This is a genomic window from Solimicrobium silvestre, from assembly GCF_002976435.1.
In the GTDB taxonomy this organism is placed as follows: domain Bacteria; phylum Pseudomonadota; class Gammaproteobacteria; order Burkholderiales; family Burkholderiaceae_D; genus Solimicrobium; species Solimicrobium silvestre.
In genome coordinates, this window is the sequence record NZ_PUGF01000022.1 from 1 (window position 1) to 57,671 (window position 57,671).

At 46.3% G+C, this 57,671-nt stretch carries 51 protein-coding genes and 1 riboswitch (1 of these 52 running past the window's edge); of the genes, 25 read left to right on the plus strand and 26 right to left on the minus strand.

Annotated features, from left to right (window positions below; translation table 11 throughout):
- Positions 1 to 384: 384 nt before the first annotated feature.
- A complete protein-coding gene (gene hslO / locus S2091_RS18765) occupies positions 385 to 1,332 on the minus strand; it encodes an Hsp33 family molecular chaperone HslO (RefSeq protein ID WP_105533500.1) in 948 nt (315 codons plus the stop codon).
- A 48-nt stretch (positions 1,333 to 1,380) separates the two neighbouring features.
- Positions 1,381 to 1,905 carry a gamma carbonic anhydrase family protein gene (locus S2091_RS18770; RefSeq protein WP_105533501.1) on the minus strand — a complete coding sequence of 175 codons (525 nt, stop codon included), beginning with the start codon at positions 1,903 to 1,905 and terminating at the stop codon, positions 1,381 to 1,383.
- 119 nt (positions 1,906 to 2,024) lie between these two features.
- Here S2091_RS18770 and S2091_RS18775 point away from each other — a divergent pair, with 119 nt between their 5' ends.
- Together S2091_RS18775 and thrC are read left to right on the plus strand one after the other, a co-directional pair.
- Complete coding sequence (locus tag S2091_RS18775) at positions 2,025 to 2,873, plus strand: ferritin-like domain-containing protein (protein ID WP_243405486.1); 849 nt, start codon at positions 2,025 to 2,027, stop codon at positions 2,871 to 2,873.
- A gap of 89 nt (positions 2,874 to 2,962) precedes the next feature.
- Positions 2,963 to 4,405 carry a threonine synthase gene (gene thrC / locus S2091_RS18780; RefSeq protein WP_105533502.1) on the plus strand — a complete coding sequence of 481 codons (1,443 nt, stop codon included), beginning with the start codon at positions 2,963 to 2,965 and terminating at the stop codon, positions 4,403 to 4,405.
- 29 nt (positions 4,406 to 4,434) lie between these two features.
- Here the strand turns inward: thrC and S2091_RS18785 are convergent, their stop codons facing one another.
- The 10 genes from S2091_RS18785 to S2091_RS18830 are packed head-to-tail and all read right to left on the minus strand — an operon-like array spanning position 4,435 to position 13,196.
- Positions 4,435 to 5,475, minus strand: a complete 1,041-nt coding sequence (locus S2091_RS18785; protein WP_105533503.1) for a nucleotidyltransferase family protein — start codon at positions 5,473 to 5,475, stop codon at positions 4,435 to 4,437.
- Between the two features lie 30 nt (positions 5,476 to 5,505).
- On the minus strand, positions 5,506 to 6,177 hold the full coding sequence (locus tag S2091_RS18790) for a PIG-L deacetylase family protein (RefSeq protein ID WP_105533504.1): 672 nt from the start codon (positions 6,175 to 6,177) through the stop codon (positions 5,506 to 5,508).
- Positions 6,177 to 7,361 (minus strand): UDP-N-acetylglucosamine 2-epimerase, encoded by a 1,185-nt coding sequence (gene neuC, locus S2091_RS18795; RefSeq protein WP_105533505.1) that lies wholly within the window; start codon positions 7,359 to 7,361, stop codon positions 6,177 to 6,179. Before neuC ends, S2091_RS18790 begins: the two co-directional genes overlap by 1 nt.
- Entirely contained in the window at positions 7,358 to 8,062 is a 705-nt protein-coding gene (locus S2091_RS18800) for a WbqC family protein (protein ID WP_165795030.1), read from the minus strand. Before S2091_RS18800 ends, neuC begins: the two co-directional genes overlap by 4 nt.
- Positions 8,059 to 8,748, minus strand: a complete 690-nt coding sequence (locus S2091_RS18805) for a class I SAM-dependent methyltransferase (RefSeq protein ID WP_105533507.1) — start codon at positions 8,746 to 8,748, stop codon at positions 8,059 to 8,061. The genes S2091_RS18800 and S2091_RS18805 overlap by 4 nt, the downstream gene beginning before the upstream one ends.
- Positions 8,745 to 9,755, minus strand: a complete 1,011-nt coding sequence (gene neuB / locus S2091_RS18810; RefSeq protein ID WP_279338224.1) for an N-acetylneuraminate synthase — start codon at positions 9,753 to 9,755, stop codon at positions 8,745 to 8,747. The genes S2091_RS18805 and neuB overlap by 4 nt, the downstream gene beginning before the upstream one ends.
- Complete coding sequence (locus S2091_RS18815) at positions 9,748 to 10,353, minus strand: PglD-related sugar-binding protein (RefSeq protein WP_105533508.1); 606 nt, start codon at positions 10,351 to 10,353, stop codon at positions 9,748 to 9,750. The genes neuB and S2091_RS18815 overlap by 8 nt, the downstream gene beginning before the upstream one ends.
- Positions 10,350 to 11,501, minus strand: a complete 1,152-nt coding sequence (locus tag S2091_RS18820) for a LegC family aminotransferase (RefSeq protein WP_207769751.1) — start codon at positions 11,499 to 11,501, stop codon at positions 10,350 to 10,352. Before S2091_RS18820 ends, S2091_RS18815 begins: the two co-directional genes overlap by 4 nt.
- Before the next feature lie 25 nt (positions 11,502 to 11,526).
- The gene (locus tag S2091_RS18825; protein ID WP_105533510.1) at positions 11,527 to 12,525 is read right to left on the minus strand and encodes an NAD-dependent 4,6-dehydratase LegB; all 999 of its coding nucleotides are present in this window, start codon (positions 12,523 to 12,525) and stop codon (positions 11,527 to 11,529) included.
- Complete coding sequence (locus tag S2091_RS18830) at positions 12,522 to 13,196, minus strand: acylneuraminate cytidylyltransferase family protein (protein WP_207769752.1); 675 nt, start codon at positions 13,194 to 13,196, stop codon at positions 12,522 to 12,524. Before S2091_RS18830 ends, S2091_RS18825 begins: the two co-directional genes overlap by 4 nt.
- A gap of 208 nt (positions 13,197 to 13,404) precedes the next feature.
- Here S2091_RS18830 and S2091_RS18835 point away from each other — a divergent pair, with 208 nt between their 5' ends.
- From S2091_RS18835 to S2091_RS18865, 7 genes are all read left to right on the plus strand, one after another.
- A complete protein-coding gene (locus S2091_RS18835; RefSeq protein WP_105533512.1) occupies positions 13,405 to 15,234 on the plus strand; it encodes a tetratricopeptide repeat protein in 1,830 nt (609 codons plus the stop codon).
- The gene (locus tag S2091_RS18840) at positions 15,227 to 17,065 is read left to right on the plus strand and encodes a tetratricopeptide repeat protein (protein ID WP_105533513.1); all 1,839 of its coding nucleotides are present in this window, start codon (positions 15,227 to 15,229) and stop codon (positions 17,063 to 17,065) included. Before S2091_RS18835 ends, S2091_RS18840 begins: the two co-directional genes overlap by 8 nt.
- A gap of 284 nt (positions 17,066 to 17,349) precedes the next feature.
- Entirely contained in the window at positions 17,350 to 18,879 is a 1,530-nt protein-coding gene (locus S2091_RS18845) for a flagellin N-terminal helical domain-containing protein (protein WP_105533514.1), read from the plus strand.
- Positions 18,880 to 18,960: 81 nt separating this feature from the next.
- Entirely contained in the window at positions 18,961 to 19,374 is a 414-nt protein-coding gene (locus S2091_RS18850) for a flagellar protein FlaG (RefSeq protein ID WP_105533515.1), read from the plus strand.
- A gap of 342 nt (positions 19,375 to 19,716) precedes the next feature.
- Positions 19,717 to 21,768 carry a flagellar filament capping protein FliD gene (gene fliD, locus S2091_RS18855; RefSeq protein WP_105533516.1) on the plus strand — a complete coding sequence of 684 codons (2,052 nt, stop codon included), beginning with the start codon at positions 19,717 to 19,719 and terminating at the stop codon, positions 21,766 to 21,768.
- Between the two features lie 100 nt (positions 21,769 to 21,868).
- Positions 21,869 to 22,339: a flagellar export chaperone FliS gene (gene fliS, locus S2091_RS18860; protein ID WP_105533517.1), complete on the plus strand. Its 471-nt coding sequence runs from the start codon at positions 21,869 to 21,871 to the stop codon at positions 22,337 to 22,339.
- 46 nt (positions 22,340 to 22,385) lie between these two features.
- Entirely contained in the window at positions 22,386 to 22,724 is a 339-nt protein-coding gene (locus S2091_RS18865) for a flagellar protein FliT (protein ID WP_105533518.1), read from the plus strand.
- Positions 22,725 to 22,764: 40 nt separating this feature from the next.
- Here the strand turns inward: S2091_RS18865 and S2091_RS18870 are convergent, their stop codons facing one another.
- Positions 22,765 to 23,697, minus strand: a complete 933-nt coding sequence (locus S2091_RS18870) for a DMT family transporter (protein ID WP_105533519.1) — start codon at positions 23,695 to 23,697, stop codon at positions 22,765 to 22,767.
- Between the two features lie 64 nt (positions 23,698 to 23,761).
- Here S2091_RS18870 and S2091_RS18875 point away from each other — a divergent pair, with 64 nt between their 5' ends.
- A complete protein-coding gene (locus S2091_RS18875; protein WP_165795031.1) occupies positions 23,762 to 24,655 on the plus strand; it encodes a LysR family transcriptional regulator in 894 nt (297 codons plus the stop codon).
- 197 nt (positions 24,656 to 24,852) lie between these two features.
- Here S2091_RS18875 and S2091_RS18880 read toward each other — a convergent pair whose 3' ends face one another.
- The 8 genes from S2091_RS18880 to S2091_RS18915 form a co-directional block, all read right to left on the minus strand.
- Entirely contained in the window at positions 24,853 to 25,431 is a 579-nt protein-coding gene (locus S2091_RS18880; RefSeq protein ID WP_105533521.1) for an ATP-dependent Clp protease proteolytic subunit, read from the minus strand.
- A 732-nt stretch (positions 25,432 to 26,163) separates the two neighbouring features.
- Entirely contained in the window at positions 26,164 to 26,667 is a 504-nt protein-coding gene (locus tag S2091_RS18885) for a DinB family protein (RefSeq protein WP_105533522.1), read from the minus strand.
- Positions 26,668 to 26,953: 286 nt separating this feature from the next.
- A complete protein-coding gene (locus tag S2091_RS18890) occupies positions 26,954 to 27,928 on the minus strand; it encodes an MBL fold metallo-hydrolase (RefSeq protein ID WP_423828251.1) in 975 nt (324 codons plus the stop codon).
- 209 nt (positions 27,929 to 28,137) lie between these two features.
- Entirely contained in the window at positions 28,138 to 29,688 is a 1,551-nt protein-coding gene (locus tag S2091_RS18895; protein ID WP_105533524.1) for a hypothetical protein, read from the minus strand.
- On the minus strand, positions 29,685 to 30,929 hold the full coding sequence (locus S2091_RS18900; RefSeq protein WP_105533525.1) for an ATP-grasp domain-containing protein: 1,245 nt from the start codon (positions 30,927 to 30,929) through the stop codon (positions 29,685 to 29,687). The genes S2091_RS18895 and S2091_RS18900 overlap by 4 nt, the downstream gene beginning before the upstream one ends.
- Before the next feature lie 15 nt (positions 30,930 to 30,944).
- Positions 30,945 to 32,411, minus strand: a complete 1,467-nt coding sequence (locus tag S2091_RS18905) for a pyridoxal phosphate-dependent decarboxylase family protein (protein ID WP_243405488.1) — start codon at positions 32,409 to 32,411, stop codon at positions 30,945 to 30,947.
- 153 nt (positions 32,412 to 32,564) lie between these two features.
- Positions 32,565 to 34,226 carry a methyl-accepting chemotaxis protein gene (locus tag S2091_RS24675; protein WP_105533527.1) on the minus strand — a complete coding sequence of 554 codons (1,662 nt, stop codon included), beginning with the start codon at positions 34,224 to 34,226 and terminating at the stop codon, positions 32,565 to 32,567.
- Positions 34,227 to 34,588: 362 nt separating this feature from the next.
- Positions 34,589 to 35,188: a MarC family protein gene (locus tag S2091_RS18915; protein ID WP_105533568.1), complete on the minus strand. Its 600-nt coding sequence runs from the start codon at positions 35,186 to 35,188 to the stop codon at positions 34,589 to 34,591.
- 183 nt (positions 35,189 to 35,371) lie between these two features.
- Between S2091_RS18915 and S2091_RS18920 the strand changes: the two genes are divergently transcribed.
- Together S2091_RS18920 and S2091_RS18925 are read left to right on the plus strand one after the other, a co-directional pair.
- Positions 35,372 to 35,599, plus strand: coding sequence for a DUF1289 domain-containing protein (locus tag S2091_RS18920; RefSeq protein ID WP_165795032.1), 228 nt, complete (start codon positions 35,372 to 35,374; stop codon positions 35,597 to 35,599).
- Between the two features lie 18 nt (positions 35,600 to 35,617).
- Positions 35,618 to 37,897, plus strand: a complete 2,280-nt coding sequence (locus S2091_RS18925; protein ID WP_105533528.1) for a xanthine dehydrogenase family protein molybdopterin-binding subunit — start codon at positions 35,618 to 35,620, stop codon at positions 37,895 to 37,897.
- 16 nt (positions 37,898 to 37,913) lie between these two features.
- Here the strand turns inward: S2091_RS18925 and S2091_RS18930 are convergent, their stop codons facing one another.
- Together S2091_RS18930 and S2091_RS18935 are read right to left on the minus strand one after the other, a co-directional pair.
- On the minus strand, positions 37,914 to 38,816 hold the full coding sequence (locus S2091_RS18930; RefSeq protein ID WP_105533529.1) for a flagellar brake protein: 903 nt from the start codon (positions 38,814 to 38,816) through the stop codon (positions 37,914 to 37,916).
- A gap of 285 nt (positions 38,817 to 39,101) precedes the next feature.
- Positions 39,102 to 39,527, minus strand: coding sequence for a thioredoxin family protein (locus S2091_RS18935; RefSeq protein ID WP_105533530.1), 426 nt, complete (start codon positions 39,525 to 39,527; stop codon positions 39,102 to 39,104).
- Between the two features lie 43 nt (positions 39,528 to 39,570).
- Between S2091_RS18935 and tsaB the strand changes: the two genes are divergently transcribed.
- The 4 genes from tsaB to S2091_RS18955 are packed head-to-tail and all read left to right on the plus strand — an operon-like array spanning position 39,571 to position 42,331.
- A complete protein-coding gene (gene tsaB, locus S2091_RS18940) occupies positions 39,571 to 40,296 on the plus strand; it encodes a tRNA (adenosine(37)-N6)-threonylcarbamoyltransferase complex dimerization subunit type 1 TsaB (protein WP_105533531.1) in 726 nt (241 codons plus the stop codon).
- Entirely contained in the window at positions 40,293 to 40,763 is a 471-nt protein-coding gene (rimI, locus tag S2091_RS18945; protein ID WP_105533532.1) for a ribosomal protein S18-alanine N-acetyltransferase, read from the plus strand. The genes tsaB and rimI overlap by 4 nt, the downstream gene beginning before the upstream one ends.
- A 53-nt stretch (positions 40,764 to 40,816) precedes the next feature.
- Positions 40,817 to 41,380 (plus strand): uracil-DNA glycosylase family protein, encoded by a 564-nt coding sequence (locus S2091_RS18950; RefSeq protein ID WP_105533533.1) that lies wholly within the window; start codon positions 40,817 to 40,819, stop codon positions 41,378 to 41,380.
- On the plus strand, positions 41,381 to 42,331 hold the full coding sequence (locus S2091_RS18955) for a DUF1853 family protein (protein WP_105533534.1): 951 nt from the start codon (positions 41,381 to 41,383) through the stop codon (positions 42,329 to 42,331).
- Positions 42,332 to 42,355: 24 nt separating this feature from the next.
- Here S2091_RS18955 and S2091_RS18960 read toward each other — a convergent pair whose 3' ends face one another.
- Both S2091_RS18960 and lplT read right to left on the minus strand, forming a co-directional pair.
- Positions 42,356 to 43,066, minus strand: coding sequence for a hypothetical protein (locus S2091_RS18960; RefSeq protein ID WP_105533535.1), 711 nt, complete (start codon positions 43,064 to 43,066; stop codon positions 42,356 to 42,358).
- 11 nt (positions 43,067 to 43,077) lie between these two features.
- Positions 43,078 to 44,340: a lysophospholipid transporter LplT gene (gene lplT, locus S2091_RS18965; protein ID WP_105533536.1), complete on the minus strand. Its 1,263-nt coding sequence runs from the start codon at positions 44,338 to 44,340 to the stop codon at positions 43,078 to 43,080.
- A gap of 283 nt (positions 44,341 to 44,623) precedes the next feature.
- Here lplT and alr point away from each other — a divergent pair, with 283 nt between their 5' ends.
- From alr to S2091_RS18990, 4 genes are all read left to right on the plus strand, one after another.
- Positions 44,624 to 45,715 carry an alanine racemase gene (alr, locus tag S2091_RS18970; protein WP_105533537.1) on the plus strand — a complete coding sequence of 364 codons (1,092 nt, stop codon included), beginning with the start codon at positions 44,624 to 44,626 and terminating at the stop codon, positions 45,713 to 45,715.
- Positions 45,716 to 46,054: 339 nt separating this feature from the next.
- Positions 46,055 to 47,428: a DNA repair protein RadA gene (gene radA / locus S2091_RS18980; RefSeq protein WP_105533539.1), complete on the plus strand. Its 1,374-nt coding sequence runs from the start codon at positions 46,055 to 46,057 to the stop codon at positions 47,426 to 47,428.
- A 51-nt stretch (positions 47,429 to 47,479) separates the two neighbouring features.
- Positions 47,480 to 48,241 carry a hypothetical protein gene (locus S2091_RS18985; protein ID WP_105533540.1) on the plus strand — a complete coding sequence of 254 codons (762 nt, stop codon included), beginning with the start codon at positions 47,480 to 47,482 and terminating at the stop codon, positions 48,239 to 48,241.
- A gap of 507 nt (positions 48,242 to 48,748) precedes the next feature.
- Positions 48,749 to 49,795, plus strand: coding sequence for a fimbrial protein (locus S2091_RS18990; protein ID WP_105533541.1), 1,047 nt, complete (start codon positions 48,749 to 48,751; stop codon positions 49,793 to 49,795).
- Between the two features lie 338 nt (positions 49,796 to 50,133).
- Here the strand turns inward: S2091_RS18990 and S2091_RS19000 are convergent, their stop codons facing one another.
- Positions 50,134 to 51,357 carry an MFS transporter gene (locus tag S2091_RS19000; protein ID WP_105533570.1) on the minus strand — a complete coding sequence of 408 codons (1,224 nt, stop codon included), beginning with the start codon at positions 51,355 to 51,357 and terminating at the stop codon, positions 50,134 to 50,136.
- Between the two features lie 142 nt (positions 51,358 to 51,499).
- Here S2091_RS19000 and S2091_RS19005 point away from each other — a divergent pair, with 142 nt between their 5' ends.
- The 5 genes from S2091_RS19005 to S2091_RS19025 all read left to right on the plus strand — a co-directional run.
- Positions 51,500 to 52,324, plus strand: a complete 825-nt coding sequence (locus S2091_RS19005) for an AraC family transcriptional regulator (protein WP_105533543.1) — start codon at positions 51,500 to 51,502, stop codon at positions 52,322 to 52,324.
- Position 52,325: 1 nt separating this feature from the next.
- Positions 52,326 to 52,898 (plus strand): isochorismatase family protein, encoded by a 573-nt coding sequence (locus tag S2091_RS19010; RefSeq protein ID WP_105533544.1) that lies wholly within the window; start codon positions 52,326 to 52,328, stop codon positions 52,896 to 52,898.
- 218 nt (positions 52,899 to 53,116) lie between these two features.
- Positions 53,117 to 53,401: riboswitch (cobalamin riboswitch) on the plus strand.
- A 145-nt stretch (positions 53,402 to 53,546) separates the two neighbouring features.
- A complete protein-coding gene (locus S2091_RS19015) occupies positions 53,547 to 55,511 on the plus strand; it encodes a TonB-dependent receptor (protein WP_105533571.1) in 1,965 nt (654 codons plus the stop codon).
- Between the two features lie 409 nt (positions 55,512 to 55,920).
- Positions 55,921 to 56,955 (plus strand): FecCD family ABC transporter permease, encoded by a 1,035-nt coding sequence (locus S2091_RS19020; protein ID WP_243405489.1) that lies wholly within the window; start codon positions 55,921 to 55,923, stop codon positions 56,953 to 56,955.
- A gap of 15 nt (positions 56,956 to 56,970) precedes the next feature.
- Positions 56,971 to 57,671, plus strand: partial view of an ABC transporter ATP-binding protein gene (locus S2091_RS19025; protein ID WP_105533545.1) — the 5' portion only. The gene runs 100 nt beyond the window's last position; only the first 701 of its 801 coding nucleotides appear in the window; its start codon is at positions 56,971 to 56,973; its stop codon lies beyond the right edge, outside the window.

Here is a 57,671-nt window from a genome sequence, read left to right on the forward strand (position 1 = left end):
GGTGTATTTAATGTATTTTACTGTCGCCAGAAGATTCTTAAAATCGACTTGCGCGCTGCAACTAATTCGGCTTAAATGTGTTACCCATGTCTGGATACACCCGTTACCTATGTCCCACGTCTAAACACGTCGCCAAAAAAGGTAGGCCAAAAAAGGCGACCACGCTGTTTCGGAAACCCCGATTATTTTACGAATAAATGGGAAAAGTTCGAAACTCGCTGCGCTCAAACAGCGAACCTTTCTGATCCATTTATCCGTAAAATAACCGGCCGAACCAGAAGTGGAGGTAGGTCAAAATCAACGGCAACTGCAACGTCAACTTCAACTTCAACGTCAAAATCAACTGCAACTGCAACGTCAAAATCAACCGCAACTTCGTGGAAATTAATGGGTGCGATCAACCTCTGGGTTTATTTTTATTTCAGGCGATAAAAATAATTGAGTGCAATCAACCGCGTCAAAACTATATGGCTTGCCGCAAAAATCACAGTTTATGTCTAACTTACCTAAGCTGTTTACCGCTTCCGTGACTTCTTCTTTTCCAAGCATCACCAGCATATTGCCGACTTTTTCACGGCTGCATGAGCAGGAGAACGTGATGTCTTGCGGTTCAAAAATCCGTAATGTTTCTTCCCAAAATAGGCGATGCAGCAAGGTTGCTGTACTGGCGCTTAATAATTCATCGCGCTTTAAGGTGTTCCCCAGCAGGCAGGCGCGGGTCCATGCTTGTTCGGCTGATTCCGCCTGGCTCAGTTCCTCGTCATGCGTTGCATGTGTAGCAGAGCCACCGTGGCAGGGTAAGCGTTGCAGTAACATGCCACGGCTAACTTCGCTGTCGGAGGCTAACCATAATTTGGTATCGAGCTGCTCGGATTGCTTCATGTAGTTTTCAATGACAGCCGCAATTGAATCGCCTTCTAACGGTACGATGCCTTGGTACGCTTGCTGCCCTGGAACTTTGTTGTTGGGGTCTAAGGTAATGACAAAGCGACCGTGACCGTTGGCATTGACTAATTCGGACAAGCTGGCGTTGTCAGCGATATGGGCGTTCTCTGCCAATTTTGCCATGGCACGGACTTGTAACTGGTTATCGCATTCCACCACTAGCAACTTGATAGCGCCTTCACCGTGTATTTGCATGATCATGCTGCCATCAAATTTAAGATTGGCGCACAGTAAAGCCGCAGCACAGGTTAATTCGCCTAACAGATTTTGCACCGGAAGCGGGTAGTTGTGATGCGTTAATACTTGTTTCCAGGTGGCGTTGAGTTCAACCAATTCACCGCGCACGGTTGCATCGTCAAACATAAATTTTTGTAAGGTATCGGTCATTTTCTTGGATTTTTTGCTGAAGTTATTTGGTTTGTTGATTTGCGTCGTTTATTTCAGGCGTATCAGTTTAGTTTTGAAGAGCTGGGCGCGAGTTACGTAATTATCCGTGTTTTTGTGGAAATTATTAATCTCTTCTTCGGTGAGCGTGCGTGCCACTTTGGCCGGTGAGCCGATGATTAATGAATTATCCGGAAAATGTTTTCCTTCGGTAACTAACGCGCCAGCACCAACTAAACAGTTTTTGCCGATGACCGCACCGTTCAAGATCACCGCTTGTATGCCGATTAATGCGCCATCCTGAATCGTGCAGCCATGCAACATGGCTTGGTGGCCGACGGTGACGTTGCGCCCTATAGTCAGTGGGTAGCCAATATCAGTGTGCAACACGACGTTTTCTTGCACGTTGCTATTCTCACCGACAGAAATCAGTTCGTTATCGCCACGTATCGTTACTTCAAACCAGACGCTGGCATGCGCAGCAATGTGGACTTTTCCGATGACATTGGCAGAGTCCGCGACGAAGGCACTGTCATCAATTTGAGGGATGGAGTCGCTTAATTGGTAGATAGTCATGTGAGTTTGGATGGTTGGAGTGTTATTGAGTAAAATGCAGCGTATTGAAGACTTGCGCAAAAAAAGTCATTTTACTCTCCATCACTTCGAATAACCAAGATCGCCTTAAGATGTTGCAAATGCCAACCGAAATACCTCAAGAATTTACCCACGAATTACGCCACTTGGCATTGAACGCACTGGAACTGACCGATCCTACCCAAAAAGTGGCGCAAACTCAGGTTTTGTATGAAAAACAGCAAGCAGGGCACATCGCATTGGATATTCATCACCAATTCGCTGCACACGCCGGCGCGCAGATTCCCGGCCGTCCCGAAAAGCCAGAGCTAGTTCCTCCTTTGCAGGTAAAGCGCCGTACCATGCGTACCCCTGAAGGGCGGGCGATTTTATTGCACGCGCTGTGCCATATTGAATTTAATGCCATTAATTTGGCCTTGGATGCCATTTGGCGTTTTCCTGGCATGCCAGCCGACTATTACGTCGATTGGCTCAAGGTTGCAGCAGAAGAAGCGCTACACTTTTCCTTGTTGGCTGAACATTTAACGACTTTGGGTTACGCATATGGTGATTTCCCCGGACACGACACGCTGTGGGAAATGGTTGCCAAGACTCAGGAAGACGTTTTGGCTCGTATGGCTTTAGTGCCACGCACGATGGAAGCGCGTGGCTTGGATGCTGCGCCCAGCACCCGCAACAAGCTGGCGCAAGTCGGTGACGATGCAGGCGCCGCTATTATTGACATCATTTTGCGCGATGAAATTGGTCATGTGGCGATAGGTAATCGCTGGTTTGCTTATTTATGTCTACAACGCGATCTGGAGCCGATTGCTTGCTACGCCAGTTTGGCTGAGCGTTATGCAGCACCAAAACTACGTGCCCCGTTTAATCTGGACGCGCGTCGTGCTGCAGGGTTTACCGAAGCGGAATTACAGGCTTTGCAAGATAGCACCGAGCGAACTCAGCCGTAATTTGCCAGTAACGCTATAATCTTCCGTTGTTTGTCTCTTTTGCTCACTTTTATTAATCGTTTCATTTAAAGTTCATCAAAAACATCGCTATGCATTACGTATCCACTCGCGGCATCGCTGCACAAGACACTTTTTCCACTATTTTGTTAGGCGGCTTGGCGGAAGATGGCGGTTTGTATTTGCCTGAACATTACCCGCAAATTAGCGATGCTGAGTTGAACCAGTGGCGCACTTTTTCTTATGCGGAATTAGCTTGTGCTGTGCTGGCGAAGTTTGCGCCGGATATTCCTCTAGCTGATCTACGCGCACTCACTCAAAAAACCTATACCGCCGCCACGTATTGCAATACCAGTGGCGATGCAAGCAAAATTACCCCGTTGCAAGAACTCGAGCCGGGCTTGTATTTACAAGCACTGTCGAATGGCCCAACACTGGCTTTTAAAGACATGGCGATGCAGTTGTTGGGTAATTTGTTTGAATACACGCTGGATAAGCAGCATGCCGAACTCAATATTTTTGGCGCAACTTCGGGCGACACGGGCAGCGCAGCGGAATACGCGATGCGCGGCAAGCGTGGGATACGTGTGTTTATGTTGTCGCCGCACAAAAAAATGAGCGCCTTCCAAACTGCACAAATGTTTAGCTTAACCGATGAAAATATTTTCAATATCGCCGTTGAAGGTGTGTTTGATGATTGCCAGGATTTAGTTAAAGCCGTTTCCAACGATTTAGCGTTTAAAAACCGCCAGAAAATCGGTACAGTGAATTCGATTAACTGGGCGAGGGTGGTTGCGCAGGTGGTGTATTACTTCCGTGGTTATTTAAGTGCAACTACTAACAATAGCCAGCAAGTCTCGTTTACCGTGCCATCCGGTAATTTTGGTAATGTCTGCGCTGGACATATCGCGCGCATGATGGGCTTGCCTATCGCCAAATTGGTGGTTGCGACCAATGAGAATGATGTGTTGGATGAATTCTTTAAAACCGGTAAATACCAGGTACGTAAATCGGAGCAGACTTACCACACCAGTAGTCCGTCGATGGATATTTCCAAAGCATCTAATTTCGAGCGTTTTGTGTTTGATTTAATCGGACGTGACAGCGCACGCTTGCTGGCCTTATTTAGCAAAGTAGAAAAAACTGGTGGCTTTGATTTATCCGGCGCGCCGGGTAGTGATGGCGATGAATTTAAACGGATTGCTGAGTTTGGCTTTTCCTCTGGTAAATCAGTACATACCGACCGTTTGGCAACTATTCGTAGCGTGCGTGAAAAATACGGCATTACCGTGGATACCCATACCGCCGACGGCATTAAAGTCGCGCTAGAACAGCGTGACAACAATGTCGCGATGATCGTGCTGGAAACCGCTTTGCCAGCCAAATTTAATGAAACGATACGGGAAGCGTTGGGTGTTGATGCACCGCGCCCAGCTGGGTTCGAGAACATTGAATCATTACCGCAGCATTTTGTGGTGATGGTGGCAGATGCGGCGCAAATGAAGGCGTATATTGCTGGGAAAACCGGTTTGTAAAAGCCGGATTATTTGAATAATTCACTTATTTACTCCAAACCATTAGCACGTTTTAAATCATCAGGGCGACCAACATCAATCCAGTCCTCCTCTGAGAAATACGTTGCGATGGTTTTATTTTTCAGCAGCAATTGTGCATACAAGTCGGTAATCAAGAAGAATTGATTCTTCGGAACGAGTTGTAAAACCGATGGGTTCAGCACATAAATGCCGAGATTAATTAAGATATCCAGCGCGGGTTTTTCTTCCAGTCGTACCAAGTGCCCGTCTAACTGATGCACGACTCCGTAAGGAACTTCATGCTGGTAATGCCCGACTGAAATGGTCGCATCCGCGCCCGATTCTGTGTGGCATGCCAACAAAGCTTGCACATTTATTCGGGTAACCTGATCGCCATTTAACACAATAATCGGGTCTTGCAAGGTGTCCGGCAGCAGGCTTAATGCGCCGCCAGTGCTTAATTCTGTGGTTTCCCTTAAATACTCAATCTGGCAGCCAAAGTCGCGGCCATCGCCAAAATGCTCTTCGATCATGTGTCCCAGATAATTAATCGACACAAAAATATGGCAAATGCCGTTACCAACCAGATTCAAAATAATGCGCTCTAAAATAGGTCGTCCGGCAACTTTAACCATCGGTTTCGGGCAGGCTTCGGTGTATGGCCGCAAGCGAGTGCCTTTGCCTCCCGCCATAATGACCGCAGCGTTGGGGCGTTTGTTGGTGCCGATAATTTCTTCTAAAAAGTGAATGCCTAACAAGTGTTTGTCCACATCCACGACCGGCACATGCCGGATTCGGAGCGCCTTCATTAAATCTAGCACGGCTGAGCGGTCGGTTTTGAGCGCGACAGAAATATAGCCTGAACTCATCACAGTCGATGCCAGGCTGTCCATCGTCAAGCCTTTTAACAAACCGCGACGAATATCGCCATCGGTAATGATGCCGATAATTACTTCATTCTGATTTTGCACCATGACGATTTCACGCCAATTATTTTCAATCGCCTGCATGGCGTCATGAATAGTGGCGCTATCCGATATCACGAATTGTTCCAGATCTTTGATTAGCATGATGTGACCTGACGACGTGTTTAATGATTGCTATGAAATTTCTTTCAACAACACAAAACTCTCCGCATATTCGCAAGCAGCAGTCGCGCCGCGTAAGGTTGCCAGCGCCGTTACATTACGCTCACTGCGCGGAAATGGATGTACGCCCATTTCGCTTTTATATATCCGTAAAATGGCGCATTTTTTTTCAAAATAAGCCGAAATATCCACAAAAACATTGGGGATAAAACTGTCTTCCTTTGTGCTGGGCGCAAACTCTGTTTCGCTTAAGGTTTCCATCATTAATATTCTTTTGATGAACGGATAACGGAAGGATTTGGTACAGCTATAGGCCGCTTCAAATATTTTTCGGTGATCGCTATGAACATCACTTTTGAATGGTAAATAGATCGTGTGCGGCTCAACTTGCTTGATGATGCTGGCAATTTTGGCGATTATTTCGCTCATCGCATAGGTATCGACCTGCATCGAATCGAGGCCTAAATGGTAGATTTCTTTAAAATTAAACACGCTGGCAACGTCGTTAATTTCTTGCGTGCGGGTTTCTAAGCTCTCTAAGGTATATCCATTTTTTTCAGACATACTGGTGCAAATTAACCAATATACTTCGTGGTTTTCGGCCTGGTGTTTGAGCAGCGTTCCGCCACAACCCAAGGTTTCGTCATCGGGATGCGTGGCAATTACCAGTACTTTGCGCGTCATTACTTTTTCTCCAAATGAGCCAGCTCCAAAGGATCTTCGGTTTTTTTCAGTATCTGGTTAAAGTCAGTTGATTTAATTAGTGCATACGCTGTTTTACAACTGTTCCCATCACCATACGGATTGCGTCCTTTCATCATAGACGCCTGAAAATCGGGCGTCATGACTAAATTCACGGCCTGTTCAATCTCACTGGCTTCGTTGCCGCAAAACACCACGTTATTGCCGCAATAGCGTCCTTTTTGCCGTTCGCCAACATTAATCACAGACAAAGGAAGCGAGGCTGCTTCAAGAATGCCGGAAGATGAATTGCCGATTAAAAATTGGGCTTGTTTAAACAGCGATAAAAAAACATCGCGTTCCAGGTTTTTATAAAACCAAAAATCGGGGTCTGTTTCATGCTTAAGAATTTGTTCAATTATTAAGTGATTGCCAGGGTCACTATTGGGATAACTAACGATGGCAGGGATGCCCATCTTTTTTAAGGTGGAGAGAATGGTGGAAAAAATAATTCCTGCACGCATTGTGTCGTAACGTCCTTCTGCAATCGGGTGGTAGATTACCAAGGCATAATTATTTAAGCTTTTGTCAGGAGGGAAGATAGTGCTGGGTTGAATCGGTTTTTTGCTGCTAAGTTGAACAAATTTATCCAACGCAATACTGCCAACGACGGCGATCCGCTGCGCAGATTCGCCCATTTTCATCAATCTTTGCTTGTGCTGCTCAATTGAAACTACGTGAAAAGTAGCCAGTTTTGAGGTGGCATGTCGGACTGCCGTATCTGCATGGCCGTCTTTTTCATGATCGCCACCGAAAAAATGGACAGTTGGAATAGCTAAAAATACGCCGAGCATGGCACCGACTAAAACATCTTCCCGGTCACCTGCAAAAAGAATTAAATCCGGTTGCCAGCCAGCGACTACGTCAATGGCATTTTGCAGCAAGATGCTGGCTGTTTTTAACCTGGATTTTTGCGTGTCGGCATTAATCAGGCTTTCAATTTCGATTAAAATTTTAAAGCCGTCTTTTTTAATCAGTTCAACCGTCGTGCCAAAGGTCGCTGACAGATGCGCGCCTGAAACCAGCAATTGCAAATCAATTTCCGGATCCGCATTTAATAATTCATATAACCCGCTCATTAAATCGTAGTCGGATCGGATCGAGGTCAACGCCAATATTTTTTTCATGGGGAAGACTCCCTTGCCAGCATGGTACTGGCTGCAACGCTACCCACATTAAAAAGCAAATCAAGGCAAGACAAACCTGAAATGAATTGTTGGGTATTTTTTTGCGGATAAATTGGGTGGCTAAATTCGTTATAGCTAATGCTGATTCCTGCCGAATCAAATAAGGCATCATCCTGATAAATCTTTGCTCCGGTTCCCGATAAATAGCTTGTTGCCTGCGTCGCCTGGAGTAATTGCAGGATCAGGTCGGCCTTTTTTGCCTCATGCTGATACTGCAATTGATGTTGCATAATTATTTTCGTCTTAATTCCAAGCAGCGCCATGCTGATGTCCATTGATTTTAAAATCACTTCAATCAAATACGTCGTTGGTGTTGAAAATAACGGTGCAATTTCGGGGTAAATCTGATCAAAAAAGGGGTGTTTTTTATAGTTGTTCGTTAAAAAATTGTTATGTATAACACCCCAGCCAGGATCAGCAATTTTGATGTCTTTTAAGGGCAAATTCAGGTAATTCTGTTTTACAAATGGAATGGTCAAATATTTTACTTTTCCATCCAGCGTTAAAAATTGGTTACGGTGTTGAAACGCACTATCTGACAATTGAACTTCATCGAGCAGTATCAAGGTATCGCTGCCGGCAATTTTGGATAGCAATCCAAGCCACGGAAAATAACAAGGTTGATGAATAGAGCAGATCACGGTTTTTTTGCGATTAAATAATATTCAGAAGTCGAATTTTCTGCCAAGAATGAAGTGCGTTCGTAGTAGCCAACATCAATCACGTTAAATGCTTGAAATAAGGCTAAGAAATCATCTTTGTTTTTTGGTGAAAAAACCTTGCAACCTTCTTGGTGTGGAATCCGGTGGTCAATTTCATAGGTGTCGGCTGCGACGCGGTTGGCATGCCTGACTTTAACGTCGTTGTTGGTAATTAACGTGCAAATCAAGATGCCGCCGGGCTTGAGATAGTCGGCTAATTTGGCAATAGTCAGTTCTAAATTGGCCATGTCGTTATAGTAAAGCATCTGCCAGGCGACGATTAAATCGAAAAAATTGTGATTGAAGTCGTGCTCTTTGGCGATGAGTTTAAAATTTTCCGGGTTGAAATTCGTGTATTTCGCGAGGCGGTTTTTCGCACTGATCAAACTGCTTTCGGCAATTTCAATTCCATATAATTCCTGCATTTGCTGGATTAGAAATTCGGAATTGTTCGCCGATCCAAAGCCAAAATCCAGGCACTTACCGCTGAGCGTGATTGCCGCCTTGTTTTGAAAAAACAAACTGACCAAATGTTCGCTTGGATAAATTAAGTAATTTCCCGCTTTTTTCTGGCGGTAAATTGCCTCCCAGTTTTCAGCGTTTTTGTCGCATTCGCTGGTCATCATAGTTGCTCATCCGGCGCATAATTGCGTTGCGCAATCTGGCCAATAATTTCATCCCAGCGCATTGGGTCGATCCCATTTCCGGGTCGTTTCACCGTTAGATTGTTGGCGCTAAACACATCGCCGATCTTGATCTGGCTAGCCGTAACGATGCTTTTTCTTGATATGGGAATATTCTTGGCTTCGCTGTAACTCGCCTGTTTAATGCCGTCACCTAGCGCCAGCGAGACATTACGTATCCCTCGCACCATTGCATTGAGTTCTTGCGGTTCCAGGCTGGCCTTGTGGTCTGGCCCTTCCATAGTGCGATCAAGAGTGAAATGTTTTTCTATGACAGACGCACCCATCGCCACCGCGGCAATAGCCACTTCAATGCCCGGCGTATGGTCGGAATAGCCGACCTTCACGTTGAAAGCGGCGCCCATGGTTTGCATGGCGCGCAGATTAACCTCGTTTATCGGGCAAGGGTATTCGGTGGTGGCATGTAGCACGGTGATTTTTTCTTTGCGCAGGCCAGCAGCACATAAATGCATTAATGCCGCTTCCACTTCGCCCAAGTTCGCCATGCCGGTGGAAAGAATCACGTCCTTGGCAATTTTCCCCACCTTGCGTAAATAGGGCAGGTTGGTAATTTCACCGCTGGGAATTTTGAATGTGGACATGCCTAAGCTGGCGAGTAAATCTATGCTGTCGTGATCAAACGGAGTCGATAAAAACTGGATGTTTTTTTCTGCGCAATAGCGAATAATTTCATGGTGTGCCGCTTCATCCAGCTCAAGCTTTTTAAGCATGTCAAATTGAGACTCATCAGCTGCACTGGATTGCAGTTGGTATTCCGCTTTTTTAGCGCTGCGGCAAACCAGTTTGTCGGCTTTAAACGTTTGAAACTTAACGGCATCGGCTCCGGCATGAGCAGCAACATCAATCAATTTTTTGGCTAACTCAAGTGAGCCATTATGATTAACCCCGGCTTCGGCAATGATAAAAACCTTAGTCATTAGCTTAGTCATTAGATATCCCTCTAAAGAGCGTACCGGCCTTAACGAATGCATTTTCCAGGCTGATGGCTAGTTCGGTGGTTGCTGCGTTACTTCCCAGAAAGGAACCACGTCGGATGCGCGCACCACCGTTGACGACTGCCGCAGTTGAAATATGGCAGTTGTCTTCAATTACCGCATCGTGCTCTATGAGCGCCTTGCTATTAATAATGCAATTACTTCCAACGGACGCACGCACATTAATCAATGCGTCGTGCATAACGATAGTACCTTTGCCAATCACGGCGTGTTTTGATACATACGCTCGCGGCGAAATAATGGTTGGGTGAGTAAAGCCCAGCGAATTCGTCAGCTCAAACAAGCGAATGCGAATAGCCGGGCTATTAATTTGCCCAACCGTGATGAGCGCATATTCGACGCTGGACGGTAGTGAGCCAAGTATGTTGTCGTCACCTAAGCGTGGATAACCGCATACAAACTCGGGGCTGGCTTCATTGTCAATAATGCCCGCAATTTCAAATTTGCCTTCCTGCTCAATGACATCAATACAGGCAGCGCAATGTCCGCCGCCGCCAAGCAAAATTATTTTTGGCTTGTATTTTTGGGTCATGATAGTTTCGCACTGCTGGGTATATTCACGACACGCTCAGCAAGCCAGCGGGCATTGGTTAATTCTACCGATTGGCACTCTTCAAACATCGTCAATTGGCTGATTAATTGCCAGATTGGCCGTGACATGACGCCTGCTTCATTGAGATCATTTAAAAATGCATCACGCTCGCGCTGGTCGTTGAGAATAATCGCGTTCAGCCAATAGTTCGCATGAGCTTGTGCCGGTTCCGTTATAAATTGGTAAGGCGAGTCTTTAAAAAAGTCCGCATAGGCAAGTGCAATGACGCGCTTGCTGGCTAATAAACGCGGCAACACTTCCATTTGCGCGCAACCTAACGCTGCATTCAGGTTGGGTAGCCGGTAGTTGTAGCCAATTTCGTCATGCACAAATTCATATTTGTGAGGGAGCTTGGCGGTGGTGGTAATGTGTTTTGCGCGTATGGCGAGCGCTTCATTATTGGTAATAATCATGCCTCCGCCGCCAGTGGTAATGGTTTTGTTGCCGTTAAAGCTCAGTGTGGCTATAGCGCCGAAGGTGCCGGTATGTTGGCCTTGATAAAAACTGCCCAGGCTTTCTGCAGCATCTTCTACGCAGGGAATATTGAATTGCGAGCAAATTTTAACGATTTCATCGATTTGGCTAGGAAGGCCAAAGGTATGCATAGGCAGTACAGCGGCAATTCGTTTACCGGTGGCTTTGTTGATACAGCCAAGCTCGGTTTGGGTCGTATTTTCAGTTAAGAAATTCAGCAAGCTAAGTGGACAGATTCCGAGAGTCGTTCTATTCACGTCGACAAAAATGGGCTTTGCTCCGCAATATGCGATGGCATTACAAGTGGCGATAAACGTTAATGGCTGGGTAATTACTTCATCACCCAGATTCACGCCGACTAACTTTAATGCGACGTGCAAAGCCGCGGTTCCGTTGACTGTGGCAATCGCATATTTTGCGCCGGTAAAGTCGGCAATCATTTGTTCAAAACGGGTTACATAGCTGCCCACACTGGAGACAAAAGTGGAGTCTATGCAATCAAGCACATAGTTTTTTTCATTTCCGACAAAAGTTGGCGCATGCAAGGGAATGAATTCCGATGTTTGATATAACTTTCTAATGAAGTTAATGATGTCTTGGTGTATCAAGTTCACCTTGGCCACTTTGCACTTTCGCTGTTTACAGGTTGTAAATATCCGCTTTATAAGCCGATAAATTGCTAGTGTCATTGAACCACGCGACCGTTTCTTGCAAGCCGCGTTTTAAACCATCTAAACCGCCATATTTCGGTGACCAGCCAAGCAGCTTTTGCGCTTTGTCATTGGCTGCCCACAGTCGTTCTACTTCGCTTTTTTCTGGTCTTAAGCGTTGCTCATCACTGATAACTTCTATCTCAACACCCATTACTTCTGCAATAGTGGATGCGGTAGCACCGATGGATATTTCAAAGTTGCTGCCTAAATTAATGACTTCGCCTATGCTTTGCGCGGAGTTTAAGGCAGCTATAAATCCATTCACGGTGTCGCTGACGTAATTAAAGTCGCGGGTAGGGTGTACTGCGCCCAGTTTAATTTTCCGTTGTCCGTTTGCGATTTGGATGATGATGGTCGGAATCACAGCGCGTGCCGATTGGCGCGGGCCGTAAGTGTTAAAAGGCCGCACGATACTTACCGGCGTTCCGAAGGAGCGGTAGAAGGACATGGCGAGCTGATCTGCGCCTATTTTGCTGGCGGAATAGGGTGATTGACCTTCTAACGGATGCTGTTCTGTAATCGGCACGAATTGCGCCGTGCCATACACTTCGCTGGTCGACGTGTGGATGACTTTGCTAATACCCAAATCGCGAGCCGCCTGGACTACGTTAAGCGTGCCGGTAATATTGGTGTCGATATAGGTTGCTGGCGAATGGTAGGAATAGGGAATGGCGATTAAGGCCGCCAAATGTAAAACCGAGTCGCATCCTTGCATTGCAGTGCGTACGCCGTGTGGGTCACGAATGTCTCCTGCAAAGACCTCAAATTTCCCTTTCACATCCGCATCGCACCGATCTAACCAGCCCCAGGAATTAAATGAGTTGTACAGTACAAAGGCGCGTACATCGTGTCCGGCGCGAACGAGTGCTTCGGTTAGATGGGAGCCGATAAAACCATCGGCGCCGGTGATGAGGAGTTTAGTCACGATGATTCCGATAACAATAATTCTGCTATTTTCCAATCGAGCGGGGTATCAATATCAATCGATTTATCTGCCGGCATGACAAAACCGACGGTCTCATGGGTGAGAAACGACTGGGTTCTACGTAACCAACTGGTTTGGGCAAAGTAGAGCGCGCCATTTAAGGCATAAACATCCGGCAGATCCTGGCGACGGCTTATGTCGTTCGTATCCATAAGTTTACTGAGGCGGCAATCCGCGCCTAGCTTATACATCCAATACGGGGAATTTGCTGGTTCGCAGACGGAAACAACCGCGTTCGCCTGTTGCGTAAACGCGAAATTTAGGCAGGCAATAATGTCTGCGGTGGTGCGTAAAGGGGAGGTTGGTTGTAGTACTAAAATAGTGTCGAACCAGGGCAATTGATCTAGTGCATGCAGGATCGCGTCCATGCTGGGCGAGCTATCAAGAGCCAATTCGGCAGGACGCATAAATGGTACTTGCGCGCCCCATGTCCGGCTTATTTGGGCAATTTCCTCATCATCCGTGCTGACCACAACACTGTCGATTTGCGGGCAATTTAACGCCGCTTGAATGCTCCAGGCAATCAGTGGCTTACCAGCAAGCAGGCGGATATTTTTGCGAGGTATGCCTTTTGAACCACCTCGGGCAAGAATCAATGCTAGCGTTTTCAAAAGCCGTTTTCCCTTCACTGTGGAATGGAGTCAAAGCAATTTTGCGTAAGCCCTAACAGTTTCAACGATGCAGTAAAAAGGGCATTTATGTTCTAATATAACGGAATAGTGCTTTAAGTTAATGAATGTTTAGCTAAATTTTAAGAAGATGTCCTGTCTTTTCTAGCGCGTTGTTGCAAATCATCTTAATTCATAAAGGCTTGCTTTAATGAATAAACCCGGTCGCAATGATCCTTGTTTTTGTGGCAGCAAGAAAAAGTTTAAACATTGTTGCATGCAACCATCCTTGGAAAAGCGTGAAATTTCCCCGTCTTTAAACCGCTTAAGTGACATTGCCGCACTCCCTGCGCTGTTAGAAGTGGCAAATAAAGAGCGTCTGGAAGGCAAATTGCAGGAAGCGCTCGCTCACTATGATGCAATTTTGCGACTAAACCCGAATGAACCAGAGGCGTTGCATTTCTCTGGAATGATTTCTTTTCAAGCCGAAGAGTATGCCAAAGCGGAACAATTGGTTCGTCGTTCTATTGCTTCTAATCCTACAAATATCTCGAATTCGTACTATTTGGTGAATTTGAGCTTGATACTCAAGGCGCAAAGTAAATTTCAGGAAGCGGTTGAATGTCAGCTAAAAGCCATCGAGCTTCAGCCTGATAATGCGTTTGCCTATCTTAATCTTGGCGTAACGCTAGTTGCGATGGGAAGGGACGACGAAGCGATAGAAAATTACCGTAAGGCAATTGCGCTTAACCCTGATTTTAAGGAGGCATTTTATAACCTGGGTATCGCCTTGCGATTGCAGGGTGATCACATCGGCGCAATTCAGTGCAACCAACGGGTGCTGGAGCTAGACCCGACTTATGTTGATGCTTACATTAACCTGTCTTCATCCAACATCGTACTTAAAAACTTTGACGCCGTTTCAGCTTATTCGCTGAAAGCAATAGCGCTAAATCCAGCGCATTTCAATTCTTATTACAACCTGGGCATTGCCTGTCATGAACAAGGTAATTTAACGGGTAGTTTGGTATTTTTTGATCATGGGGCATCGCTAAATCCGAACTACATGAATTTGCATTGCGCACGTAGCCTGGTTATGTTGGCATTGGGTAATTTTGATCAAGGCTGGAAAGGATACGAATTTCGCTGGTATCAAGAAAACCAGCCAGAGCCGATGCGGCACTATCCTTACCCTTGGTGGTTGGGTGAGTCGTTGCAGGATAAAACGATTTTCGTCTGGGGCGAGCAGGGTATTGGCGACCAAATGATGTTTTCCAGCATGTTGGAAGAGTTGATTCCATTGGTCAAACACTGCATCTTTGCTTGCACAAAAAAAGTCATTCCTTTATTTAGCCGTTCTTTCCCCAAAGCACAAGTGATTGACCTGGAAGATGCAAGCCAGTTAGCCAGTTTGCATCACACCATTGATGTTCAGTCGGCGCTTGGTTCTATGGCGCGCTGGTTGCGCCCTACGCTTGAACGCTTTCCGCATAAACCATATTTTCTTAAGCCTGACCAAGATCGGGTTTTGTATTGGAAAGCACGATTGGCCGAACTGGGGCCAGAACTTAAGGTAGGTATTTGCTGGCGCAGCGGCAATATCTCCGGCGATAGAATATTTTATTGCACTCAAATCGAGCAATGGGGGCCAATTTTTTCCGTGCCGGGTGTGACGTTTGTTAATCTGCAGTACGACGAATGCTCTTTGGAGCTGGCGCAGGCTAAAGAGCAGTTTGGCATTGAAGTGCATGCGTTTTCTGAAGTTGATTTATATGACGATATTGATGAAACGGCAGCCCTGAATAAAGCGTTGGATCTGGTCATTTCTGCACCCACCTCAGCAAGCATTCTGTCCGGGGCGTTGGGCGTGCCGACCTGGCAAATGGTGAGTGGCTTTAATTGGCAACTGATGGGTACTTCGGAAAATTGTTGGTATTCCAGTTTAAAAACCATCCATAGAAATTGGGATCAGCCTTGGGAGTTGATTATGGAGAATATTGCCGTACTTTTGAAGCAGCAGGTGGCACAACATAATGGATAACAAATCTAACCAGGGCGCGCTGATGATGAAAAAAATGGGACGCAACGATTTGTGCGCTTGTGGCAGTGGGAAAAAATATAAAAACTGCTGCATGGCTAAAGAATTGCTTCATGCATCAGCCAATCAACAAGAAGCACAATGGATTGCCAGCGCCATCGAAACAGCGATAACTCATCATCAGCAAGGCCAGCAGAAAGAAGCACAAGAAATTTATGAGGCGATTCTGCAAATTGAGCCTGATCATGCACACGCACTTCACTTTTTGGGCGTAATCGCCTATCAAAACAAGCAATATCCGATTGCCGAAGACCTGATGAGCCGTTCTATTGCGGCAAATCCATTAGTTGCCATGTACTACTGCAATTATGGAATGCTGTTAAAAGATTTGGGAAAGTTTGCTCAGGCTGTTGAAAATCATCGAAAAGCACTTGCTCTACAAGCTGATTATGCGGAAGCACATCTGAACCTCGGCGTTGCCCTATTTAATTTAGAGCTGTATGACGAGGCAAGTGAAAGTTTTAGAAAAACGATACAACTCCAACCCGGTAGTGCTAAGGCATTTGATAACTTGGGTACGGTTTTACGATGTCAATATGATTTTGCAAACGCAATTCAATGCTATCAACGCGCCTTAGAGCTTGATCCAAATTATGTGATTTCATATTCAAACTTAGCCGCTACATATATTGAAGTAAAAAATTTCCCGATGGCGTCATCCTATTGTCTGAAAGCGATTGCGCTTGATCAGAATTGTGCCGATGCCTATATGTATCTCGGCATCGCGTGTCAGGAACAAGGTGATTTGGCTGGAGCAGAAAAGTTTTTACATCATGCTGCTGCCCTTGCCCCACAAAACTTTAATACCCATTGGAACATCAGCATCACCATGCTGGCATTAGGAAAACTTGATCAAGGTTGGAAGGGTTATGAGTTCCGCTGGATTAGGGGAACCGGGCCGGTTAAACAGCACCATTTCCCTTATCCCTGGTGGCAAGGGGAAGTCATGCCGGATAAAACGATTTTGATTTGGGGAGAGCAGGGTATTGGTGATGAAATTATGTTTGCCAATATGATAGAAGACCTGATTCCGCGTTTTAAGCAATGCATTATCGCTTGCAATAAAAAATTACTGCCCTTATTTAGCCGATCTTTCCCCGCAGCGAAAATTGTTGCTATTAACGACGTTCAGCAGTTGTCTGAATTGAGTAATGTCATTGATGTTCAATCAGCCGCCGGCTCTCTGGCACGCTGGTTACGACCGACTATTGCCAGTTTTCCAAAGAAAACGCACTATCTTGAGCCGAATGCAGACCGTGTTGCTGATTGGAAGGAGCGTTTGGCCGCGCTTGGGCCGGAGCTGACTGTTGGAATTTGTTGGCGTAGCGGCAATATGGTGGGGAATCGACCGCTGTATTGCACTCAATTAGACCAATGGGGGCCAATTTTTGCTACTCCAGGTGTGCGTTTCATTAATCTTCAATACGATGAATGCTCCGCTGAGCTGGAGGCGGCGAAGCATGCTTTTGGTATTGAGATTCATTCTTTTGCTGAAGTGGATTTATTTAATGATCTGGATGAAGCGGCAGCACTAACAAAAGCGCTAGATTTGGTCATTTCTGCACCAACTTCGGCAGCCATTCTGGCGGCCGCGCTTGGTGTACCAACCTGGATGATGATCAGCGGCTTTGAATGGCAAACTTTAGGTACCTCCGAAATCTGTTGGTATTCGACGGCGCGTATCTTCCATAAGCCCTGGGAGCAGGAGTGGGATACAGTAATTGCTAATGTTGCTACGCAGTTGCAACTAAAAAGGGTAGAAGGTTCCTCTTAAATTGTGTTCAAAAACTTAAGTTCATTTTCATTATTGCCATACTTCCTCAAGCTTTTAATGAAAATAAGTCAAAAAAAATGCCTAAATTAACCCTAAAGTAATTTCCAAACTTGCCGATGAACGTAGTAGATAGAAAAACTTTAGCCCTGAAAAAAATTATATAGTGCTCAATATTTTTCAGAGTTGACCGATACCTGTAACAACGGCGGTCGAGTAGTCAACGAGAAATAGACCAAAGTTTGAGGCGATTCGCCATTTCAGATAACTTAGGCAAGGGGAATATCATGCTAGACGCAATCAACACGAATATTATCGCGTTACAAACAGAAGATAATTTAAACAAATCGCAAATGTCGTTGAGTACTTCAATACAACGTTTGTCTTCCGGTTTGAGAATTAACAGCGCCACAGATGACCCTGCAGGTTTGGCGATTGCAAGTCGGATGTCTTCACAATTAAGCGGTTTAGATCAGGCAGCCCAAAATGCTAGCACTGGTATTTCAATGCTACAAACTGCCGACGGTGGTTTAGCAACGACCAACTCTTTATTGCAAAGTATGCGTTCCCTAGCTGTTGAGGCTGCGAATGGTACAAACTCCACAACCGATCTTGCCTCACTGCAAGTTCAAATTACTCAGCTTCAAGCGGAACTTCAACAAGTTTCCACAACAACGCAATACAACGGTATTAATCTGATCGACGGATCATTATCCAACTTACAATTTCAAGTGGGTGCGAATGCAGGACAAACCATTAGTTTTGGTATTGGTAATGCACAGCAAACAGCTCTGGGTAATAACGTGGTGAGTTTAACTGGTGGTGCGGGTGTTGCAGCCGGTGATGCAATTACAGAGGCTGGGGTAGTGTCATCCTCAGTTAGTGCGGTTAATAACGTTCAATTGCAAACATTGACTGTTCAAGGTAACGGTACTACTCAAACTATTTCGGTAGCGATTAGTTCCTCAGCACAATCAATTGCAACATCTATCAATAATTTAACTTCATCTACTGGTATCACTGCCAATGCGACAACAACCGCAACGCTGGCTTTTGTTACTGCTGGTACGCAGACATTTAATATTGATGGTGTTGGTATTAATGCTTCGTATTCAGTTAGTTCCGGATACTCAGCTGCTGTGAATGCAATTAATTTACAAACTGGTAATACCGGAGTTACTGCAAGCCTTACTGCTGCAGGTATCACGCTGAGTAATACAAATGGCGCTGATATTGCTGTAACAAATACAGGAACGAACAATTTAACTCTTGCCGGTACAGTTAATACCGGAACTCAAGCTGCACCAGTTTTCACCGCAGGTGCTGCAGTTACGCTTTCATCTGCGGCGTCAACTACTACCACAGCTGTTGTTGGCGGTAACATTACCTTCGCAAGTCAAGGTGGATTTGCAATCACGACTTCCGTAGGTACTGCTGCAACCGGTGGACTTTTTAGTGTAGTCACTGCAAATGGTAGTACGTTAAATACAGTTGGTAGCATTAACTTAACAACGGTTTCTGGGAATGGCACACCGACAGGGGCAAATTCTGCGCTGGATATTATTGATGCGGCAATTGCTCAGATAAATACTTCACGTGCGTCATTAGGTTCCTTAGAAAATCGATTTACTGCGGCAGGAAGTAATTTACAAACGGCTTCATTGAACTTATCAAGCTCATTAAGTACAGAGCAAGATACTAACTTTGCTGCTGAAACGACCAATTTGTCTCGTGGTCAGATCTTGCAACAAGCTGGTACCGCAATGTTGGCGCAAGCAAACTCATTACCTAACGGAGTTTTAGCACTTCTCCGATAAATTGAGCTAGTTTAGCCAGTTTAGAATAGTACAAAGTATCCCCCCGGCTTCGGTCGGGGAACTCATTGGGAAGGTGATGTCATGGACGTAAGTATCTTAGGGGGTCCTGCAGCAAGCACTGTGCAGTCTAGTCCCGGTGCATCAAAAACACCGCAACTAGCCCCAACACCAGCTCCAGTTTCAACACCAGCCCCAATTCCCGTTTCGGCCGCTGGTTCTCCTCATGTATCTGCACCAGCACCTGCACCAGCAGCTCCCACTCCGACATTAGCGCAAGTTAAACAAGCGGTAGATAACATTAACGCTTCTTTAAACGCGAATGGAAATTCACAAGCTGTTCAATTTGCAGTAGATCCGAGCAGTAAGCGCGTGGTAGTGCAGGTAATTGACCCAGTAAATGGCAAGGTTATCAGGCAAATTCCTTCCGAGGAAATAATACAAATGTCGATGGTATTAGGCCAAAAATTAGGGAAAGTAATTAATCAAGAAGCATAGTCAGTTGTTGGATTAAGTAGTGATTAAATGGTTTTAATTGCAGGTTCAGCCATGAGTCGAACCTGCTTTTTTATTGTTAGGACTTATGCAAAACCGCCAGTATCGTTTCGCAGGCAACAACGGTGTTGTTGAATTCTCTGCTGCATCTATCCTTGTAGGAACAGTTTTGTGTAAGTCCTAATTGCTTGAGCGAAACTAAAAATAATGAAAAAAAAACAGCTCAATTCAACGCTGTTTTCTAAGTAATTCAGTAATTAAAGCCGCTTTACCAGCGTTAAAGTTTGTATTGAAATGACCGTTAACTAGCTATAGTTGTGAGGAAATGGGCAAGGGAGAAATGAAATGAGTGTTAATGATGTAGCGAACAGTTCCGCATCGACAGGGCTAGGAATTATCTCTTCCCTTGGCATCGGCTCTGGATTAAATGCGAGCAGCATTATTAGTCAGCTTATGGCTGTGCAGGATGAGCCTGTCAATTTATTGCAAAATCAAGAAGCGGGTGATCAAACTACGGTAAGTGCTTTTGGATCACTACAGAGTGCTTTATCTCAATTTCAAACTTCATTACAAAGTCTAAACAATATTAGCCAATACCAAAGCCAAAGTGCAACTATTGCAAATAGTGCGGTTGCTACGGTGTCGGCAACTTCGGCTGCGGCGGTAGGTACTTATTCGCTGCAAGTTAACCAGTTAGCGCAATCACAAACGCTGATCGCAGCTGGGCAAGCAAGTACTACCAGTGCAATTGGCGTTGGCACCATCTCGTTTAATCTGGGCACTACGAACGGTACTGTGACGAATGGTCAGTATGGTGCTGGCACTACTTTTACTAATTCAGGTGCAGCAGCTAAAACAGTCACTATTACTAGCGCGGACGACTCACTTACCGGGATTGCTGCAGCGATCAATGCGGCAAATATTGGCGTAACAGCGAGCATTTTGAATGACGGAAGTAGCACACCAAATCGACTGTCGTTAACCTCAACGGCGACAGGTGCGGCAAACAGCTTGCAAATATCGGTTAGCGGTGACCCTGCGCTGTCAAGTTTACTGGACCAGGATCCAACATCAACGACCGGCCAAAATTTAACGCAAACATCCGCTGCACAAAATGCCCAATTCACGTTGAATGGGCTTGCAATCTCTAGTAGTACAAATACGGATAGCACGGTTATTCCGGGGGTAACGCTCAATTTATTATCAACTAACCTGACTAGCCCAACCACGCTTTCTATTTCGCAAACTAATACCGGTACGGTGAATGCCATTAATTCCTTTGTGAAGGCCTACAACACAATTGAATCTACTATTTCTCAAGCCACTGCATATGACTCAAGCACTAAGCAATCAGGCCCATTGCAAGGGCAAAACAGCGTGGTGTCAATTCTTAGTCAGATGCAAGGTGTTTTAGATAATCCGGTGCCGGGCGCGTCTAGTACGCTTTCTATGTTGGCACAGGTTGGGGTTAGTTTTAATAGTGATGGCACATTGAGTGTGAATAGCACCACGTTACAAACGGCATTGGCGAGTAATCCTACTGCGGTCGCGGGCTTATTTGCCTCAACCGGCTCATCAACCGATTCATTAATAAACTATACCGGTACGACGAGTGCCACTCAGCCGGGTGCTTATGCCGTCAACATCAGTCAATTGGCGACGCAGGCTAATACCGCTGGCAGTGCAGCAGCGAACCTCACGATTACTTCGGGTGTTAATGACACATTGCAAGTTGATTTAAATGGCGTTACTTCTAACGTTACCCTTGCTGCTGGAACATATACCAGTGCTAGTTTGGCAGACGCACTGCAAACGGCAATTAATACCAATAATTCATTTACTGTGGCAGGGGGAACCGCGACGGTGACTCAAAATGGCGGCGTTTTAACCATTACTTCCAATTTATATGGCTCTAAGTCAGCCGCTTCAATTACTGGCGGGGACGGTGAGTCAGATCTGCTGGGCGGTGCTCCAATAACAACCGCTGGTGTTGACGTAGCAGGCACTATTAATGGCGTGTCCGCGACTGGAAGTGGCCAAACTCTAACGAGTATTCTTGGTAATTCAACCGGGTTGAGTGTGTTGGTCAACGGCGGTGGTTTGGGTTCGCGCGGCACGATCAATTACACACAAGGCTATATCAACGAATTAAATAATTTGATGACGTCAGTGTTAGGTAAGAATGGCCAAATTGCGTCAGCTACTGCTGGATTAAACGCAACGATTACGGGAATACAGAGCTCAGTGGCTTCCGACAATAATCTTAATCAGCAAATATTGACTAACCTTCAGGCCGAATATTCTGCTTTGGATGTCACGATCAGTAAATTAACCAGTACCCAAACATTTTTAACACAACAATTAGCTTCACTTTCTTCGTCTAGTTCGTCTGGTTAACATAAGTAAATAATACAAGTAAACCGGAAAGATTGAATAGTTGTGTTCACCCGACGTTCTGGGAATATAAAAATAGAGCAGTTTGAAATATGGAGGTTATATGTTTGGATATTCACCAAGAAATGCCGCAAATGCTTATTCAAAAGTGAGTATGGAAACGGGGGTAATTGCCGCCGATCCGCATAAATTAATTATGTTGTTGTTTGATGGCGCAATTATGGCAATTTACAACGCCATTCAGCAAATAGAAGCAGGAAAAATTCCAGAAAAGGGACGTTCGATTACACATGCTATTTCTATTGTTGAAAGCGGTTTACGTGCAAGCCTGAATAAAGACGTTGGAGGCGAATTAGCTAAAAATCTGGACGCCTTGTATAGCTATATGGCGAAACAATTATTTATGGCGAATCTAAAAAACGACACTAAAAGATTGCTCGAAGTTAAAACGTTGTTGAACGATTTAAGAGGTGCATGGGAACAAATTGCACCGGTTAAAGCGAAGCAGGCAGAGTATGTTGGCACCCCTAAAGATGCACTTGCGCCGCGCAAGTCGAGCCATATCGTGGTGTGAAGTCGTTCATGTTTTCCTTAATTGAATTGAGTTATGTGAGTTGAAAATGACTAGCCAAGAATTAATGACTATCTATGAAAATGTTGCCAGCCTCACTGATCAAATGGTGGGTGCAGCACAGAGCAATAATTGGACTTTGTTAGCCAAATTGGAAGAGAAGTGTAGCTTGCAAGTGCAAGCTATTAAAGACAACGACGTTCCGGTCGTGCTGGCCAATGAGCAGCGCGAGAAGAAAGTCTGTGTCATTAATAAAATTTTGGCAGATGACAGAAAAATCCGCGACATTACTGAGCCAAGAATGGCACAACTTAGCGAGTTAATGAAAAGCTCAAGCTCCCAGCGTAAGTTGTTTAGAGCCTATCAATTGGATCATCGGCGCGCTTGAGTAAAATCCGGGCGAGCACGTTATGTGCACGCCCGCCTACTCATTTAAATGCCGCTAGTTTGTGTTGATCATTTTTGTTCATCACCTTGTTACCCGCTTTATTAAACTTAATGCTGGTAATTAACACCCCTATAATCACTAGCGAAGCACCCGCTAGTTGACTTGCTTGCAATTGCTGGCCTAATACGACACCAATCAGGCTGGCAAAAATCGGCACCAAATTCATAAATACACCTGCTTTGGCCGGGCCAATTTTTTGTACGCCCTGGTTCCACCATAAGTAAGGGATAACGGTGCCAAACAACCCCAAAAACAATAATACGAATAGCATGCCGGTGCGCGGCAGTTGCGGCATGTCTGATGCGGAAAATCCTGCCATGACTAACATCAATATGGCCGCTGTGATGATGGTAACGGCACTCAGTTGCGCACTAGGTATGCTGCTCGCGTAGCGTTTTGGCAGGACACAATATGCCGCCCAGCACAGACTGGCAACGCCGACCAATAAATCCCCCTTGGAAAAACTGAGATTGATCAGCGCATTCAGCGACGCATGTGAAACTACAATTAATACTCCGCATAAACCAAGCAGCAAGCCACTTATTTGCTGACGGCTGACAGGCTCACGATTAAATAGTGATGACAAAACGATGATCAGGGCAGGATTAAACGCCATGATTAACGAGGCATTTACTGGGCTAGTTAAGCGTAAGCCATAAAATATAAACAGCGCAAAACCCACTACGCCGAGCAGCGCTAAGATGAACAATATCGGCCAGTGTGATTTTATTTGCTGCCAGTTACTGCGGATCGCAGGCAGCGTCATGGCAAGTAAGATAATGGCGGCAATGCTATAGCGCCAAGTGGCGATCGCTAACGGTGAAAATTCGGCTAACGCAAATTTTCCGACATGAAAAACCGTGGCCCATAAAAAGGTGGCCCCAATTAAGCGTAAATAAATCCGGTTCATCATCTTTCCTTTTAAAGTGAATATGCGCTACTATAAGTTTCTATTATTGAAAAATATATGGCAAATTATGGCAAATCATCTTCCAAAAATAGGAAATGTAGATTTCGATTGGAATGACCTTAAATACGCGTTAACCGTCGCGCGGCACGGTGGTTTAACCCATGCGGCCAAGTTACTGGGCACCAGCGCATCTACCGTATCGCGGCATATCCAGCAATTGGAAACCAGTCTTGGGCAAACACTGTTTTTGCGCCAGCAAAGCGGTTATTTGCTGACTGATCAAGGTAAGGAAGTGCTGGAGTTAATAGCGAGTGTGGAACAGGCTTTGCTGGCTTTGGAGCGCCATCAAAAGCCAGACTCGCCGACCCAGAGCGTTTCTGGCCTGGTGCGTTTGGCCTGTGCCGAGATGATGGCCAGCCATTTGATTGTGCCTAATTTACCTAAGCTATATCAAGCGCATCCAGATTTGCAGGTGGAATTAGCGGTTGATATACGGTTAGCTGATTTAAATCGGCGGGAAGCTGACTTGGCGCTACGTTTGGTTGCACCCGGCGGGAAAGTTGGTGAGCAAGATTACATCGTGCATCCGCTCGGAAAAATGCCTTTTGCTACGTATGTCAGCAAGCATCACGAGGTAAGCAATAACTATATTAGCTGGGGGCAGGATTGGGCGCATTTACCGATGGTGGAGTGGCTGGCGCAACAGTTCAAAACCCAACCTGCTGTGTTGGTGAGCAATAGCGCGAATGCACAAATACAGGCAGCCAGGCACGGCATTGGCATTGTGATGCTGCCGCGTTATGTTGGTGATGTTGAACCTGATTTACGTGAAATTGAATTAAGTAAAACGAAATTATGCAGAGATATTTGGCTGGTGTATCACCGTGATTTAAAAGCCAGTTCTCGCGTGCAGGTAATGCGGGAATTTTTGAGTACGAGTATTCAGGCGACATTGGGGTAGTTTTGCTATTTGTAGCAATACGCCACCACTACAACGGTTTTCCACACTGTTCTGCTGTAGAACAAAGCTTTAATTACAGTGGTCAACATGGGTTTTTTTTGCCTACCTGCTGAAATTAATTAATCCAGTCTGGCCCCCATTTGAATGCCGACAGATCTTAAGTTGGGCAAATAGTTTATTTGCCCAACCGTGCCATGCTAGGAAATTTCCTTGGCGCTTACGATAGATTTAGACACCAGACCATATTCAATCGCTTCCGGTGCAGACATCCAAAAATCGCGTTCGATGTCGAGCATTACTTTTTCTGGTTTTTGTCCGGTTTCCTTGGCGATCAGGGCACCGATTCTTTCCCGTACCCGAATAATTTCACGCGCCTGAATCGCAATATCGGACGCTTGCCCACCAACTCCACCACTAGGCTGATGAATTAAAAAACGGGTATTTTGCAAGCAAAAACGGCGCTTTTTCGGCACCGATAAGAACACATTCACCGCCGCACTGCCAACCCAGCCGCTGCCGATCATATTGACCGGTGCGTCAATGAAACGGATCACGTCATGGATCACATCGCCGGACTCTACATGCCCGCCAGGTGAGCAAACCAGAAAATTGATCGGTTCCCTGGACTCGCCGGACATGGCGATTAACTGTCTGACGACATCGCGCGCCACTACATCGTTGATTTGTCCGAATAGCAGGACGGTGCGTGACTTAAACGCTTTTTCTTCCAGGAAGGCGTCGCGTTGGGGTGCTGTGGTTTCAACTGGTTCTTCCATGATTTTCCTTTGGGGTGTTGGGTAATTGATTAACTACAAAAGAATTAGTATGCCATTTTTCGAACTTATTTATGGCTGAATTTGAGGTCAACTTTCTCATGAGGCAAGCAAGATCGGCTTTATTAGAAGAGTGCTGCGTATTTGTAGCTACAAAATCAGTAGTTAACTGAAATGTTGATGGGTTTGTCCTTGATGCCCATGTGTGCGCTGTCGAACAGAATCGATTTGCCAATGTCGTGATAATTGCTCTGCAAGTCATTCAAGAAAATTCCATGTGTGATTTTCTAACGAACGCTGCAAATGACCCTGATGGTTTGTAGGGATGATCAACAAAAATATGCGTGGCTAAATTGTCGGAGCAGATATGATTAATTTTCTATTGACGTTAACAACCTTGGGTGCTTTATTGCTTACCTGCTTAATCTATGTGATTCATCTGTTGGGTAGCGATGAAATTTAGCAAATTATTAACGTCTATGATAGAAAACAATATGGCGAGCATATTCGGCGATGAATTCCCGTTTGAAAATTCATCACTTGAGCATCAGATTAAAAAGTAGTTGATGAATCGGGCAATACGTCGGAAATCGCCACAGGAAAATACCGGTTCAAGGTAAGATTTTGACGAATTACGGGGCAATAATACGCTTACATGCTGCCCGATGCGAAGCCGGATCGTGAACTCATCTGTCCGCAAAGTGTTGAGACACCAATCACAAAATATGCGTTGTTTTAAATACGCCTTGTAGGTTCAGTGTCATGCAAAAATTTGGTGAAAACATCTCTTGGCGGCGCTATGGACAGTTGTGCCAATATTCGCCCAACCGCTCCACGGTGATATCCACCATGCGTAATGAGGTGAAATAACATTTCTTCCCGGCTCATTTTTCCCGTATCGCTATCGACGAATGTAAAAGACAAATCATCTTGCAGTTGGTTTTGATCTAACTCAGAAACATATTTAATATACCAACTATCGGTTTCATGTACGTCCTTCCAAAGATTTTCAAGCGATGGAGTTTCAACTGTGTTTGTTGAAGTAAATCCATGTTTAATGCCCTGTAAATTGGCATTAAAAATACGATCCACAACATAAATATGATTCAGAATACGGATCGCTGAATGTAATTCATTTTTATGATCGACTTGGTTCAAATTTTTCAACGCTGCAAAAATTTCTTCATTGGCCCAGGATTTATAGTTGAAAAGTGAAATTAAAATTTTTGAAGTGCTCATGTGTTGATATTTAATCGGGTGAAATAAATCGGAACTTTTGAACAGTCATCCGCTATGCGCAGCGAAGTGTTAGTCATTTTAATAACCTGATCGATAGCTCATGTCTGCATTGCGGCCATTTTCAGTGTTCGATGGCTTTTTGATTTGAACATACAATTAGGCCATGCTGATTATTTGGCGTAAAAAGCATCGTGTCGAGGTTTGTCTTTGATTGTTTTTTTAATCAAATTTAGTGGCACTGAAAAACAGACGTTTTCAGTGCCAATCACATTCAGTCTGACTGAGCTTAAGGCAACGACACGTAATTAACCGGTATCCACGCATAGCCTTTACCTTCAGCACGCAAATAACCTAAGCCCGGAAATGACAAATGGGCGGAGCCGACCATATAGCCTTGTTGGGCTGCATCGGCATAGGCTTTTTTGCGTTCTGCGATGGCGGCTTTGTTGTCGTGGTCAAAATTTATTGCAACGGACGGCTTGTCGAATTGTGCCGCGGCGACATGCATTAAATCACCCCATAACATCAACTTTTGCCCTTTGCTTTCCACCAGATAAGTGGTGTGTCCAGGTGTGTGTCCATAGGCGGCAACGGCTTTGATGCCGGGGGTTAAGTCGGTGTTGCCGTCAAACGGTTTAAATTTTCCGGCTTTAATATACGGTTGAAACGCTTCCATGGCGTGTTGAAAACCGCCTTTGTCGTCAGCCGCTGCTTTATCTAATTGGGCTTGGCTCAACCAATAATCGGCTTCGTGTTTATCGGCACGTACGATGGCGTTCGGGAATGCGGCTACGCCATCGACAGTCAAGCCGCCAATATGGTCGCCGTGCATGTGGGTGATGTAAATTTCATCGACTTGCTCAGGCTGATAACCGGCAGCTTTCAGGCTGGCCGCCAGTTTACCTAAGGTCGCTCCAAAAAATTTGCCTGCACCGGTATCAATCAGTACCAGTTTGCTGCCGGTGTTGATGAGGTAACCGTTAAACGAGGTTTCGATTGGATTGGTAATGTGGAATTTTTTGAGCGCGGTATTAAAATCGGCCGGGTTGATGTTGGTCAGCGCTTTATCCATAGGTAGTTGTAATGTGCCGTCGGATAAGGCGGTAACTTCAAAGTCACCGAGCATGACGCGGTAATAGCCGGGCGCTGAGGTTTTTACCATCGGTGCGGCTGCGTGTGCGGGTGATGTTGTCAATGAAAGTGTGGCAAGGGCGGTGATTACGGCAAATGTAGTCGAGCGTAAAAGTGCGGTTGAGATCAAGGCGTTCTCCTGTTTAGGTGGGGGCGTTGTATGAAGCGCGAACATTAAACTTTTGCTTGTTATTTTGCAATAGCTGCCTATCTTATTTGTCTATATCGTTTGTTCACATGGCGGTTTCGCTCAACCTCTAAGCGCCATTGATTACGTGAGTTTTTTGTAAAAACAGGGGGATACGGAAGGGGTGTTATTTGCTGGTTTTGATTGAATTGTTACAATATTTTAATCAAATATTCTGCTTTTTCTAAGGCATTTAGTGCTTGCTGAATTACTTGCTGACGGGATTCAGCACCGTGTGCGCAGGCGTCAATAATCAGCCTGCTACTGGCGCACATGCGTAATGCGCTGACGGCTATGCCGTGTTGCGTGCCGCATAGAACCGGCTGCCCAAGCTGGCAGCGCAGGTTGGCGATAGCAGGGGATAGGGTTTCAGCTTCAGATGCTTGAATGGGAAATTGCAATTGCTTATAAATTTGCAGGGTTTGTTCCCGGGTGATCGGTTGACCTGCTTGATGTTGCAGCAAAAATGGAAAAATAGTGGGGATCTGATCCCAGCAATGTCGGCTGTAAATCGGATGCCGGTCTAAGCGACTTTCTGCCATTAATGAAAAATGCGGCGAGCTTTGTAAGGCCTGTTGCATGGCACCGGCGAACTCCAGCAAAAACGCATTAACCTCTGTTTCAGGAATTGCGCGAAATGCGCTAAGTTCCGCCAATGCGGCTTCCAAACGCAGCAATAATCCCCAATTGACGGTGTTGCTTAACTGCTCGGTTGCCAGCCAATTTTCCGGCCATTCGGCTTGTGCGGAATAGTCGGCTAAGGAGGCGGGTAATTTTTGCGTGGATAAGCGTGTGATCAAATTGGGTGGGATTAGTAATACACCGGAAAAAACCGGGCCGGTTAAAAATTTGGAACCGGTTAGCGTCACCATACAGCCGAGTTTTAAATAAGCGTTTAAGGTGGGGTTTGCTATGCGGAATTGGCAGGCATCTATTAATACGTCTACCTGATCGGAATAGCGTTGCCGCAGCGTCGTGATGTAGCTCGGACTGGGTGCGATTAAGCCGGTTTTGGAGATGTCGATCATGATCAACAAAACCCGCTGTTGCTGGCTAATGGCTTGTTGAATTAAGTCTTCAACTTCGGCGTCGATGTCGGATAACGGGCGTTTTTTTCCATTAGTGTCACGCAGTCCAATACTCGTTACTTCAACCGGATGCGCGTCTGTTAATGTATCAAAGGCTGTTACTGTGCCGCCTAGCGCTGCATGGTTGCTAAAATGCTGGCCGCGCACCGCGGGCGCAACTCCACTGCCAGTTTCACAGGCGTCCATCATGATGATGTGTAATGGCTGTTCATTATGTGCGGCCATCAATTGAGCACAAATCAAATGTAAGTCGGTGCCGGACGCAGCAAAAATACTGGCAATGTCGGTATGAATCGAAAAGTCACACAATTGGTTAAATTGCAGGCGTATGCGCTCTAATTCATGTCGATATAGGGTGACTTCTGATGATGAATTTTCTTGCTCATTATCCCGTTGGCTAAAGCGCTGCTGAAGTGCATGGGCAGCCGCAAAGCCGCGCTCAGAAATAGTCGAGCCTGTGGATGAACCAAAGGCAAGTAACGTGCTATCAGGATGGCTGCCGCAACCATATTTATTGACGCCGGTTTGTGGGTCTAGCGTCAGCCTTGCGTCCCCACCCCCGAGTAATGCTTGCTCGGTGGATAGCTGTGCCAATTGAGCTAGGTTGTATGTCATAAAATTATGCCGCAACGTTGCGCTAACAGTTGAGCGAAGGCATTAAATAACTTGGGCATCTGGATTTTTTTGTACGGAAATTTTTCGGCAGAATCCATATTGTGCACCACCATATTGCTGTCGACTTCAAAAATAAGCAGTTTTCCATCTGGTGTTTCAGCACAATCGATGCCGACATAATCCAAGCCTAACTGCGTATAAATAGCCTGGATTGCACTGGCGTGACGCACGGCAAAGTCAGTATTGAAATTTTCCATAAATTGCGCTTCTTCAGCGCGATGTCCGGCATTTTCCAACATGTCGGCATTTAAATAATGCACCATCCAGCGGCTTGAAATAGCCATGTGGCAGGCGTAGGCAACGCCGTTAATTAAAATGAGGCGGTATTTGCGAAACAGGCCATCCGCGCTCCGATAATCAATAAATGGGGATACGAAAAAAATATTTTCTGGCGCATCGACTAAGTAACCGGTTAATGCGCTTAGTGATTCAATTTTGTTAAGCCCCAAGCCGGCATGTGAGTCTATCGGGCGAATAATGATCGGATAATCTACTCCGTTTAACTGGCTTGTCAGTGTGCAGGCAAATTCTTCGGGTCGGCAACATTGCTCTAACGCGTCGCGGGTTATGCGCATGGCGGGGGGCATCACAATGTCAGTTGAGTTCATTAACTGCGCACAGGCAGCATCGCGTGAAAGTTGGCTGATGCGGCATGGTTGGTTAATGACAGGGCGCGGCCACTGATTTAATGTCGTATCTAAATAGCTAAGTAATGGCTGGTTGCGATCCGATTCGCCGATGGCGACGATCAACACATCATGCTCGGGAATTATTTCAGGCAAACTCAGGCTAGGCGTGATGTACAGCATGTCCAGGGCGATAGGCTGGTCTTCAATTAAAAACTCAAAAGGCGAATTCGCCATTAAGTCACCGGGGCCTAAAATAGCTAAAGCCCGAATTTTGACCGGCAAAGCTGGGCGTGGAAAATGAAATACCTGTTTGGTTTGAATGGCTAGCGTTTGCATGGAGCGTGCTAGTTTGGTTTCTCCACGCATGATAAACAAGACCGCCATATCCATGAGTGCATTGGCGTCGTGTGAATCGCTTTTGATCCTTGCTAATAACTGCTCACCGATGGCCGCCAAGTCGCCACCGTTAAACGCCAAGGTCATCAGTGTCGGCAAACCAATTAATTTAAATTTCTCTTGGCTGGCAGCGTCAACAACTGTGTCGTTTAACATGGTGGTCCCGTGGGTTTAGGGGTGGGTGGCAGCAATACCTAGTTCACCACCCAGCAGCAGGGTGGTGTTGATCAGGTTATCCATATCAAGCCGGGTAGTGCGGTGATTGACGATGGCAGCGCGGATGGCAAATTGATGCTGAATGAGTGTGCTGGACGGCGCAACGACACCCGATTCTTGCAGCCTGATCACCAGTTCGGTATTTAGGTTATTGAGGTCGCTGGCGCTAAGTTTAGATGTGCCGACATAGCGGAAGCAGACAATATTTAAATTGACCGGAGCCAGTAATTCCAGCTGAGGTTCTTGTTCTACCCGCTGTTTTAAATACTGGGCCAATTCACAGGTATTGTTAATGATCTGGCCGAGTTTTTCAGCGCCAAAAGTGGCGATCGTAAACCAAGTTTTAAGTGCGCGAAAGCCGCGTGATAAATCCGGCCCCAAATCGCAAGGCCAGGGTGAGCCTGCCGCCATGCCGCGGGTTTCACGTTTTAAATAATGTGCAGGAGCAGAAAATGTGGCCAGCTGTTGTGCACCGTCGCGCACTAAAATATAACCGGCGTCGTAGGGTACTTGTCCCCATTTATGAAAGTCAAAAGCAATTGATGAAGCACGTTCAATGCCACACAAGCGCGGTGCAATTTGGGGCGATAACATACCTAATGCACCATAGGCGCCGTCGACATGAAACCAGCAATTTTCTGCCTGTGCGATGTTGGCTAACGCAGTTAAATCATCAATAGCACCCACATCGACTGTGCCTGCCGAACCGATAATTAAAAATGGTTCAAAGCCAGCGGCTTTATCCGTTTGGATTGCGGCACGTAGTTTATCCAGATCAAGCTGATATGCGGCATTCATCGGTATTGGTCTGAGCGCAGCGGTTCCGAACCCGGCTAAATCCATTGCCTGGCTGACGCTGCCATGTGCTCCGGCAGACGTGTAAGCGGTTAATTTTTTGTCGCCATGTGCAATGCCGTCGCGCCGAGCCTGGACACCTAAGTGCGTGGTGCGGGCGATTAACACGGCGATTAAATTGGCGAGTGAAGTACCGGTTACAAACAAACCATTTGCCGTTTCTGGAAACTGAAACAGTTCACGCATCCAGCGCAAAATTTGTTTTTCCACACTGATTGGAACTTGTTCGCGCCCACCCACATTGGCATTGAGTCCGGCGGCCAGCATTTCCGCCACCATGCCAACCGGCGTTCCACCGCCTTGTACCCAACCCATAAAGCCGGGGTGCGCATTGCCGATGGAATAGGGCATTATCTCGGTTAAAAAACGTTGGTGCAGCAAGGCTAATTCAGTGCCTTGCTGTGGCAGGTTTTCTTGAAAACGATCATGTATGGATTGAGGAATGGGTTGCCAAACCGGGCGTTCGCGCAGTTGTTCGGCATAGTTAAGCATGTCTTCCAGCATGGCATGCGCCTGTGCCCGGAAAGCATGCCAATCTGATGGGTCTAGTGAGTCTCCAGAATGCACGATGCACCTTTATAGCTTTTGTGAAAGCTATTATTGCGCATAAACAACTAAATCAAAAGGAGAAGAAAGGGCGTTTTTCAGCTGTGTTCAACTTATTCTTGGCTTATGTTGCGTGTTTAAGCCAGATTTGAGCGTTGTTTTAATAATTTGGCATCAGCGACGACCTGACGGCGATTTAGATCCTATGCGCGGAACACCTTGTTGCAGGTTAAACGTAGATCTTGACTGGGCATTGTTTTTCGACTCATTTTCTAACTTAAATACACTAACTACTGTGGTTAAACTATTCGCTTGTTCGCTTAACGACGCAGCAGCTGCAGCAGCTTCCTCAACCAACGCCGCATTCTGCTGGGTGACATCATCCATCGCAGAAATGGCTTGCTGAATTTGCTCAATTCCTTGCGCTTGCTCGCGACTGGCTAAACTGATTTCAGCGACGATATCGGTCACGCGCTGGATACTTTCCTGCACTTCATTCATCGTGCTGCCAGCCTGATTCACCAGCTTGCTACCGGCTTCCACTTTTTCAACTGAATCGCTAATTAATTCCTTGATTTCTTTGGCCGCACTGGCAGAGCGTTGCGCCAGGTTGCGCACTTCTGCTGCCACTACGGCAAAACCGCGCCCTTGTTCGCCAGCGCGCGCCGCTTCTACTGCCGCGTTTAAGGCCAGAATATTGGTTTGAAATGCGATGCCATCGATCACGCTGATGATGTCAACTATTTTGCGTGACGATTCATTGATAGAACCTATCGTCGTCACTACCTGCGACATTCTGACTCCACCCCGTATGGCAATTTCCGACGCTGTCTGCGCTAATTTATTCGCCTGTTGTGAGTTTTGGGAATTTTGCTTGATCGTGCTAGTCAGCTCTTCCATCGACGAAGCAGTTTCCTCCAGTGCGCCGGCTTGCGTTTCGGTGCGCCCGGAAAGATCCATATTGGCGGTAGCAATTTCGTGGGTGGCATGCGCAATAGTGTCGGCACTAATGCGTACGTCGTTGACGATGTGAAGCAGGTTGTCGTTCATTTTCAGCAAGGCCTGCATCAGTTGTCCCGTTTCGTCCTTGCTGGTTACCTCGATATGGCTCGTGAGATCGCCCTCCGCTACACGCTCAGCAACTTCTACGGCGAGCCGCAGCGGTACGACGATGCTCCGAATTAGTAGGACGGTAGTAACACATCCGACAGAACCAGCGAGCAGAATCACGATCAGTTGCAGTCTTACGCCAGACTGATATCTTCCTTCCGATTCCGTTGATCTTGCCGCCATCATTTGTTTGGATTGGTCGAAAACATAGGCGACGATGTCATCGATTTTTTTGGTTGGCGGCCTATCCATGCCCTTGACTAATGCATCCACTACATGGGAGCTGTCCGGGTTTTTGATGTCATATTGTTTAAGCGCAGTCGAATATTTAACGCCCAGTTCGGCGTGCATGGACAGCGTTTCATCGACTTGCTTTGTGTCGAGGCCAAGTTTGACAAATTGATCTTTGAGTTTATGTAAATTGGTTTGCGTCAAATCGCTTTGTTTTAGGAAGGCTTTACTGTATTTATCGAATGAGGCCGGATCATTGCCGCGTAATAAAGTGTCTTTCCATTCCTGTACCTGTTTCTTGAATTCAACCTGTGCGGTACGCGCGGTGTCGATAGATTCTTGCAGCAGGGAAGCCTTGTTCATTGTTTCGATATCAATCGCCCGCATCTGCGCGAAGGTATACCATCCCGCCAATCCGGTTCCAAACATGGTGAACATCAGGAATCCCGCCAAAAAACCGAGCCTGATGCCAATTTTAAAATCCGCTGCTTTCATTTTCCGCTTCCTTCCTATTTGAAGGGTGATTTTCAATGTACTTTAAACAGTGTCATGATGTTAAAAAAATACCTGTTAATGTGGAAAATGAGCAGCGTTGAAAATCTGTGCGCAGGCTACACATACTAGAACGTTGCTTGTCTAATCAATTCTGATTTGAGGCAACTTCATCATGCCGCCGTGCTGCTTAGTGTGCTTTTTAGTGAATTTGCGAGGTTATTTTTTGTGAAGATATTCTGGCGATGGCTGCAATCGATGATTGAAGTATAGTGCGTAGCAGAAATTTATCAAAGAATCTGCAATAAATCTGGCGAACAGAGGCAGCGCGTGGCTGCTCCTGTTTTTTTAGTAAGAGACTTAATTTAAAGAGTTTTAATAAAGTCATGGATGCCGGCTAACAACATTTCTACTGACATGGCTGTCAATATCAACCCCATTAAACGTTCGAACGCGGTCATGGTGCGCTCACCTAATAAGCGTTGCATGCGTTCGGCGCTGAGTAAGACAATTAACCAAACGATGGCAACACACACCAGAGCGGCAACGTGGGTTGCAACGTCGAGGTTGCTATTAGATGAGAATAATAGAACCGTCGCTAACGCGGATGGTCCGGCTAAAGCGGGAATTGCCAGCGGCACAATAAAAGGCTCGTGACTATGATCAATATCACCAAAAATGCCGCCCGGTTGGGGGAAAACCATGCGCAGCGCAATTAAGAACAAAATCACGCCGCCGCCAATGCGTAATGCTACGTCGGATAATTGCAGCGCATTTAAGAAGTGCCGTCCAAAAAACATAAAGAGCAGCAAAATCAAAAAGGCAATGCCGCATTCACGTACCACTACTTTCCAGCGCCGTTCGGGCGGAACGGAAGAGAGCGCACTTACAAATAACGGAACTCCTCCAAACGGATCAGTAACAAGAATTAGCAGAATAAACGATTGGAAAAAATTTTGGCTCATGAGGGGAAACGGTAAAAATGCGGTTGAAATCAAACAGAAGCCGAATGCTAGCTTGTTTTAGGGCATGTTTTCAAGTTTAGTTGATATTTTGGATATTGCCAGTCAATTGGCGGCGGTGTTTTTTGCTGTGCTTCCTCTTGCTTTTGGTATGATGCCTGTCTTGAACCTGGTAATAATGAAAAAATGAATGAGTCGATTTTGCAAGTAAGCTTGAATGCCCAACAAACTAATGTACCGCCACGCGCCGACACGCCTTGTGTCGCGGTCTGTTCCACCACCTTTGATGAAATTTGCCGCGGCTGCGGACGCACTGTGGTTGAGGTGGCAACCTGGGTTGTTATGGATGAGGCCGAGAAAGAGCTGGTTTGGCAACGGATTTTGTCGCAAGGCTATCCGCGCAGGAATGGATAATTACTAAGGGCTAGCGATATGGGACTCACAAGGCGGCGATTTTTATTAGGTGGTTTGGGCATGACCGGCGCGTTAATCGTTGGTTGGGGCGTTAGCCCAATGCGGCAACGCCTGCAAGCAACAGTGCCGTTACCGGTAATTGACGGCTCGGTGTCATTAAATGGCTGGATGGAAATTGCCACCAATGGCCGGGTCACGATGTTTTTGCATAAAAGCGAAATGGGGCAGGGCGTTTCAACCGCGTTGCCAATGTTGTTGGCGGAAGAGCTCGATGTACCGTTAGCGATGGTCGATATTGTGCCCGCCGGAATGGATAAAATTTACGGCAATGTGGCCATGCTGGTTGATGGCCTGCCGTTTCATCCTGATGACAGCGGCATGCTCAAACACGGCGCGCAATGGATGACAGGCAAATTTGCTCGTGAATTAGGCTTACAGGTAACCGGCGGTTCTTCCAGTGTTAAAGATTCCTGGTTGGTGTTGCGCCAGGCCGGTTCTGCCGCGCGTGCCATGCTAATCGCTTCGGCTGCACAACAATGGAATGTGCCGGTAAGTGAGTGTCACACCAAAGCTGGCATGGTTTTGCATACTAGCGGTAAGCAAGCTGGTTATGGTGAATTAGCTGCGTTAGCGGTGCATAGTAATCCAGCACAAATTCGATTAAAAAACCCCTCTGAATTCACATTAATCGGCCAGCCTCAAGCGCGCCGCGATAGTGCTGACAAAACTACCGGAAAAGCGCAGTTTGGTTTGGATGTGCGACTGCCGGGAATGCTGTATGCCGCCGTGAAAATGTGCCCCAAGCTAGGCGGCAAGTTGCGCAGCATGAATGACGCCGACATTATTAAAATGCCCGGTGTAGTCAAGGTGCACAGTTTGGCAGATTTAAATGCGCGGGTAACAAGCGTGGCTGGTGTGCTGGTTATTGCTAAAACCTACTGGCAAGCACGCGTCGCTTTAGATGCGATGAATCTGGAGTGGGATGATGGTGTTGGTAGCACGGGTAGCGCCTTATCGAGCGCATCAGTACTGCATGAATTGCGTAGCAAGCTGGACACTGAAACAGGTTTTACTTATTTTAAGCAAGGCCATATTAAAGCCGAAGCTAAGCAAGACGCTATCACAACACAAACACTGAACGCTGAATACAGCGCACCATTTTTAGCCCATGCCACGATGGAACCGATGAACTGCACAGCACAAGTTCACAACGGGCGTGTGTCGCTGTGGGTTGGCACTCAAACTCCAACGTTGGCAGTGAAAATTGCCGCGCAAGTGGCGCAGGTAAATAGCGATCAGATTGAATTGCATCACACATTTTTAGGCGGTGGATTTGGTCGCCGCTTAGAGGTGGACATGGTTGCCCAGGCCGTGGCTGCTGCTTTGCAAACCAATGGCGTACCGGTGCAATTAATCTGGAGTCGCGAAGAAGATATAGGGCACGACTTTTATCGACCTGCTGCTGTAGCGCGCTTTAAGGCGACGGTGGATCAGGTTGGACAAGTTATCAGCTATGAAAATACTTCTGCCAGCGGGTCTATTACTCAGCAAGTGCTGAAGCGGTATTTTGGCTTGGCTGCGATGGGGCCGGATAAAACTACGGCGGAAGGTGAGTTTGATATGCCTTACGAATTCCCGAATCAAAAAATCGCCCACGTGATTGTGCCTACTGCTGTACCGATCGGATATTGGCGTTCAGTTGGGCATTCGCATAATGCCTTTTTTAAAGAGAGTTTTATTGATGAGTTGGCACATGCTGCCAAACAAACGCCGTTGCAATTCAGGCGCGGCTTATTGAAACAGCATCCACGTTATTTGGCGGTCTTAAATGCTGCAATGGTACTTGCCGAACAGGGCGGTGTATTACCGGCTGGGCATGCGCACGGCATCGCGCTGCATCAATCGTTTGGCACCATTGTTGCGCAAGTCGCGGAAGTGTCTGTGCAGGATAAAGAAATTATCGTGCATAAGGTCAGTTGCGCGGTCGATTGCGGGATAGTCGTTAATCCGAATATAGTGCGCCAGCAAATGGAATCTGCGGTGTTATTTGGCTTGTCCGCCGCCTTGTTCGGTGAAATCACCTTTAAAGACGGCAAGGTTGAGCAAAGTAATTTTCATGATTACGTGGTCATTAGAATGAATCAAGCACCGCAAGTAGAGGTGGTGATTATCGCTAGTGCAGAAGCGCCGGAAGGGATAGGCGAACCAGGTACGCCGCCGATTGCGCCGGCTGTTGCGAATGCACTATTTAATTTAACCGGCCAACGTTTGCGGAGCTTGCCGTTACGCTTGGCGTAATCCAACTGGAATTAGCTCAGACTAATTCGGCAATAGTTTGATGCACAAACGCCGACAAAATAAGTTTGTGCTGTGCGGGTACATTGAGGAATTCAAAGCCGTATCGGTAACCATCGCCTTCCTCGGTTGGTGCGATTGAGCGCACGATAAAATCGAGGGATAGCAATCCTTCGTTGCCAACCACATTAATTTTAAATGTGATTGTTCCAGTCTCTTTTTTCTCAGCAATTGCTTGTTTGATTATTCCTGACGTGCCTCCCATACTGAGATCAAGTAAAGTAGCTGCGGCAGTCCGAACCGGGTTAAGGAATGATACAGAGGCAATAATTTTAACGGCGGCTCTCGCGTCGTGCCGTATTACGCTGGAATTGACTTGCTTTGGATAAGATAAGTGCAAATAGGGGTGCGGGGTGTAGACCGATTTTAAGGCTGTTACAGTAAATGCAAAGGCCTTTTTACCTTGGAAGGCGCGCACTACAAAGGTCTGGTTGTCGCGGATTAATATATATTTGCCATCAATGACGGGTGCTGTCACCAGCACTGATTTACCCTTGATATAACCGATCAGTTTCACCACAAAGCGTGAATCCGTATCGTTCAATGCCTGCATATGTAAGGTTTCGCCGACATACCAGCGCACATCGTCCATTTGTGAAAAGACTTCTTTTGGGGGAGCAACCGGCTCTTCAATTACCTTGGCGGGAGCCGATATGGATGGCTTAGGTTTTGCTGGCGTATCCCAACTATTTTTTTGTACATAACCTTGATTAACCAGGCCATTTAATTGATTCTGAGATTCAATGACAACGCCGGAAGCGAGCAGTAACTTGCCATGCCTGTCATAAATTGAGCGTTGGGTAACTTTCCCAACGGCAAAATCTGATTTACTTAGAGGAATAAGTGAGGTCAGGTCAGCCATGTTTACTCTCGTCGTATGTCAATGTTGGTTTTTCTAGAAAACAAAAATATCAATACTGCATTTTCAACTAAGGGGGATGTAATGCTAATTACTTAAATGAGAATTTTAGGACTTACGCAAAACAGCTCCAGCGGCGTTACGCTCTCCTTGCCGTACTAAAGTACTGTCTGCGTCGGCGTGCCTTGCCGGAACAATTTTGAGTAAGTCCTATTTATATTTCAGAATAATTAATTAATGGAAACTTTGCAAGGTTCTTTGAGATTCTGGCTTAACGTTTTGTCGAAATTACACAGCCAGAGCCAGCCGCAAACGTAAATTTGCCTCAGTTTGCCATAAACGTTGCTGTCCATCAAAGTTTGCTTGTGTTTGGAGTTGCTCTGGGGATTGTCTAGCTTGTGATTGAATAATTCGCTTTAACTGCGAGGTATCAGGTTGCATCGTCCCGTAAAAGGATACAACGTCGTTTTGTTGAATGAGTAGTGTTGGGAAATTTTCAATATCCAAGTCACCAACCAAACTGGCTTGATCTTCAATATCTATCCACAAAAACAACAATTCAGGATGTTGTTCAGCCAATGCTTCAAATTTGGGGCGGTAGTCTTTGCAAACATCGCACCAAGCCGCGCATAAACACGCAACAACAGTCTGATATTTAGTGAGATGCTGCTGTAAAGCAGCGGCGGAAGTGTGGTTGAGATCGAGGTAGGGCATGGCCGAATTTTACACTGGATGATGCTAAAGGTAAAATACGCGCATGTTTAAAATCCTCTCTATAGAAACCTCATCTGAACTGGCTTCCGCGGCTCTTTTGTTTGGTCAAAAAATCATTCAACGCCAGACTAATGGCGTTACTAATCACTCACAGTCGATTTTGCCGATGGTGCAAAGTCTGTTGCAAGAAGCTGGAATAACGTTGTCGGAATGCGATGCAATTGCCTTTGGTTCCGGGCCTGGCTCTTTTACTGGCGTGCGCACCGCGTGCGGCGTAGTACAGGGCTTGGCGTTTGGCGCCAATTTGCCAGTGATACCGGTCGTCACTTTGCTGGCCTTAGCGGAAGACTGTCGCAACAAAACCGGCGCAAACCATGTATTGGCCGCGCTGGATGCCCGGATGGGCGAAGTGTATTGGGCGCAATATCGTTATGACGAAGCACAACAAGCGTGGGCAACCTTAGTTGAGCCGACGCTTAGCGCTCCGGCGTTGTTAGTGCCAAATGATGTTGATGGGCTGGCTTTGGTGGGAAATGGTTTTGCGGCCTATCCAGATAAATTTACCTTGCCCGTTGCATTGCTGGCTGCCGCACAATCGGCTGTTCCGCAGGCTGAAGCTGTCGCAAGATTGGGGAAAATTGAATTTGCAGCTGGGCGTTGTTACCCGGCAGAGCAGGCGCAGCCGCTTTATTTGCGGAACAAAATTGCGCTCACCATTGCCGAGCGTGCGGCGCTTACTGCAGCAAACCTGAATAACGGCGCAGTATGACGATAGATTGGTCAACGCTAAAACTAGAGCCCATGCAACTGCTGGATTTGGATGAGGTCATGGCGATAGAGCAGGCGGTGTATTCGCATCCTTGGAGTATTGGTAATTTTGTCGACTCCCTGGATCTTGCTTACGATGCCTGGGTGGTGCGGTCAGTTGAAGGTGAGCTACTTGGGTATTTTGTACAAATGCCGGTTGTGGATGAGATGCATTTGCTGACCATTGCGGTGCAGGGTTTAATGCAAGGTCAGGGGCTTGGGTATTTTTTACTTAAACACATGGCAGAACGTGCCAAACTCATGCAAATGGATGCTGTTTTGCTGGAGGTGCGCGTTTCCAATCTGCGTGCTTTGGCGGTATATGAAGTATTTGGATTTTTGTCGGTCGGACGTAGAAAAGATTATTACCAAACCGAACACAATCAACGTGAAGATGCATTGATTTTACGCTATACAATACAGCGCTAAACTTACACAGTTGATCACCATAGTAGTTCACTCTACTCAGCAAGGAAAACAGCATGTTGTTAAGCAGGTTAAATGAAATGTCGGTTGGGCCTCTCTGGGTATTGCGTAACCAGCCCGTGGCTCAATTGGAAACTCAAGCAGAATTTCAGTCCGAAATTCAGTCGAAAACTCAGTCGCAAATTCAGACTGATGCTTGCCCCGTTTGTGGGCAGGCATGGCTGCAATCTACACTGGAAGGTAGCTCAATTGTCGTCGTTTTAGCCGCGCCAATTACTGATGCCGCACAACAGAAATTATTGGACAACTGTTTGCAGGCAGCCGGGTGGCATGCAGAGTCATCTTGCTTTACTTTGCATGTGTCTTGCACATCGAGTCCAGATGCTTCGTTAATGGCCTTGCAAGCACAGATTGCCGCACAAACGCCTGAGCTAATTGTTGTCTTTGGCAGCACTGCCGCGACGATGATAAATGCTGAATTTAGCTCAGGGCAAATCGCTCAGTATGCAAATACCCGTTTAATTGTGACGCATCATCCGGCCGAAATGATCGCCAACCCCTCATTAAAAGCGCAAGTATGGGCCGATCTCTGTTTGGCAAAATTTGGCATAGTGGGCTAAATGAAGCTCTTTAGCCCACGAACGCCTAGAACGCCTAATTACCAGGCGCAGTTTCAACAAAGGTGGCCGCATTTAAATCATCCCCATGTGCGTAGTCTTGCCTGGTTGTTGGATTCGTCGATATTATTAAATACCAGCCATTCGCGCTGGGATAATCAATTGGCGCAACTGCCGCCGGTTAATCAGACTATCAACAACTGGTTGACTGAATTAGAGCAAGATTCCGAACCGTTAGTACATTTTTTAGCACTGCATCCGCACACACGGCTGGGCCATTATGCTGAGCATTTGTTGGCTTTTTATTTTAAATGGAGCGGCGAATTAGTTGCACATAGTGTCCAAGTGCGCTCACACAGAACAATTGGTGAATTTGATTTTTTATTGAACACAGCGAGTGGATTGCAGCATTGGGAATTTGCTTGTAAATTTTATTTATTGGTTGCGCCAGAAACAAAGTTATCCAACTATGTCGGGCCAAACTTGATGGATAACCTGAACGATAAATCTCACAAAATAATGGATGCGCAACTCATTTTAGGGCAGCATCCCGACGCGCAAAAGTACTTGCCTGCGCAGCTCAGCGCGGCTAAGGCTTTACTTAAAGGTTGGTTGTTTTATCCCGCTACCGATACGGATGCACTCGGCGAGGTAGCTCCGCTGCATTGCCGCGGGTTATGGTGCAGAATCACCGAATTGCAGCACTATGATGGAGACTGCTTCGCTATTTTGTCACGTTTGAAATGGCTGGCACCTGCTAAAGCGTATGAGTCAGAGACGATGAGTCGGAGTCAATTGCATGCCTTTTTAGAGCAGCAGTTTTTAAGTGATTCAAGGCCAGTTCTCATTGCCCACTTGGTGCCGGATGGCGAATATTTTGTGGAAACAGAGCGGATTTTTGTGGTGCCTGATGCTTGGAATCTGGATAGTTCTATTTTGGCGATATCAGATTAAATAAGTTCAGCAGTAAGATACGCTTCACTTCGAAATTTCATCGCAAATTTCATCTAATCTTTCCGGTGTATCTTTATTTTCTATTGAAAAAATAACCCGTTGGCGTTGTATCGTTTCAAATTGAGACGGCAGTATCATGGCCTTTTCCATGTCAGCGAAAAACACTTCGCATGCAGCTGGCAGTGGGTATTTTTCGCGCAAGTGCTTGTCATTTAAATTAACCTGCATCACCTGAATACCTACATCGCAGCGCTGCACAAGTTTTGCTGGATCAGTTTCATCTAAAACCAGCATTTCAACGATGGCATTATTCATTTTTTGTTGCGCAGAATCTGATCGGTCGGTTTTGAATGCAACTCTGTCCTCAAAGCTCTTCTTGAGTAAGGGTAAAAAATCAACGCATTGTTTTGGGAAATGGTAAGCGCTGCTGTAAGCCAAATTTTGGCGGATTTTAGTAGCGCAAAATTGCTCTTGATCCGGTGCGTTTTTTATTGATTCCATCAGTGAGTTAGTCATGGCAGTGACCATGCCAGCTTCATCAAGATTTTTCAATTCCGGAATTTTACTGTGATTTTTTTGTAAATATTCCGGACTGGTGACGATGCGCAAGGCAATTTGGCATTCAGTCGGCAGCACAGGGTGCTCGCCGAGCTGTTCAGCTCTTGCCACGTTCATCAAGAGGCTGGCAACGAGACTGGCAGCGAGGATGGATAATGCGCGAAATGTGTAAGACATAGCCGTATAAATTAATGTTTGTGCTCGCCAATCAACGCCAAAGAATCATGTTCGCGTTGATTGGCCCGATGCTTGCGCATCACCATGAGTGTGGATGACGAAACGAATAAGCCAAAGGCGACGATGATAATGTTGATAGATAAATCCGATTTAACCATGAGCGTGTACATCACCATCATAATTAAAATGGACACATTTTCATTGAAGTTTTGCACTGAAATGGAATGCCCTGCGCTCATTAAAACGTGACCGCGATGTTGTAATAAGGCGTTCATTGGTACGACAAAAAAGCCGGATAAAGCGCCAATGATGACTAATAACGGATATGCCACCCAAACCGAATGCACCATTGTCATTGACATGACGACCACACCCATCGCCACCCCGTAAGGCATGACGGATAATGATTTTTTAATTGGCACATAACGTCCGGCAGCGATCGCGCCAAAGGCAATGCCAATCGCAGAAACGGCTGGAATAACAGCGGCTTTATCTAACGGTAATTTTAGTGAAACTTGAGCCCAGTAAATCACTAGGAATTGTAAAACTGCGCCAGCACCCCAAAACAGGGTGGTGATTGCCAGCGTGATTTGGCCTAATTTGTCGCGCCACAACATAGCGCAGCAGTGACCGAAATCAGTTACCAATTCAATCGGGTTAGTGGCTTGTTTGGTATAGCGTGCGCCTGTGTCGGGAATGTATAAATTAAATATAGTCGCGGCAATATAAAGCACCATCACGATGGACAGCGCTGCTTCTAGCGGCGTTGTGATGTAAGAATGAATGAGGGGTAATTTGAAGCTGAGTAGTGTTGCCGAGACCTGCGGATTAATCAGCGCGCCACCAAGACCTGCACCTAAAATAATCGAAGCAACGGTTAGTCCTTCTATCCAGCCATTGGCGGCAACTAGTTTTTCAGCGGGTAGTAATTCAGTGAGAATTCCATATTTGGCCGGAGAGTACGCTGCAGCGCCAATACCGACGACGCCATACGCGACGAGTGGATGAACGTGGACAAACATTAAGCCGCAGCCGACGATTTTGATCACGTTGGTAATAAACATGACCCTGCCTTTAGGCATGGAATCAGAGAAAGCACCAACAAAAGCAGCAAGCAACACATAGGAGGCGACAAAGAAGAATTTCAGCATCGGTGTCATCCACTCGGGTGCGTTCATCTCTGCTAAGGCGTAAAAGGCTGCAATCAATAAGGCGTTATCAGCGAGCGAGGAAAAAAATTGCGCGCCCATGATGGTGTAAAAACCACGATTCATAAATTAGTTATCTCTATTCTGCAAATATTCATCGGGTGCTTTATACCATGAAAAACCGCTAAAACTGAGTTTGCGGCGGTGCAATATGGCAACTTCAAGCAACTTCGGGCAAGTTTGCGTAATTTTTATTTAAAATAATTACGCAAAAGAAAAATTCCAGATTGACTTTAATGGCTAGTTTGTATTTTTCTTTGGAAAATAGTACTTTTCACTACGGCACCTAACACTAGGGCTAGGCTCGGTTAAAATACAGGACTATTTAAATTACTTACCAACGAGCACTATGCCAAGACCGATCACCGCCACGATACATTTATCAGCACTGACGCATAACTATGCCATTGCGCGCCAACACGGCGGCGCTGCCAAAATTTGGGCCGTAGTTAAAGCCAATGCGTATGGACACGGTTTGGCATTCGCCAGACAGGCTTTTGATGGTGCTGATGGGTTAGCGCTGGTTGAAGTGGATTACGCCGTTAAATTGCGCGAAATGGGCTGGAATAAACCGATTATGTTGTTGGAAGGTTTTTTTCACGCTAGCGATCTGCCGTTGGTTCAACAGCATCAAATCGACATAGCCGTGCATTGCTTTGAGCAAATTGAATTGCTGGAAAAGGCAAATTTGAGCGCTGATGTGATTAAGGTGCATCTTAAAGTAAATGGCGGCATGAATCGTTTGGGCTTTCAGCCTGCTGATATTCCTGCGGCTTATCAGCGTTTGTGCGCTATTCAGGCTGTGCGGGTAGTTGAATTAATGATGCACTTTGCGAATGCAGACGATGAATTTAATCCGCGCTTACCGGTGGCTGAGCAGTTACGCCGCTTTGAGGTGGCACAAGCTAGCTTAGGTGAGGTTAAGTTGGAAATCAGTCTGTCTAATTCAGCGGCTAATTTATTAAATACGTCGATTCGCGAGTCTTGGGTGCGCGCTGGCATTATGTTGTACGGCGGCAGTCCAAGTAGCGCTGCTGCGGCAGATTTTGGTTTGCTGCCGGGGATGACATTACGCAGTGAGTTGATTGCGATACAAGAGATTCAGGCTGGCGATGCGGTTGGTTATGGAAGCCGGTTTGTGGCTAGTAAGCCGATGAGGATTGGTGTGGTGGCTTGTGGTTATGCTGATGGTTATCCGAGGCATGCGGTTGATGGCACGCCGGTATTGGTGAGTGGCGTTCGCACTTGTTTGGTTGGGCGGGTTTCTATGGATATGATTACGGTAGATGTGACGGATGTTGCTGATGCTCGGGTTGGGTCTGAGGTGGTTTTGTGGGGTAGGGGGTTGCCTATTGATGAGGTGGCTTTTGCTGCTGGGACTATTGGGTATGAGTTGATGTGTGCTGTTGCGCAGCGGGTTCAGCTTATTGTTGAGGATTGAGTTTTTGGTTTGTATGCTAAATGCGGCTTGATGTTGTTGAGTTTAGTAGGCCGGTGGTAGACCGGCAGCTACCTACCTTTTTTGCGTCGCCAAAAAAAGTAGGCCAAAAAAGGCGACCACGCTATTTCGGAAACCCCGATTTTTCTAAGAAAAAAAGGGAAAAGTTCGAAACTCGCCTGCGGCTCAAACAGCGAACCTTTCTGATCCTTTTTCCCTTAGAAAAATCGGCCGAACTAGAAGTGGGGGTAGGTCAAAATCAACTTCAACGGCAACTTCAAAAGCAACTTCACGATCACGAATCATTTACTTTCACACTAAATAAAAAAACTTAAAGCATTTATGGCAAAAATTAAAACGAATTACAGTTGTACTGAATGTGGTGGGGTTGCTAATAAGTGGGCGGGGCAGTGTCCGGCTTGTGGGCAGTGGAATACGTTAGTGGAGAGTTTGGTTGAAACGGGAACTAACCGGTATTCGCAGGCTCCGCAGAGTTTGGCGCAAACTGCGCCGGTGTTGCAACTATCGGAAATTGATGCGCTGGAAGTGCCGCGCTTTAGTACCGGGATTGATGAGTTTGACCGGGTGCTTGGCGGTGGCCTGGTTTCTGGCGGGGTGGTGCTGATTGGTGGTGATCCGGGGATAGGGAAATCAACTTTGCTGCTGCAGGCATTGGCAGAAATGGCTAAGCATAAGCGGGTGTTGTATGTGAGTGGCGAGGAGTCTGGAGCACAGATTGCTTTGCGCTCTAAGCGCCTCGGCGTGGAAAATTCTGAGCTTAAACTGCAAGCTGAAATTCAGCTTGAAAAAATTCTTTCCACTTTAATTCAGCACAAGCCACAGGTGGTGGTGATTGATTCGATTCAAACCATGTATTCCGATGCGCTGAGTTCAGCTCCAGGCTCGGTTGCGCAAGTGCGTGAATGCGCTGCGCAATTAACACGTGCAGCTAAGCTGTCCGATGTCACTATTATTATGGTCGGGCATGTGACTAAAGAAGGTGCGTTGGCCGGGCCGCGTGTGTTGGAGCATATCGTTGATACGGTGCTGTATTTTGAAGGCGATACGCATTCTAGCTTCCGCTTGGTGCGCGCTATTAAAAATCGGTTTGGGGCAGTTAATGAGTTGGGCGTATTTGCCATGACGGAGCGCGGCTTAAAGGGTGTTTCTAATCCTTCTGCCTTGTTTTTGTCGCAGCATGACACACCTGTACCTGGTGCTTGCGTGATGGTGACGCAAGAGGGTTCGCGTCCGTTGCTGGTAGAAATCCAGGCCTTGGTCGATGCCTCCCACGCGCCGAATGCACGGCGCTTGTCGGTAGGTTTAGAGCAGAATCGGTTGGCGATGTTATTGGCGGTATTGCATCGCCACGCAGGTATTGCTGCGTTTGATCAGGATGTGTTTATCAATGCGGTTGGTGGGGTGAAAATTGTTGAACCGGCGGCGGATTTGGCGGTGTTGATGGCGATTCATTCTTCCATGCGCAATCGCCCCTTGCCGCGTGGTTTGGTGGTGTTTGGTGAAGTTGGTTTGGCCGGCGAGATTCGTCCGGCGCCACGTGGTCAGGAACGGTTGCGCGAAGCGGCTAAACTTGGGTTTACTATTGCATTAATCCCTAAAGCCAACGCACCTAAACAGCAGATAGACGGTTTGCAGATTGTTGCGGTAGACCGGATAGATCAGGCATTGAGTAAATTGCGTGAGCTTGAAGAATAATTGTTTGCTACCATTATTTAATATTTTAGATGAATATTTGAAGGAAGAGTTATGCCATTTTTAGGTTTAGGCTTACATATTTTCGTAGCCATATTTTTCGCCATACATGCGATACGTTCAGGTCGGGAATTGTACTGGTTGCTGATTTTATTTATGTTTCCCTTGTTCGGTAGCGTGGTGTATTTTTTCGCGATATTTTTGCCCAGCCTGAAGTCAAATACGCATGTGCAATTAGGCTTGCGTAAAGTAACTACTGCTGCAGTAAATAGCATAGATCCGGGACGTGAATTACGCGACGCGAAGGCGGCATATGAATTTACGCCTACCGCACAGAATCAATGGCGTTATGCGGATGCGCTCTTGGCTGCGGATCAGGTGGCGGATGCGGTGCAGCAGTTTGAAATATGTTTACAAGGCCCATTTGCCAAGGATTTGGAAATCCAGTTTGCTGCAGCAAATGCACAATTACGTTTTCAGCAGCCAGAAAAAGCGTTGAATTTATTGCTGGCGATTCGCGAAAGTAGTATCACATTCCGCACCGAAGCCGTGACCTTGTTATTGGCGAAGATATATGCGATGCAAGGTAATAAGGTCGCGGCTAAGCAAGAGTTTGAGCAAGTCGTAACACAGTTTGGCAGCGTGGAAGCTCGGGCTGAATACGCAATTTGGGCCGCGCAAAATGGCGATATGAATACAGCCCAGCATTTGCGTGCCGAATTGAATGACCTTAAAAAACATTGGAATAAAAATTCGCGCGCACAGTATCAGCCATTGCTGGTGAAGCTTGAAAGTGTGTTGCAAGGTCAGCAATAACGAAATGTGCTTCGTAGGGGTGTCTCATGTGGACACCTTTCTCAAACTAACTAACACGGTCGGCTCCTGGCAAACAGGTACTCATACGGGATGATGTAGCCGGGAACGCCGGCAGCATGCTTCCTTGGCGACTAACGGTAGTTCAGCCCTAAATCCACTTAAAACAAGATAGTCAGTTGCGCGGAGCTCCCGAGGCTTCGTTACCCATATCCTTTATTCAAACACCGACATGACCACACATAACAGAGCTCCTTTGATCAAGGACTTCCGGCATAGTCAGCTGTGTGGTTGTTTCAGCATTTGCCTGCCATATATAAATATTGTCTTTAAATTATGCTAAAATAGTCACTTAAATTTAAGCGAAGACTGATTGCGCCTTATCGATGAGAGCAAGTATCTTTTCTTTAAAAAAAGCGTTGACGTTTATTGATTGAAGTAACGAATTTCTATCTAAATATGGATGAAACATGGTTTTATGAGAAAGCAATCTTCTTATAAAGTTTCCTCATGTCAATAGAGTTCATAATAAAATTAAGGTATGACATGTTGCAGCTAGCCATTAAAAAATATCGATTAAAGTACGGTGTGTATACGTTGTTTTTAGTAATGTGTTTGGTTTGTGCAGGGCAAGCCCAAGCTACTGCGCCAGAATGCACTTGGACTAGCGTGCAACTTTCTCCTCAGATAACCACATTAGAGGTTACTCCCATTGTTGGAAACGTTCCTTATAGGGGGGAGTTACGCGTTGATTACAGTTGTTTCTTCTATGGTGCCGGGTCGATCGCAATTACGCCAAATATTGGTGGCGCTGGGGGTAAAGGTATGCCTCTCTATTGGACGACAGGTCTATGGATTGTCGCTACCTTTGTGCCATCGACAACAAACACTCTTGGGAGCAGCTGCTGGAGTAATGGTGGGGGTATAGCCGCGCCAGATTATGCGGTGGTTACCTTGAGATCAGACCGCAGACAAACCTGTACTGGCGTACTGACTCAGCCGTTTAGAATAGAAGTTAGGTCTACTCCAGTTGCGGGAACTATATCAAAGAGTAATGCTAATTCGAAGTATAGATCTTGGGTGAATATTCATGGAAGTAAACCGCCATTTGGAGATTTGCCTGCTGATATACCCGTATCTGCAGCGATATGTACGTTATCGACGCCAAGCATGGTAGTGAGATTGCCGTCTACGACGAATACATTGCTGTCAGTTCCGGGGGCGGTCGCTGGTTTAACTCCTTTTACAATAAGCTTGAGAGGTTGTAATGGTTCCGGGCGTACTTATTTTGCGCGAGCTTCTTGGTCATTTATTCAAGGGGTGTCGGATAATGTTATTGCTAATACCGCGACAACTAATCCGGCAGCTAATGTTCAGGTGCAAATGTTGGATAGTCAAAATAAGCCCATTGTTAATGGGAAGCGAACTGATTTGGCGAAAATTGTAAGTGGTCAGAATGCGTATGACATAACCTATCATGCTCAATATTACGCGAAGGGTGCCGCTGGTGCTGGCAAAGTGGAAGCGGTGGCGTATTACATCATTAGTTATGAATAGTTGTAGTTCAATTTTTAAATTTCTTATGGATTATTTTTTGGTAAGTCATTGTTTTTCTATGAATATTGAAGTGCGGTAGCATGGAAACCAAAGTGAGGCGGTGATTTGATCGATATTGAAACTCAATGACCGCCCGAAATCTCCTCATCCCATTAGAAATGACGGCCATTGCCTCTGCTAATGCCGTCTTCGTCCACGCGGGAATATCCTCCTTCTTAGATGACTTCGCCCTGTCCAGTCGAATGAACTTGAGATCGCCATGTTTAGTTGTTTCAACCGCTGCGATAAAAAAGGGGAGCTTTATTTTCAACACGCCCTATGTAATTGTTTAAGTGGTTTCAATTGGCTTGCAATGCGCCGGCTCCATGCGCAGTTCGCTTACCTACATTTACCGCAGTAAGCAACGCTAAAATCTGAAAAATACCGATGCAAATGAAGACCCATTTAGGTTGGTTTGCATCCAGAATAACGCCGAATAGCAGTGGCGCAAGCGCTAAACCACTATCTAAACCGGAATACACCACGCCATAAACGCGCCCAGTCGCATTTTTAGGCGCGGCTGCACGTATCATTAAATCCCGTGATGGACCGGCTATTCCCGCGCCAAAACCGACTAAACCCATTAACCCGACGATGAACCAGCTCGGCAACCAGCCAGTTGCTATTAGCCACATGACGCTGCCTGATATCAAAAATGCCCACGCAATGATGTAATCATGACGACTGGTTTTGCTGGCTAAAAATCCGCCAATGACCATTCCGAGAGCCGAAGCAATCATGTAGCTGGTGTAGGCAGAAGTGGCTAAGACTAACGACATGGCGTACATGCTTTGAAGGCTGGCGACTGCAAAACTTTGAATGCCGCCTAATGCCAGCGCGATAATCAAGAAAAAAGCAAAGCATTGCCAAACGGCTGGAAGTCGTAAAAAATTTAAAACATGTTCCTGGTTTTGCACTTGATGCGCAGTTTTTTTAGCGATTTTTGTTTCCAAAAAATGTCGATTAAAAAGTAGCAGTGCCAATATGGAAAATGGCAAAATAGCGGCAGCTAGTAACGCACTATGCCAATTGGTGGTGCTTGCAATACCAACTAAAAATAGTGGAGCACAAACCCAGCCCAAATTGCCGGTAATGCCGTGTACCGAAAATGCATAGGCTAAGCGTTTTGGTGAAATGCGCTGATTTAATATCGCGTAATCAGCGGGGTGAAATACGCTATTACCTAATCCGGCGAGCATGGCGCCTAATAATAAAATCGGGTAACTCGACGCATATCCCAGCACCAAAGCGGAACAACCTAAGCACAGCAGGCCAAAGCACAGCACCTTTAGTGCACCAATTTTATCGACGACAAATCCTGCCAGGGCTTGCCCTATGCCGGACACAATAAAAAACACGCTCATTAACCAACCTAATTCCGCATACGAAAGTTGAAATGCCTGTTTAATCCACGGAAATAGTGGCGCTAAAATGAGATGGGAAAAATGGGAAATACTGTGAGCCAATCCGACTAAACCTATTACTTTTGCGTCTTGCCGCAGTGACGTATCTTGATTCTGCATATGCATCCTTGAAGTGAAGTGCGACACAGTTTAGCGAAGATTTCCGCGACTGTTTTTTGATGGAAAGCCAGTTTTTGTCGAATAACAGACAAAACAAGCTATTCCGATTAGAATAATTGCTTCACTTCTTGAAGAGGTTGCCGTGTACGTCGTAAACCATACCAATGCCCATTCTTCTTGTTTAGCCCCGACGGTAGAGCGACCGGTACGCGTGGTGGGGCGCGATTTAACGAGTAACGCTACCTTGGCTGCGCACAGTCATTTGTGGGGGCAATTGACCTATGCTTTGCAGGGGGCAATTCGAGTTACGGTGGGGCGCTATACATGGATAGTCCCACCGCTACGCGCAATTTGGATTCCAGCTAATGTTGAGCATGCCGTGACGACATTGGAAGCGGTAAGATTGCGGCCATTGCATGTGTTGAGTGATATTGCTCCGTTCCAAGATCAAGCTAATATTGCGGAGTGCATCGTGTTGGATGTGTCGAATTTATTGCGCGAGCTGATGCTGGCTCTTGCAGAGTTGAATTTGGCAAGTGAGCGTGAAGACCTGTTGACGAAATTAATTCTGAGTGAAATCAAACAAGCCACTCAACTTCCATTGCGGATTACTTTGCCGCGAGATAAACGCTTAATTCGTCTATGCAACTCCATTATTGCTAACCCGGGCAATAAGTTGACACTGGCAGATTGGGCCACTCAGGCGGGGGCTTCAGAACGTACTTTGGCGCGCTTATTTGAGCAGGATTGCGGCATGGGATTTGGCGTGTGGCGCCAACAGGTACGGTTGGCGCATTCATCGCATTTAGTGGCACGTGGGTTACCACTGTCGCAGGTCGCTTTAGAGCTTGGCTATAGTAGTCAAGCGGCGTTTTCAAGTATGTTTAAAAAAACCTTTGGCGTAACACCTTCGGTATTTTTTAATAGTGCAGGAACTAATGTGACTAACCTGAACAGGAAAAATTAAAATGACTGAGATTACCAATACGTTAGCCAATGCCGCTAGTTCTATCCTGATAGTGATTGATTTTCAGGCCAAGCTGATTCCGTTAATTTTTGACGGCGCACAAGTAACGCAACGCGCCCTGTTGCTGGCGCAGGCGGCCAAGTTGTTGAAAATCCCGGTTTTCGGTACCGAACAGCAGCCGCTACGTTTAGGCGCAAGTATCCCGTCATTGGCTGGTTTGTATGATTTGTCAGTGCAAAAATCCACGTTTGACGCTTGCGCTGAACCGGCATTTTTGGCCGCGCTAGAGCAACTCAGTGCGGAGCCAGCGCGCGATGAATTATGCATAGTCGGTTGTGAAGCGCATGTGTGTGTATTGCAAACCGTGCTGGGGTTGCTGGAGCGAGGTTGGCGCGTGAAATTGGTGGTCGACGCTATCGGTTCACGTCTGGAAAGTAATAAGTTACTGGCCGTACAGCGAGCGGCGTTGCATGGCGCAGAAATAGTCAGCTCAGAAATGCTGATGTTTGAATGGTTGCGTGATAGTGAACATCCGCATTTTCGTGAAGTGTTAAAACTGATTAAGCCGATGTGAGCTGGGCTACACAGTTGCTCAGCGTACGAATGAATTCTTGCAAAATGCGGTGCAATTGTCGCGCTTAAGATGAAATTCCTGCATTTTCATATGCTCCGATGGTTTTATAGTTATTTCATTAATTTTAAAATAACATGTGGCGGTATTCTAAAACATAAAATTGGAATCATTTTTCCACAGCAATCTCACACGCTGCTTGCTGTTAAGCACCACAAACATTAGAATGGCGCTGTTTTGGTGCTCGCAGGCATGTTCATGTCGGCGGTTAAACGGGAAACATCCGCATTAATAGGTGAATTTAGAGCTTAAAGTCAGGCTTAAAATTTCACCTCAAACTAATGCGCTAGTGTGCTGCCCCCGCAACGGTGATAAAGCTCTGTAGTAAGCCATTGGCTTCTACCGATACGCTTTCTTCAAAAACCACTGTGTCAACTACGTTGGCATGGGAAGGTAAGAGAGTTAGATTTGTCAGCCCGGATACCGGCCAAAATAGGTGATACGTGCTTGGTTAGTTCCAGCCATGTATTGTTCAACCCAGCTTACGGGACGTTGGCTGGTTGCCCCTTTACTTGGTTTTTTATGATTTCCTCCCAATTTTTACGCTCTACCGCGACGGCTTCTGCTCGGCCTTTTTTGAAGCCACAAGCAATGTCATTAGCAATCATTAGCGCCTTAGCGTCATTAACTTGCGCTAGCGCTTTTGCTCAGACTTCCCAAACTACTTCTGGCACAGATAACACCGGCAGCGACGTTGCACCTGTCGTTATTATCGGCTCACGTTTTCCAAGTTCCCCAGATTTAGCGCCGATTGGTGCCACGGTGATTACTGCCACCGATATTCGCAATGCCGGTGTTGATAACGTCAATGAAGCAATCCGCAAATTAGGCGGTGTATATGGACGTCAGAATTTATATGGCACAGCAGATTTTGATCTGGACATGAATGGCTTTGGTGCAGATAGCGCAAATAACCTGGTGATCTTGCTGGATGGCGTGCGTATATCTGAAAGTGAACAATCGGTTGCTTTGCTTTCTTCGATTCCAATTGACTCCGTAGCGCGGATTGAAATTATGCGCGGTGGTAGCAGTGTTTTATATGGTGACGGCGCAACTGGCGGCGTGATTCAAATTATTACCAAGCAATTAGGCCCAACACCATTGACCGGTTCTATCACTACCGAATTGGGGCAATTTAAAGACCGCGCTGGACGCGCTTATTTATCGCAAGGCGGCGATGGTTTTAATCTTAGCCTGAATGTGAACGATCAAAAATCAGATAACTATCGCGTTAATAATGCCGTTACCCAGCAAAATTTAGGCGGCGCGGCAACCTGGTATTCCGACGCAGGCCGCATTGGTTTGCGGATTGATATTGCGCGTCAAGATTCCGGTTTTGCTGGCTCGCTGACTTTAGCGCAATTTCAGCAAGACCCGCGACAAACTTTTACCCCATACGATAACGGCTCTATTGCAACAGATCGTTATACAGCGTTTGGCGAATATAACTTCGGCGCATGGCAAGTAGCGGCAGAGTTATCAACCCGCGAAAGAACTTCTGACGTAACCTTCTTTAATGGAACGGTACCATCACCATCAAGTTTTACCGGGCGTCAAACTGAATTTACGCCACGGTTGCGTAATATCACCGGTGTGGATGGCATGCGTAACGAATTTGTGATCGGTCTTGATTTCATGGATTGGAATCGCCAATCAGAGGGTAGTTATTCTCAGGATTACGCAACCCAAAAATCACGGGCAATTTATTTCCGTGATGAGATGAAAATTGATCAGGCACGTATCGCCTTTGGCGCACGTCGTGAAGTGTTTGATAAAACATCGACTGATCCTGTCGCCTTTTCTCAAGATAACTATACCGTTGTACAAGGTGTTAATGCATGGGAAGTGCAAGGTAGTTATGCGTTTGCACCAGTTGTTAATGTGTTTGCTAACGTTGGACAGAGCTACCGTGTAGCGAATGTGGATGATAACTCTGAAACGACAGTGCCAAATACCCCGTTGTTGCCACAGCTTTCGCATGATTTAGAACTGGGAACTACGTTGGGTGATGCTAACCAACAGCTGATAGCGCGCTTTTTCCGCCATGATATTACTAACGAAATTTACTATTTCACGAATGTGAGTTTCCCTTATGGCACTAACATGAACTTGGATCCAACCAAACGTCAAGGTATTGCATTAGATGCCAAATATCGTTTGTCCAAGGAATTCCGTTTAACAGCGCAAGCGCAGCACGTTGACGCAGTATTTACTGCAGGTGTGAATGACGGTAAGGAATTGGTATTAGTGCCTAAAAATACTGTTTCTGCGCATTTAAACTGGGTGCCGGGTAATGGTCAAAATGCCTATATCGGCGGGCAGTGGGTTGATAAACAGCGTTATGGTGGTGACTTTAGCAATACCTGTGCAGCAATGATTCCTTCGCACGCTACGTTGGATGCGCGTTATTCGCAAACAGTTGGGGCTTGGGAGCTGGCTGTGGCAGGTTCTAATTTGACTAATAAGCAGTATTTTTCTAATTCTTTCTCGTGCATGGGATCGATTTATCCTGATGATGGACGGCAGATGAAGGTGACATTGCGGTATAGTTTCTGATTGTTTTTTACCTGATTATGAAATTGCCACTTCGGTTTATTAGCGGCCTGTAGGCCGGTGGTAGACCGGCGGCTACCTGCCTTTTTTGCGTCGCCAAAAAAGGCGGGCCAAAAAAGGCGACCACGCTATTTCGGAAACCCCGATTATTTTACGGATAAATGGGAAAAGTTTGAAACTCGCTGCGGTGTAAAATCCTTGGGTACCTGTGGGAGACTTCCCTGCAAGGGAAGTCCGTTCCGCAAGCGTGGAGCATGCTCCACGAAACCCTTGCTCCACCTCAGACAACGAACCTTTCTGATCCATTTATCCGTAAAATCATCGGCCGAACTAGAAGTGGGGGTAGGTCAAATGCAACGTCAAAAGCAACTTCAACCGCAACTGCAACTTCATCCCCTAAATTAAGGATCACGTGTCAATTCCCTTCAATCAATCCTCGCGCCGGGCGCAATTAATTTTAGCTTCGTTACTGCTGGCATCGTTGTTTAGCTTAGCGTTGGCTTGTTGCGTAGGATCTGTTTCGTTGTCGTTTTCTGAGTTGTTGCATGCGGTTGTCGAGTTGCTACAAGGCGCTCCGTCCAGTTTGAGTGCGACCTTGTTCGAGCTGCGTTTGCATCGGGCTTTGTCGGCGTTTGTTACTGGCGGTTCGTTGGCGCTGGCTGGCGTGTTGATGCAGGCGTTATTGCGCAACCCATTGGCCGATCCGTATGTGCTTGGAATTTCTGGTGGGGCGGCAGTGGGGGCGTTAACGGCCATTCTGCTTTGTGGTGCGGCTTGGATGGTGGATCTGGCGGCGTTTGGTGGGGCGGTTGCTGTGTCTGGGCTATTATTTTTGTTGGCTTATAAAGATTTTAAAGGTAGTGGTAGTTCCGAAGGGAGTACGCCTACCTTGCTGTTGACGGGTGTTATCGTTAGTTCCGGCTGTTTGGCATTGATTACTTTGTTTCTTTCTATTTCTCCTGACAGCCGGTTGCGTAGCATGGTGTTTTGGGTGATAGGCGATTTGTCTGGCGCGGAAGTGCGGTATACGCCCTGGATAGTGATGCTGGGTATATTGGCTTATGTGTGCAACATGGCGCGGGTGATAAATGTGGCTGCCTTGTATGCGGATAGCGCCAGTACCTTGGGCATTTCGGTTGGGCGTTTGCGTAAAATATTATTTTTCTGTGCTGCGTTACTCACTGCAAGTGCGGTAAGTAGTGCTGGCAGTATTGGCTTTGTTGGTTTGATCATGCCGCATGCTTGTCGTTTTGCCTGGGGGCCGGATCACCGGTTATTGTTGCCGGCATCATGTATTGCTGGCGGGTGTTTTTTAGTATTGGCAGATACCATCGCGCGTAGTTTGATCGCACCGATGCAATTGCCGGTTGGCGTGATTACCTCTTTAATTGGCGTGCCGCTGTTTTTAGTGCAACTGCATCAACATCGCCGTCATCAGGTTAAGTAAAGGTTAAGTAATTCCGTGAAACTACAAACCAAAAATTTAACGCTTTCCGTTGGTAAACGATCCTTAGTTGCCAATTTAAACTGGCAAGTTAATGCCGGTGAATGCTGGTGCATTATTGGACGTAACGGGGCTGGTAAAACCACCTTGTTGCGGTGTTTGGCTGGCCTTTTTGATGTGGCCGCGAATGCCGGCGAAGTGTTAATTAATGATCGATCATTAGCTAAATGGCCGCTGACCGAGCTAGCCAAAGTACGTTCTTATTTGCCGCAAGGGCGTAATGATGCCTTTGCTTATCGGGTAATCGAATCCGTGCTCGGTGCGCGGCATCCGTATCACGATGGACATTATTGGGAGTCTGACCAAGACTTGGCCGCAGCCTATGCGGCATTAACAGAATTAGATGTGGCCGATTTGGCGGAGCGCGATGTGCGCAGCCTTTCTGGCGGTGAACGGCAGCGCGTGGCGATTGCTTCGTTGTTGGCGCAAGATGCGCAATTAATGTTGTTGGATGAACCCACTAATGCGCTTGATCTGGCACATCAGATCAGCGTAATGCAAACTTTTTCCCAGCGTTGTAAAAATCAGCAAAAAGCACTGCTGATGGTAAGTCACGACCTCAATTTGGCATACAGCATTGCGACCCATGCGCTGTTATTAATGGGCGATGGTAGCTGGCAAGCCGGGACGGTATTAGAAATAATGACAGAGGCCAACTT

What these genes read in the sequence shown, in the direction of transcription:
- S2091_RS18815 (WP_105533508.1), bottom strand. Translation starts at nt 10,353, where the DNA reads ATGACCCAAAAATACAAGCCAAAAATAATTTTGCTTGGCGGCGGCGGA.
- S2091_RS18775 (WP_243405486.1), top strand. Translation starts at nt 2,025, where the DNA reads ATGCCAACCGAAATACCTCAAGAATTTACCCACGAATTACGCCACTTG.
- S2091_RS18955 (WP_105533534.1), top strand. Translation starts at nt 41,381, where the DNA reads ATGAAGCTCTTTAGCCCACGAACGCCTAGAACGCCTAATTACCAGGCG.
- alr (WP_105533537.1), top strand. Translation starts at nt 44,624, where the DNA reads ATGCCAAGACCGATCACCGCCACGATACATTTATCAGCACTGACGCAT.
- S2091_RS18950 (WP_105533533.1), top strand. Translation starts at nt 40,817, where the DNA reads ATGTTGTTAAGCAGGTTAAATGAAATGTCGGTTGGGCCTCTCTGGGTA.
- S2091_RS18840 (WP_105533513.1), top strand. Translation starts at nt 15,227, where the DNA reads ATGGATAACAAATCTAACCAGGGCGCGCTGATGATGAAAAAAATGGGA.
- S2091_RS18985 (WP_105533540.1), top strand. Translation starts at nt 47,480, where the DNA reads ATGCCATTTTTAGGTTTAGGCTTACATATTTTCGTAGCCATATTTTTC.
- S2091_RS18930 (WP_105533529.1), bottom strand. Translation starts at nt 38,816, where the DNA reads ATGGCTGACCTGACCTCACTTATTCCTCTAAGTAAATCAGATTTTGCC.
- hslO (WP_105533500.1), bottom strand. Translation starts at nt 1,332, where the DNA reads ATGACCGATACCTTACAAAAATTTATGTTTGACGATGCAACCGTGCGC.
- S2091_RS18870 (WP_105533519.1), bottom strand. Translation starts at nt 23,697, where the DNA reads ATGATGAACCGGATTTATTTACGCTTAATTGGGGCCACCTTTTTATGG.
- radA (WP_105533539.1), top strand. Translation starts at nt 46,055, where the DNA reads ATGGCAAAAATTAAAACGAATTACAGTTGTACTGAATGTGGTGGGGTT.
- S2091_RS18805 (WP_105533507.1), bottom strand. Translation starts at nt 8,748, where the DNA reads ATGATGACCAGCGAATGCGACAAAAACGCTGAAAACTGGGAGGCAATT.
- S2091_RS18770 (WP_105533501.1), bottom strand. Translation starts at nt 1,905, where the DNA reads ATGACTATCTACCAATTAAGCGACTCCATCCCTCAAATTGATGACAGT.
- S2091_RS24675 (WP_105533527.1), bottom strand. Translation starts at nt 34,226, where the DNA reads ATGAAAGCAGCGGATTTTAAAATTGGCATCAGGCTCGGTTTTTTGGCG.
- S2091_RS18785 (WP_105533503.1), bottom strand. Translation starts at nt 5,475, where the DNA reads ATGCTAATCAAAGATCTGGAACAATTCGTGATATCGGATAGCGCCACT.
- thrC (WP_105533502.1), top strand. Translation starts at nt 2,963, where the DNA reads ATGCATTACGTATCCACTCGCGGCATCGCTGCACAAGACACTTTTTCC.
- S2091_RS18845 (WP_105533514.1), top strand. Translation starts at nt 17,350, where the DNA reads ATGCTAGACGCAATCAACACGAATATTATCGCGTTACAAACAGAAGAT.
- S2091_RS18875 (WP_165795031.1), top strand. Translation starts at nt 23,762, where the DNA reads ATGGCAAATCATCTTCCAAAAATAGGAAATGTAGATTTCGATTGGAAT.
- S2091_RS18895 (WP_105533524.1), bottom strand. Translation starts at nt 29,688, where the DNA reads ATGACATACAACCTAGCTCAATTGGCACAGCTATCCACCGAGCAAGCA.
- S2091_RS18900 (WP_105533525.1), bottom strand. Translation starts at nt 30,929, where the DNA reads ATGTTAAACGACACAGTTGTTGACGCTGCCAGCCAAGAGAAATTTAAA.
- S2091_RS18790 (WP_105533504.1), bottom strand. Translation starts at nt 6,177, where the DNA reads ATGACGCGCAAAGTACTGGTAATTGCCACGCATCCCGATGACGAAACC.
- neuB (WP_279338224.1), bottom strand. Translation starts at nt 9,755, where the DNA reads ATGACTAAGCTAATGACTAAGGTTTTTATCATTGCCGAAGCCGGGGTT.
- S2091_RS18960 (WP_105533535.1), bottom strand. Translation starts at nt 43,066, where the DNA reads ATGTCTTACACATTTCGCGCATTATCCATCCTCGCTGCCAGTCTCGTT.
- lplT (WP_105533536.1), bottom strand. Translation starts at nt 44,340, where the DNA reads ATGAATCGTGGTTTTTACACCATCATGGGCGCGCAATTTTTTTCCTCG.
- S2091_RS18920 (WP_165795032.1), top strand. Translation starts at nt 35,372, where the DNA reads ATGAATGAGTCGATTTTGCAAGTAAGCTTGAATGCCCAACAAACTAAT.
- S2091_RS18880 (WP_105533521.1), bottom strand. Translation starts at nt 25,431, where the DNA reads ATGGAAGAACCAGTTGAAACCACAGCACCCCAACGCGACGCCTTCCTG.
- S2091_RS18865 (WP_105533518.1), top strand. Translation starts at nt 22,386, where the DNA reads ATGACTAGCCAAGAATTAATGACTATCTATGAAAATGTTGCCAGCCTC.
- S2091_RS19010 (WP_105533544.1), top strand. Translation starts at nt 52,326, where the DNA reads ATGACTGAGATTACCAATACGTTAGCCAATGCCGCTAGTTCTATCCTG.
- S2091_RS19000 (WP_105533570.1), bottom strand. Translation starts at nt 51,357, where the DNA reads ATGCAGAATCAAGATACGTCACTGCGGCAAGACGCAAAAGTAATAGGT.
- S2091_RS18990 (WP_105533541.1), top strand. Translation starts at nt 48,749, where the DNA reads ATGTCAATAGAGTTCATAATAAAATTAAGGTATGACATGTTGCAGCTA.
- S2091_RS18915 (WP_105533568.1), bottom strand. Translation starts at nt 35,188, where the DNA reads ATGAGCCAAAATTTTTTCCAATCGTTTATTCTGCTAATTCTTGTTACT.
- fliD (WP_105533516.1), top strand. Translation starts at nt 19,717, where the DNA reads ATGAGTGTTAATGATGTAGCGAACAGTTCCGCATCGACAGGGCTAGGA.
- rimI (WP_105533532.1), top strand. Translation starts at nt 40,293, where the DNA reads ATGACGATAGATTGGTCAACGCTAAAACTAGAGCCCATGCAACTGCTG.
- S2091_RS18925 (WP_105533528.1), top strand. Translation starts at nt 35,618, where the DNA reads ATGGGACTCACAAGGCGGCGATTTTTATTAGGTGGTTTGGGCATGACC.
- S2091_RS19015 (WP_105533571.1), top strand. Translation starts at nt 53,547, where the DNA reads ATGTCATTAGCAATCATTAGCGCCTTAGCGTCATTAACTTGCGCTAGC.
- fliS (WP_105533517.1), top strand. Translation starts at nt 21,869, where the DNA reads ATGTTTGGATATTCACCAAGAAATGCCGCAAATGCTTATTCAAAAGTG.
- S2091_RS18835 (WP_105533512.1), top strand. Translation starts at nt 13,405, where the DNA reads ATGAATAAACCCGGTCGCAATGATCCTTGTTTTTGTGGCAGCAAGAAA.
- tsaB (WP_105533531.1), top strand. Translation starts at nt 39,571, where the DNA reads ATGTTTAAAATCCTCTCTATAGAAACCTCATCTGAACTGGCTTCCGCG.
- neuC (WP_105533505.1), bottom strand. Translation starts at nt 7,361, where the DNA reads ATGAAAAAAATATTGGCGTTGACCTCGATCCGATCCGACTACGATTTA.
- S2091_RS18935 (WP_105533530.1), bottom strand. Translation starts at nt 39,527, where the DNA reads ATGCCCTACCTCGATCTCAACCACACTTCCGCCGCTGCTTTACAGCAG.
- S2091_RS18885 (WP_105533522.1), bottom strand. Translation starts at nt 26,667, where the DNA reads ATGAGCACTTCAAAAATTTTAATTTCACTTTTCAACTATAAATCCTGG.
- S2091_RS18850 (WP_105533515.1), top strand. Translation starts at nt 18,961, where the DNA reads ATGGACGTAAGTATCTTAGGGGGTCCTGCAGCAAGCACTGTGCAGTCT.